At 29.9% G+C, this 57671-nt stretch carries 46 protein-coding genes and 1 pseudogene; 20 read left to right on the top strand and 27 right to left on the bottom strand.

Annotation, left to right across the window (positions count from 1 at the left end; all coding sequences use genetic code 11):
• The first annotated feature begins 153 nt into the window (after positions 1-153).
• The 7 genes and pseudogenes from EC396_RS00235 to EC396_RS00205 all read left to right on the top strand — a co-directional run bounded on the left by EC396_RS00235 (position 154) and on the right by EC396_RS00205 (position 7915).
• Positions 154-1179, top strand: a complete 1026-nt coding sequence (locus EC396_RS00235) for an outer membrane beta-barrel protein (protein WP_129364688.1) — start codon at positions 154-156, stop codon at positions 1177-1179.
• A 118-nt stretch (positions 1180-1297) separates the two neighbouring features.
• On the top strand, positions 1298-2251 hold the full coding sequence (locus EC396_RS00230; RefSeq protein WP_129364687.1) for a PstS family phosphate ABC transporter substrate-binding protein: 954 nt from the start codon (positions 1298-1300) through the stop codon (positions 2249-2251).
• 75 nt (positions 2252-2326) lie between these two features.
• Entirely contained in the window at positions 2327-3205 is an 879-nt protein-coding gene (pstC, locus tag EC396_RS00225) for a phosphate ABC transporter permease subunit PstC (RefSeq protein WP_129364686.1), read from the top strand.
• Complete coding sequence (gene pstA / locus EC396_RS00220) at positions 3198-4052, top strand: phosphate ABC transporter permease PstA (RefSeq protein ID WP_129364685.1); 855 nt, start codon at positions 3198-3200, stop codon at positions 4050-4052. The genes pstC and pstA overlap by 8 nt, the downstream gene beginning before the upstream one ends.
• Entirely contained in the window at positions 4031-4870 is an 840-nt protein-coding gene (pstB, locus tag EC396_RS00215) for a phosphate ABC transporter ATP-binding protein PstB (RefSeq protein ID WP_255421308.1), read from the top strand. The genes pstA and pstB overlap by 22 nt, the downstream gene beginning before the upstream one ends.
• Before the next feature lie 12 nt (positions 4871-4882).
• Positions 4883-5548, top strand: coding sequence for a phosphate signaling complex protein PhoU (phoU, locus tag EC396_RS00210; protein ID WP_129364684.1), 666 nt, complete (start codon positions 4883-4885; stop codon positions 5546-5548).
• A 114-nt stretch (positions 5549-5662) separates the two neighbouring features.
• A pseudogene (locus tag EC396_RS00205) lies at positions 5663-7915 on the top strand (anion permease).
• A 121-nt stretch (positions 7916-8036) separates the two neighbouring features.
• Here the strand turns inward: EC396_RS00205 and EC396_RS00200 are convergent.
• The 10 genes from EC396_RS00200 to EC396_RS00155 all read right to left on the bottom strand — a co-directional run bounded on the left by EC396_RS00200 (position 8037) and on the right by EC396_RS00155 (position 28464).
• A complete protein-coding gene (locus EC396_RS00200; protein WP_129364683.1) occupies positions 8037-13097 on the bottom strand; it encodes a LamG-like jellyroll fold domain-containing protein in 5061 nt (1686 codons plus the stop codon).
• Positions 13098-13397: 300 nt separating this feature from the next.
• Complete coding sequence (locus tag EC396_RS00195; protein WP_164975168.1) at positions 13398-18293, bottom strand: LamG-like jellyroll fold domain-containing protein; 4896 nt, start codon at positions 18291-18293, stop codon at positions 13398-13400.
• 194 nt (positions 18294-18487) lie between these two features.
• On the bottom strand, positions 18488-20941 hold the full coding sequence (locus EC396_RS00190; RefSeq protein WP_129364681.1) for a TonB-dependent siderophore receptor: 2454 nt from the start codon (positions 20939-20941) through the stop codon (positions 18488-18490).
• 2 nt (positions 20942-20943) lie between these two features.
• Entirely contained in the window at positions 20944-21660 is a 717-nt protein-coding gene (recO, locus tag EC396_RS00185) for a DNA repair protein RecO (RefSeq protein ID WP_129364680.1), read from the bottom strand.
• Positions 21661-21662: 2 nt separating this feature from the next.
• On the bottom strand, positions 21663-23993 hold the full coding sequence (locus tag EC396_RS00180) for a two-component regulator propeller domain-containing protein (protein WP_129364679.1): 2331 nt from the start codon (positions 23991-23993) through the stop codon (positions 21663-21665).
• A 472-nt stretch (positions 23994-24465) separates the two neighbouring features.
• On the bottom strand, positions 24466-24699 hold the full coding sequence (locus tag EC396_RS00175; RefSeq protein ID WP_129364678.1) for a hypothetical protein: 234 nt from the start codon (positions 24697-24699) through the stop codon (positions 24466-24468).
• Between the two features lie 123 nt (positions 24700-24822).
• A complete protein-coding gene (locus EC396_RS00170) occupies positions 24823-26148 on the bottom strand; it encodes a sensor histidine kinase (protein WP_129364677.1) in 1326 nt (441 codons plus the stop codon).
• A 3-nt stretch (positions 26149-26151) separates the two neighbouring features.
• Entirely contained in the window at positions 26152-26889 is a 738-nt protein-coding gene (locus tag EC396_RS00165; protein WP_129364676.1) for a LytTR family DNA-binding domain-containing protein, read from the bottom strand.
• A 142-nt stretch (positions 26890-27031) separates the two neighbouring features.
• Positions 27032-27691, bottom strand: coding sequence for a hemolysin III family protein (locus EC396_RS00160; protein ID WP_129364675.1), 660 nt, complete (start codon positions 27689-27691; stop codon positions 27032-27034).
• Positions 27692-27720: 29 nt separating this feature from the next.
• A complete protein-coding gene (locus EC396_RS00155) occupies positions 27721-28464 on the bottom strand; it encodes a 1-acyl-sn-glycerol-3-phosphate acyltransferase (RefSeq protein WP_129364674.1) in 744 nt (247 codons plus the stop codon).
• Between the two features lie 159 nt (positions 28465-28623).
• Here EC396_RS00155 and EC396_RS00150 point away from each other — a divergent pair, with 159 nt between their 5' ends.
• From EC396_RS00150 to EC396_RS00125, 6 genes are all read left to right on the top strand, one after another.
• Positions 28624-28863 carry a GlsB/YeaQ/YmgE family stress response membrane protein gene (locus tag EC396_RS00150; protein ID WP_129364673.1) on the top strand — a complete coding sequence of 80 codons (240 nt, stop codon included), beginning with the start codon at positions 28624-28626 and terminating at the stop codon, positions 28861-28863.
• Between the two features lie 87 nt (positions 28864-28950).
• Positions 28951-29919 (top strand): tryptophan--tRNA ligase, encoded by a 969-nt coding sequence (gene trpS, locus EC396_RS00145; protein ID WP_129364672.1) that lies wholly within the window; start codon positions 28951-28953, stop codon positions 29917-29919.
• Positions 29920-29985: 66 nt separating this feature from the next.
• Positions 29986-31002 (top strand): DUF481 domain-containing protein, encoded by a 1017-nt coding sequence (locus tag EC396_RS00140; RefSeq protein WP_129364671.1) that lies wholly within the window; start codon positions 29986-29988, stop codon positions 31000-31002.
• A gap of 76 nt (positions 31003-31078) precedes the next feature.
• Positions 31079-32221 carry a DNA polymerase III subunit delta' gene (locus tag EC396_RS00135; RefSeq protein WP_129364670.1) on the top strand — a complete coding sequence of 381 codons (1143 nt, stop codon included), beginning with the start codon at positions 31079-31081 and terminating at the stop codon, positions 32219-32221.
• A gap of 1 nt (position 32222) precedes the next feature.
• Positions 32223-32618, top strand: coding sequence for a DoxX family protein (locus EC396_RS00130; protein WP_129364669.1), 396 nt, complete (start codon positions 32223-32225; stop codon positions 32616-32618).
• A 10-nt stretch (positions 32619-32628) separates the two neighbouring features.
• Positions 32629-33153 carry a hypothetical protein gene (locus tag EC396_RS00125; RefSeq protein ID WP_129364668.1) on the top strand — a complete coding sequence of 175 codons (525 nt, stop codon included), beginning with the start codon at positions 32629-32631 and terminating at the stop codon, positions 33151-33153.
• Between the two features lie 139 nt (positions 33154-33292).
• On the opposite strand, the gene EC396_RS00120 is transcribed toward EC396_RS00125, so the two are convergent.
• The 9 genes from EC396_RS00120 to EC396_RS00080 form a co-directional block, all read right to left on the bottom strand.
• A complete protein-coding gene (locus EC396_RS00120; RefSeq protein WP_129364667.1) occupies positions 33293-33802 on the bottom strand; it encodes an OmpH family outer membrane protein in 510 nt (169 codons plus the stop codon).
• Positions 33803-34031: 229 nt separating this feature from the next.
• On the bottom strand, positions 34032-34880 hold the full coding sequence (locus tag EC396_RS00115; RefSeq protein WP_129364666.1) for a class I SAM-dependent methyltransferase: 849 nt from the start codon (positions 34878-34880) through the stop codon (positions 34032-34034).
• A gap of 423 nt (positions 34881-35303) precedes the next feature.
• Complete coding sequence (mnmG, locus tag EC396_RS00110; protein ID WP_129364665.1) at positions 35304-37175, bottom strand: tRNA uridine-5-carboxymethylaminomethyl(34) synthesis enzyme MnmG; 1872 nt, start codon at positions 37173-37175, stop codon at positions 35304-35306.
• Between the two features lie 33 nt (positions 37176-37208).
• Complete coding sequence (ybeY, locus tag EC396_RS00105; protein ID WP_129364664.1) at positions 37209-37622, bottom strand: rRNA maturation RNase YbeY; 414 nt, start codon at positions 37620-37622, stop codon at positions 37209-37211.
• Between the two features lies 1 nt (position 37623).
• Positions 37624-40941, bottom strand: coding sequence for a DUF4175 family protein (locus tag EC396_RS00100; protein ID WP_129364663.1), 3318 nt, complete (start codon positions 40939-40941; stop codon positions 37624-37626).
• A gap of 47 nt (positions 40942-40988) precedes the next feature.
• On the bottom strand, positions 40989-41633 hold the full coding sequence (locus EC396_RS00095) for a response regulator transcription factor (RefSeq protein ID WP_129364662.1): 645 nt from the start codon (positions 41631-41633) through the stop codon (positions 40989-40991).
• 4 nt (positions 41634-41637) lie between these two features.
• Entirely contained in the window at positions 41638-42414 is a 777-nt protein-coding gene (locus tag EC396_RS00090; protein ID WP_129364661.1) for a sensor histidine kinase, read from the bottom strand.
• 3 nt (positions 42415-42417) lie between these two features.
• Positions 42418-42711 (bottom strand): hypothetical protein, encoded by a 294-nt coding sequence (locus tag EC396_RS00085; protein WP_129364660.1) that lies wholly within the window; start codon positions 42709-42711, stop codon positions 42418-42420.
• 347 nt (positions 42712-43058) lie between these two features.
• Positions 43059-43481, bottom strand: a complete 423-nt coding sequence (locus EC396_RS00080; RefSeq protein ID WP_129364659.1) for a hypothetical protein — start codon at positions 43479-43481, stop codon at positions 43059-43061.
• A gap of 489 nt (positions 43482-43970) precedes the next feature.
• Here EC396_RS00080 and gltX point away from each other — a divergent pair, with 489 nt between their 5' ends.
• A complete protein-coding gene (gene gltX / locus EC396_RS00075) occupies positions 43971-45500 on the top strand; it encodes a glutamate--tRNA ligase (protein ID WP_129364658.1) in 1530 nt (509 codons plus the stop codon).
• Positions 45501-45553: 53 nt separating this feature from the next.
• Here the strand turns inward: gltX and EC396_RS00070 are convergent, their stop codons facing one another.
• The 4 genes from EC396_RS00070 to EC396_RS00055 all read right to left on the bottom strand — a co-directional run bounded on the left by EC396_RS00070 (position 45554) and on the right by EC396_RS00055 (position 49354).
• On the bottom strand, positions 45554-46105 hold the full coding sequence (locus tag EC396_RS00070) for an acyl-CoA thioesterase (protein WP_129364657.1): 552 nt from the start codon (positions 46103-46105) through the stop codon (positions 45554-45556).
• Positions 46095-46463 (bottom strand): 6-phosphogluconate dehydrogenase, encoded by a 369-nt coding sequence (locus tag EC396_RS00065; RefSeq protein ID WP_129364656.1) that lies wholly within the window; start codon positions 46461-46463, stop codon positions 46095-46097. Before EC396_RS00065 ends, EC396_RS00070 begins: the two co-directional genes overlap by 11 nt.
• A gap of 242 nt (positions 46464-46705) precedes the next feature.
• A complete protein-coding gene (locus EC396_RS00060; RefSeq protein WP_129364655.1) occupies positions 46706-48874 on the bottom strand; it encodes a xanthine dehydrogenase family protein molybdopterin-binding subunit in 2169 nt (722 codons plus the stop codon).
• Positions 48875-48877: 3 nt separating this feature from the next.
• On the bottom strand, positions 48878-49354 hold the full coding sequence (locus EC396_RS00055; RefSeq protein WP_129364654.1) for a (2Fe-2S)-binding protein: 477 nt from the start codon (positions 49352-49354) through the stop codon (positions 48878-48880).
• 229 nt (positions 49355-49583) lie between these two features.
• Here EC396_RS00055 and EC396_RS00050 point away from each other — a divergent pair, with 229 nt between their 5' ends.
• Together EC396_RS00050 and EC396_RS00045 are read left to right on the top strand one after the other, a co-directional pair.
• Positions 49584-50507 carry an SPFH domain-containing protein gene (locus EC396_RS00050; RefSeq protein ID WP_129364653.1) on the top strand — a complete coding sequence of 308 codons (924 nt, stop codon included), beginning with the start codon at positions 49584-49586 and terminating at the stop codon, positions 50505-50507.
• A gap of 1 nt (position 50508) precedes the next feature.
• Positions 50509-50826, top strand: coding sequence for a YbjQ family protein (locus tag EC396_RS00045; protein ID WP_129364652.1), 318 nt, complete (start codon positions 50509-50511; stop codon positions 50824-50826).
• Between the two features lie 74 nt (positions 50827-50900).
• Here the strand turns inward: EC396_RS00045 and EC396_RS00040 are convergent, their stop codons facing one another.
• From EC396_RS00040 to EC396_RS00025, 4 genes are all read right to left on the bottom strand, one after another.
• Positions 50901-51095: a twin-arginine translocase TatA/TatE family subunit gene (locus EC396_RS00040; RefSeq protein ID WP_129364651.1), complete on the bottom strand. Its 195-nt coding sequence runs from the start codon at positions 51093-51095 to the stop codon at positions 50901-50903.
• 99 nt (positions 51096-51194) lie between these two features.
• Positions 51195-51866 (bottom strand): head GIN domain-containing protein, encoded by a 672-nt coding sequence (locus EC396_RS00035; protein WP_129364650.1) that lies wholly within the window; start codon positions 51864-51866, stop codon positions 51195-51197.
• A 9-nt stretch (positions 51867-51875) separates the two neighbouring features.
• Positions 51876-52268 carry a DUF302 domain-containing protein gene (locus tag EC396_RS00030; RefSeq protein WP_129364649.1) on the bottom strand — a complete coding sequence of 131 codons (393 nt, stop codon included), beginning with the start codon at positions 52266-52268 and terminating at the stop codon, positions 51876-51878.
• 61 nt (positions 52269-52329) lie between these two features.
• On the bottom strand, positions 52330-54612 hold the full coding sequence (locus EC396_RS00025) for a ribonuclease R family protein (RefSeq protein ID WP_129364648.1): 2283 nt from the start codon (positions 54610-54612) through the stop codon (positions 52330-52332).
• A gap of 742 nt (positions 54613-55354) precedes the next feature.
• Between EC396_RS00025 and EC396_RS00020 the strand changes: the two genes are divergently transcribed.
• The 4 genes from EC396_RS00020 to EC396_RS00005 all read left to right on the top strand — a co-directional run.
• Positions 55355-55792 (top strand): RpiB/LacA/LacB family sugar-phosphate isomerase, encoded by a 438-nt coding sequence (locus EC396_RS00020; RefSeq protein WP_129364647.1) that lies wholly within the window; start codon positions 55355-55357, stop codon positions 55790-55792.
• 67 nt (positions 55793-55859) lie between these two features.
• Positions 55860-56768, top strand: coding sequence for a cation diffusion facilitator family transporter (locus tag EC396_RS00015; RefSeq protein ID WP_129364646.1), 909 nt, complete (start codon positions 55860-55862; stop codon positions 56766-56768).
• A 3-nt stretch (positions 56769-56771) separates the two neighbouring features.
• Positions 56772-57218 carry a GNAT family N-acetyltransferase gene (locus EC396_RS00010; RefSeq protein ID WP_129364645.1) on the top strand — a complete coding sequence of 149 codons (447 nt, stop codon included), beginning with the start codon at positions 56772-56774 and terminating at the stop codon, positions 57216-57218.
• On the top strand, positions 57219-57671 hold a 453-nt coding region (locus tag EC396_RS00005), incomplete at its 3' end, for an NUDIX domain-containing protein (RefSeq protein WP_129364644.1). It lies immediately after the preceding gene.

The raw sequence follows: 57671 nt of genomic DNA, 5'->3' as shown, positions 1-57671 counted from the left end.
ATCTAAAAACAAACTTCAACAATATTCAAGTTTAAACAAGTTATAAATGGTATTTATTATTTAAAATATTGTTTTTATAATAACACCTTCTTAACATTAACTTAACATTAGCGTGGGTTATTTGCTGCGACTAAAAACTTAATATTATTCATAATGAAATTAAACAAATTAATATTCGTATTTTTTGTAATGGTGTCTGCTATTACTTTTTCGCAAGAAAATTCCGAAAACCCAAAAGGTGCCGTTACTGGTAAAATTTATTTCAATTATCACGTAAATACAAACTCAAACGAAGATCAAGTTGGGGCATTTGAGCTAACACGTGTTTATTTTGGTTATAAATACAAATTTGATGACAAATTTTCAGCCAAAGTATTATTAGATGCTGGTAAAAATTCTGCTGGTAGCCAATATACTTTATTTGTAAAAAATGCGCAATTAGACTACAAAGCCAACGATTGGATAACGCTAACTGCTGGTATTTTTGGATTACAACAATTTAAAGTACAAGAAGATTTTTGGCAATATAGATATTTGTACAAATCTTTAGACGATGAATACAAATTTGGAGCAAGTGCCGACCTAGGTGTTATGGGGGCATTTAAAGTTAGTGAAAAATTTAGATTTGATGTTACTATTGTTAATGGTGAAGGTTATACCAACCTACAAGATCAAACAGGAAATAATAGATATGCTTTAAACGTGGTTTACAATCCTATTAAAAGTTTAACTTTAAAGGGATATGTTGATGTTATGAAAGGAATTGATTCAAAAATTCCAGATACAAAAACAACAATGACCAACTTGGCATTTTTTGCAGGTTATAAAATGGAGAATGTATTTAGAATTGGTGCAGAATACAATTTAATGCAAAATGCAATTACATACAATACACTAGCTAAAGGTTACGACGAAACTGGACTTTCATTTTATGGTGCCTACGATATAAACAAAAAATGGGATGTATTTGCTCGTTTTGATATTGTCCACTCTAATACTTTAAACTCTGAACAAACTTCTTGGAATAATTTAGAAGATGGTAATACCATAATTGCAGGTGTAGAGTACAAAGTTAGAAAAGGTATAAATACTTCACTAAACTACAGAAATCACGACTATACAGAAATTGATAAAAAAAATCTTTCATTTTTTTACCTTAACTTAGAGTTTGCTTTCTAAAAAGCAATCCAATTAACAATGACTTAACAAAGTGTTTATGTTTATTTTATTTTCACATAACATACACTTAACAGCAAAGTCATTTATTTGCAATACAAATTTAAAGACTAAAACAATAATGAAAAAATTAGCATTTATCCTATCAATTGCACTTGCTGTAACAGCTTGTGGAAATAAAAAAGAACAAAAAGAAACTACCAACGATACTGTACAACTAGAAGGTACAATTAGTGTTGATGGATCAAGTACGGTATACCCAATTACAGAAGCAGTTGCCGAAGAATTTAGAACAGTACAATCTGGCGTAAAAGTTACTATTGGAGTATCTGGAACTGGTGGTGGATTTCAAAAATTCTCAAGAGGTGAAACAAATTTATCAAACGCTTCTCGCCCAATAAAAGACAAAGAAAAAGCAGCTTGTGCTGAAAATAACATTACTTATTTAGAATTAGAAGTAGCTTATGATGGTTTAGCTGTATTGGTAAACCCTGAAAATACTTGGGTAGACAGCTTTACTGTTGAAGAATTAAAAATGATTTGGGAACCTGCAGCACAAGGGGTAATTATGAAATGGAACCAAATTAGACCAGAATGGCCAAACGAAGAAATTCACTTATTTGGTCCTGGAGTTGCATCTGGAACATACGATTATTTTACGGAAGCAATTGTTGGTAAAAGTGGTTCAAGCCGTGGTGATTTTACCGCAAGTGAAGATGATCACGTTTTGGTACAAGGTATCGCAGGAGATAAATACGCTTTAGGATTTTTTGGATTGGCTTACTATGCTGAAAACAAAGACAAATTAACTTTAATAGGTGTAAATAACGGTACTGAAGTTGTAAAACCAACTTTAGAAACAGTAAGCAACGGTACTTACAGCCCATTATCAAGACCTTTATTTGTTTACGTAAACAGTACTTCTGTAAAACTTCCTGAAGTTATAGAATTTGTAAACTTTTACATAGACAACGCAGGTGAATTGTCTGAAGATGTTGGTTATATTCCATTACCTGCAGAACTTTACACAAAACAAAAAGAAAACTTCAAAGCTTTTGTTGAAAGCAATAAATAATAGTGAAAAAGGAAAGAGTTAGGGAAAATCAGTTGTCAAAAATGACAACTGATTTCCCTTTTTAAAAAATTTTCGATGCGTAAAATAAAAGAATTTGTAATTGAAAAGTCACTTTTATCTAGTGCCTTAATAACAATTGCTGTTACTTTTGGAATCATTTCAGTTTTAGCGGTTGAAGCTTTTCAGTTTTTTAGTGAAGTTTCTATCGTAGACTTTTTAACCGATTCTCAATGGACACCTTTGTTTACCGATAAACATTACGGTATATTACCACTACTTTCAGGAACATTATTAACTTCATTTATTGCAATTTCAGTCGCACTTCCTGTAGGTTTATCTATCAGTATTTATTTAAGTGAATATGCTCCAAAAAGTTTTAGAAAAACAATAAAACCTTTATTGGAATTATTGGCGTCTATACCTACTGTTGTTTACGGATTTTTTGCCTTAATTGTAGTAACACCATTTTTACAACAAATTATACCAGACTTATCAGGTTTTAACTCACTTTCGGCAGGTATTGTTATGGGAATAATGATTATTCCTTTTATATCTTCATTAAGCGAAGATGCTTTGCACGCTGTACCAAAAGCAATGAGAGAAGCTTCATACGGAATGGGTGCAACTAAATTGCAAACAGCATTTAAAGTTGTGGTTCCGGCAGCTTCATCAGGAATTATAGTTTCCATTATTTTAGCCATTTCAAGAGCTATTGGAGAAACTATGATTGTAGCCATTGCAGCTGGTCAACAACCACGTTTAACTTTTGACCCAACAGTGCCTGTAGAAACAATTACAGCATACATTGTACAGGTTAGTTTAGGTGACGTTCAACATGGATCTATTGAATATAGAACCATTTTTGCAGCTGGTATTACCTTGTTTGTTTTTACCTTTTTACTAAACACTTTGAGTTTTTACATTCGAAAAAAATACAGACAAAAATATGAATAGTATTCAAAAAAATAGATTGAAAGATCAGCTATTCAAATTTTGGGGAATAGCTTGTACGCTTTTTGCACTTATTTTATTGGTTGTTTTTATTGGCGACATTTTAATAGATGGTATTCAGCGTATTGACTGGGATTTTATTACCGATTTGCCTTCAAGAAAGGCTGAAAAATCTGGTATTTACACCGCATTAATGGGCAGTATTTGGATATTATTGTTAACTACAATTATTGCTTTTCCTGTTGGTGTTGCTGCTGGTGTTTACTTAGAAGAATACAGCAAAAAAAATAGACTTTCGGCATTGTTAGAAATTAACATTTCTAACTTGGCTGGTGTACCATCCATTATTTACGGTTTATTAGGTTTGGAAGTTTTTGTACGCATTATGGGTTTAGGAGCCAGTGTTTTAGCAGGTGCGTTAACCCTATCGTTATTAATTCTTCCAATTATAATTGTTGCAACACGTGAATCTGTAAAAGCAATTCCTCAATCGTTAAGAGATGCCTCTTATGCTTTAGGAGCTTCAAAATGGCAAACTATTTGGAACCAAATATTACCAGCATCAGGTGGTGGTATTTTAACAGGTGTAATTTTAGCACTTTCAAGAGCCGTTGGTGAAACTGCACCGTTAATTGTTGTAGGCGCATTGGCTTATGTACCTTTTGCTCCAGCAAGTCCAATGGATGAATTTTCAGTTTTACCAATTCAAATTTTTAACTGGATTTCTAGACCTCAACACGGTTTTGTTGAAAATGCAGCAGCAGCAATTATAATCTTATTATTAATTACATTTGTAATGAATGGAATTGCAGTTTATTTTAGAAATAAATGGCAAAAGAAATTAAAGTAACCATGGAAAAAGCAATAGAAAAAAATATAAATATTTCTTCGGCAATTGCTGAAGATGAAAATCACGCAGCACGTATTGATGCTAAGGATATAAAAGTTTGGTACGAAGATTTTATGGCTATCAAAGGGATAACCATGAAAATTAAACCAAATACAGTTACTGCTTTTATTGGCCCTTCAGGTTGTGGAAAATCTACATTTCTTCGTTTATTTAATAGAATGAATGATTATGTTGATGGATTTAAAATGGAAGGTAAAATTAAGTTACAAGGCAACAATATTTACGGAAAAAAAGTATTGGTTGAAGAGTTGAGAAAAGAAATTGGAATGGTTTTTCAAAAACCAAATCCTTTTCCAAAATCAATTTTTGAAAACGTTGCTTATGGCTTAAAAATTCAAGGTATAAAAGACAAAAAATTTATCAATGCACGTGTTGAAAAAGCTTTAAAACAAGCCGATCTTTGGGACGAAGTAAAAGACAATTTAAAAAAATCGGCTTTGGCATTGTCTGGTGGTCAACAACAACGTTTGTGTATTGCACGTACTTTGGCTGTAGAACCATCAATTATTTTAATGGATGAGCCAACATCGGCCTTGGATCCAATTTCAACAGCAAAAATTGAAGATTTAATTTTCGAATTAAAAGAAAAATACACCATTATTATTGTTACACACAATATGCAACAAGCAAGTAGAATTAGTGATTACACCGCTTTTTTCTACTTAGGTGAATTGATTGAATACGATAAAACAAAAACTATTTTTACAAAACCATCCAAAAAACAAACCGAAAATTACATTACGGGTCGTTTTGGATAAAAACATATTTTTATGGTTATAAATGCTGAACAAGAACGTGCCCAACTAAATCAAACTGGGCTAGAAATGTTGTCATTATGCATTTCACAAATAGAAAAAGCAACTGAAGCTTTTTTAACACACGATACAGACTTAGCTGAAGAAGTAATAAATACTGAAAACAGGGTAAATGCACTAGATTTAAAATTGCAAAACGATTGTGAAAAGTTTTTAGCTTTATACAATCCTGTTGCTGTTGATTTGCGTTTTGTAATGGCAGTTCTAAAAATAAATTTTGATTTAGAACGCATAGGAGATCACGCTTATGGTATATCTAGAATTATAGTTGACCAAGATAAAAAAATTCAACCAAATTTATTTGAAGTATTGAAATTCGATAAAATTTACGAAACAATTACTTCAATGTTTGATGATATTACAACTGCTTTTGAATCTAAAGATGCCTCATTTGCACGAAAAGTATTTAAAAAAGACAAAGTTTTAGATAAAATAAATGCAAATTCATATGCCATTATTGAAGAAGAAATAAAAAAAGACAATGGTGTTATTAACCAAACTTTACTGCTTTTTGCAATAATTAAAAAATATGAACGTGTTGGCGATTTGATAAAAAATATTGCTGAAGAAATTATTTTTTACTTAGAAGCTGAGGTATTAAAACATAAGAAGAAAAAATAAAATTTATGTAATTATAAATGGGTGCTTTTGGCGCTCATTTTTTTTACTTTTCAAAAAACTAAAAATTATTAAATTTAACTTACTTTTACCCACAAAATAATACATCCTATTTATATGGAAAATATATACTTATTTATGATTGTTGCCTTAGGGATTTTGGCAATTGCAGATTTAGTTGTTGGTGTTAGTAACGATGCTGTTAACTTTTTAAATTCAGCCATCGGTTCTAAAGCAATTTAAATGAAAACCATTTTAATTGTTGCCAGTATTGGTGTAGCCTTTGGTGCTGTTTTTTCAAGTGGAATGATGGAAGTTGCACGTAAAGGAATTTTTAACCCCGAAATGCTAATGTTTAGCGACATTATGGTCATTTTTATGGCGGTTATGATTACCGATATTTTGTTACTCGATTTTTTTAATACCATTGGAATGCCAACTTCAACAACAGTTTCTATTGTTTTTGAATTGTTAGGTGCCGCAGTTGCAGTTGCACTGATTAAAATTAGTGCTGCCGACGGTCAATTTTCTGATGTTGTAAATTATATAAATACTTCAAAAGCCACCGAAATTATTGTCGGTATTTTGTTGTCTGTAGTTATTGCATTTTCTATAGGTGCATTGATACAATACATAACTAGATTGTTACTTTCCTTTAAATTTGAAGAAAAACCAAATTGGGTAGGATCTTTATTTGGAGGTATTGCTTTAACTGGTATTATCTATTTTATTTTAATGAAAGGTATTGGAGGTACTAGCTTTGCAGGAGAGCATTACGACATAACCAATGGCTTAACAATTAAAGAATTTTTAGAAAAATTTGTTTCTTTAATTGTACTGGTAAACTTGGTTGTATGGTCTTTAGTTTCCTACTTGTTAGTTTCAATATTTAAGTTTAATATTTATAAAATTATTATTATTGCAGGTACTTTTGGTTTGGCTTTGGCATTTGCAGGAAACGATTTGGTAAACTTTATTGGTGTGCCTATTGCTGCATACCAATCATACGAAGCTTGGGTTGTTTCTGGAATTGCTCCTGATGCTTTTGAAATGAGTTTCTTAGCTAAAAAAGTACCAACACCAACAATTTTATTGTTTATCTCAGGAATTGTAATGGTACTAACTTTGTGGTTTTCAAAAAAAGCCAGATACGTTACCCAAACCGAATTAAATTTATCGAGAGAAGGATCGTCTCAAGAACGTTTTGAACCTAATTTTTTATCAAGATCATTGGTTAGAAGTTCAAAAGCAGTTTCAAAATATTTTTTATTAAAAACACCTCAACCAATTTTAGATAAAATAGACAAACAGTTTGAAAAACCTGTACTTCATTTAGACTCTAAAAAAGCAAAAGATTTACCTGCTTTTGATTATGTAAGAGCTGCTGTAAATTTAATGGTTGCCAGTGTATTAATTTCAATTGCTACTTCTTATAAATTACCACTTTCAACAACTTATGTTACTTTTATGGTTGCAATGGGTTCTTCATTGGCTGATAGAGCTTGGGGAAGCGAAAGTGCAGTTTATAGAGTTGCTGGTGTTTTAAATGTAATTGGAGGTTGGTTTTTTACTGCTATTGTAGCGTTTTTAGCTGCTGGTTTGGTTGCTTATTTAATTCATATTGGTGGTATTACTATGATAGTTGTACTTTTAATTGTTGCAGTATTGTTAATAATTAGAAACTCTTTATCATACATTAAAAAATCAAAACTTGTACCAGAAGAAGATAGTTTAACTCATACTGAAAGTGTTTCAACTGATGGTGTTGTTGTAGAAAGTGCAAAAAACATAGCTAAAGTTTTTAAACGCGTTAACAGGATTAATGAAAACGCTATTGATGGTTTAATTACTGAAAATGTTTCTGTACTTAAAAAAGCTAAAAAATCGGTATTAAAACTAGAAAGTGAAATTGAAGATTTACAAAACAATACTTTCTATTTTATTAAAAATTTACAAGAATCTTCAATAGATGCAAGTACATTTTATATCAATGTTATTGGTGAATTGCAAGACATTACTCAGTCAGTTGGTTTTATTGCAAAAATTACACATAAGCACGTAAATAACAACCATCAAAGTTTAAAGAAAAATCAATCAAAAGAATTGAAAGATATTCAACTAAAAGTTGATGCAATTTGTAAAAAAGTAAGTACACTTTTTAACAACAGTGCTTTTAAAAATATTCCTGAATTAAACGAGGAAATAAGTCAATTATTAAGAGAGGTTGCACTATGTGCTAAAAAGCAAGTAGAACGCACTAGAACTACAGAATCTAGCCCTAAAAATGCTACTTTGTATTTTAACATCTTATTAGAAATTGAAGACATGTTAAAATCAACTAAAAATTTATTAGAGCTAAACATTCATTAGTATAAAGTTTGATAAATTTCTAAATAAAAAAAGTCTGTACTAATTAATTTAAGTACAGACTTTTTTATTCCACAAAATTTAAACACTATTACAAATATTGACTTATTGCTAAACCTTTTAGCTATTCAATAATTACTTTTTTAGTAAAACTTCCTTCTGTAGTATTTACCTGAGCCATATAAACTCCTGTTGTTTTGATATTTAAATTAAATACAAGTTGGGTATTTTGAAGGTTTTTATTCCAAGTATGCATTTTTTGACCTAAACTATTGTATAAATTTATTGATTGTATATCTGTATTTAAATTGTTATTAATTTGAAGTTCGTTTGAATTGTTATTTACAAATACCTGAATTTTATTGGCTAAAATTTCGGCATTGTCAATAGCTAAAGTATTTTGAGCTTTAAATCTAAGGTCAAAACGATCTAAATATGTTCCTGCTTCTAAATAAATTTGAGCGGTATTACCTGTTAAATCATAGGTTTTATTGGTTAAATTATCATAAATATAACATTTTGTATTGGTATCAAAATTTTCCAAAGAATCTATACTTATGGTTGTTAATCCATTTGCTTCAACTACCAAGCCCAATTTTAATTGTTGATTTGTATCAAATTCTTTAATAGCCTGAATTACAAATTTTGCACCACTAAAAGTCCAAAACATATCTGCAGTGTAATCTTCAATTAACAAACCATCATAACCCAAATCAAAATCATTACTAGCATTTTGATCAGCACCAACCAATAATTGTCGTTCATAACCTGTAGGAGATTTAAATAACAATCTTATTTTTGGACGTGTATCTTCTTCAATAATTGCTTCCTTTATAGCTTCTTTTTTATGTGTTGATTTTAAGAATACCGAATTTCCAGAATCTTCAATAATACATTTTCTTTGACTATTTTTAAAAGTTATTGTTCCACCTGTTACAGACGTATTAATAGAATTAGACACTGTATCTATAGCTGCAACTACAAAAAATCCTTGATTTGCCGGAATATATCTTTCAGGAACCTTAACACCAGATGAGCCATTGTTGTTAATACGCTCATCATTTGCATAGGCTTTTGCGCCACCCATTATTGTATAAGTTGCATAACCACCTACATATTCCTTCAAAATATGTGTCTTTCCACTAAAATGATCCCAAAAATACAAAGCTCCATTAAAAATATTAGTGGCTGCATTACCTCCACAATCATTTATATTGTCTAAAATAAATGCATTTGCATCCAATGCTGAAGGGTATGGATTTCCAACTAACCTATCATTATTTATAGCTATGTTCAATGTAATATCCCCATTGTGAGGTTTTCCTTTAAAAACATAGTTTTGACAATCTGTAATGGATGCAACTCCTGAAGTTCCTTTCATTGTATAGCCCTCACCTGCTTTTAATAAAGAATTTTCATTTATTGAAACCCATGAGTCATAATCGCTATTTGTACCGTTAAAAGTATACAACCAATAAGAACTTAAAGTTATTGGTGATGTAACCGCTCCATCTGCCGCGGTATATGCTGGTTTAAAATTTATTGAAACAGGATTACTCTCTATAGTTCCATCTAACAAAACTTCAGCAATAGCATTGCTTGCATTGTTGGTTCCTGCTCCTGCAGCAATTGGAGATACTGATGATGTCCAGTAATTATAATTATAACTACTTTGGGTACCTTGTTGATCTTGCTCAATATAACCAGCACTATCTTCATCTAAAACACTTTCTGCACCCTGAACCAATTGTGATTTGCCTTCTAAATCAATAAAACCATCTAATTTTAAATACCAACTTACATTTAATTCTGAATTATTTTGAATACTAAATTCTATTGGGTTTAAACTTGCGTCTAATTGATTTACAAACAAGCCCAAATGTTTTTGATTGTTGTTGAAATAAACATCGTCATGTAAAATTTTCACAATAGACCAATCGTATGTAATAACATCGTTACCGTTTACACCATTAATTGAATGGTTTACTGCTGTAGGAAGCGTTCCTGATTGGTTAGTTACAAAAGGCAAAGGTGCATTTTGAACATCAATAATTTTCATATTGTAAATTTTAGCTCCAGTACCAATATCAACAGTCGCTGTACTTAAATCATCAATAATATCATCTTTATAAACATCCATTTTAAAATAGCGTTGCAAATAGGTCCAATCTAAAGGATTTACAGTGGCTTCATCAATATAATTTGTAACATCCATAGGAATGATGCTTCCCCTTACAATTCCACTATTATTTTCAATTTCCTGATACACTATTTTTTGAAGTTCGTTGGTAGAAAGTGCCTTGTTAAAAACTCTTACTTCATCTAAATATCCGTGGTAAAAATTACTATTTCCACCTGGAATTTTCCCCAAAGTAAACAATGAAGTATCTGCAGATAAGGATCCTGAAATACCAGTATCAACAGCAATTTCTTGACCATTAATAAATAATTTAAACTCATTGTTTGAATTGCTATATGTAGTTGCAATATGCACCCATTGATTTAGAGTTAATGGTGTACTATAGTTTAAATTACTTCCACTTGCATGTGCTGAAATGGTTTTATCTGCATTTAATTGAATAAAAAACTCATTTTGTCCTAATATATGTTGAATTCCTGTTGAAGAAGGATCTATTTTTACCCAACACATCATACTTACTTCACCCCAAGCATTGATAACTGCAATATCTTCAGCATAGTCATTACGTCCATCAAAATACAAATGCAATTTTCTATCTAAATCTCTTGGAGAACCAAAAGTAGCATCGGAAGTATCAAATAAATCTACAATTCCATCACCTTCGCTATCATTTGTATCATCAATAACACCATCATTATTGGCATCTAAGTTTGCGTATAACGTATGTGAGATATCAAAAGTTACCCCATCAGAAGTTACATCCATATAATCTGGAATACCATCAGCATCAGAATCTAACACATAATACGTATTTCCCAAACCTTGGTTTTCGTTTCCGTATGCAGTCTCAAAAGTATTTCCGTTAAAATAATCGTAAATATCTAAAATCCCATCGGTAAAATATTCTAAGGTTCCATCAGATTCATAATCGGTTTCTCTAACATAATCTGTATCGGGACCTTGCCCCACACCATTTCCTGAAATATCGCCATCACCATTTTGAAAAGTTGCATTTGCTATATTTCCAGCACCCGATTCGTCTACATCAAAAATACTATCATTATCACTATCTAAGTCTAAATAATTAGGAGTTCCATCTCCATCAGAATCTAGCGGAATATTTCCTTCAGCAGCATCATGCATTCCATTTGCATTGGCATCAACCCAACCAGAAGGGAAAGGAATTTTAGCCGTACCTGCACTTAAACTTCCTAAACCTGCTTCAACAACATCAGGAATACCATCATTATCACTATCTAAATCAAAAATATCTGCTACTCCATCGCTATCCGTATCACAAAGTGTTTGAGAAATTACAATATCATCAAGGGCTAAATCGTTACCAGCTCCACCAGGAGCGTTGTTTATAAATCGAACAATAAATTTATCTACATTGCCTAAAACAATGTCATTTCGAGTAAAATTTTGCCATTCATTTTCAGCACAAGTGTTGTCTCCAGTACCAGCAGCACATCTACCAAATTCGCCCGTATCAATACTTGTAATTTCGTTTCCTAATAAATCTAAAAATTGTACTGTTACATTGGGTAAAATAGAGCCTGAATAAGTACTTTGTGCCATAATATTTAAAACCCAAAAACTATACGTAATAGGAACATTTGGTAAAATACCGGTTATTGTAGTTTCATAAAAAACACCTGGAGCCCAAGCTGCGTTAAAAACGGCCATTCCTCCGGTATCTCCATCATTAGGAGTATGATCTAACACATTGGTCCAAGCTAAATCGCCATGAATATTCTCTGGATCACTAGCTATGGTACCTGCAATTTTTGAAACAACCACATATTCACCATCATCAAGAATCCAAGTAGAGCCACAAGAAGAACCGCTGCCAGTTCCAGGCTCATAACAGTATGTGGTAGTTGCATTGTATGAAGTATTAATTGTTGTTCTAGTACCTGGAGTTAAAGTACCAAAGGTTTCATTTAAAAATTTATAATTTGCAGGTATTGATATGGAAGAATTTTTACAAGTATTTTCTTCTATAGCATCTAAAATACCATCATTATCATCATCAATATCAACATTATCAAAAATACCATCGCCATCACTATCAAAAAAGTTTTGAACGCCAAAACCTGCAATATTGAAAGTGTATAAACTTTCATCAGAATCATTATTTGAAATTTGAATTGTTGCAGTTTTTGAACCTAAAGAAAGTGGTGAAAATGTAACTTGAAACGTAGTTGAATTTGCAGAAGAAATAGGCGATGTTGTTGAAGATAGATCTACTGAAAAATTTGCCGCATCGGCTCCAGTAATAACAACATAAGGCGAATTATTTAACACCAAATTATCTAAACCCCAATTTTCTATAGTAAAAGTTTGCGCTATTGAACTAGATGCCAAATTAACACTTCCAAAATCGGTTCCGTCTGTTACAGAAAAAGCAGTTTTTCCTGAAGGAATTGAAATGCCGTTACCTGATAGATAAATTTCAACACCAGCAACCAAAGCAGTACCTTCAATTGCTATATTATCAAAAGCTATATCACCCTGCCAAGAATTTGCCCTAGTAATTACAAACCTAAATTGCACTAAACTCCCTTGATAAGCTAATAAATCTACAAGCCCTGACAACCAAGTATTTTGATCTACATTTTGACTTCCTGTTAACGAAAAAGAAGTTGATTGCCAACCTGTATTATTTTCATTTATTTCAAGAGCTAAAGTTCCAACATCACTAATACTGTTGCTACTATACATATGATAATCAAAAGAAAATGTTGGTTGCATATATCCCGCTAAATCAATCACAGGGCTAGTAAAAATTGCAACATCTCCGTTTAATCTAGGGCTAGACATTTCAGCAAACATATAATAATTACCTGAAGAAGCTATATTAGGTCCTGTACCAGCTGAAGGTGTGCCACCAGATAGTCTAGTTAAGTCAAAATCATCTCCAGCACTTTGTGTCCAACTATCAAGTCCAAATTCAAAATCAAATGAATCAATTGTAGTTTGAGCGCAAACTGGGAGTATAAAAAAGCAACTTAAAATTGCCAATTTTATTGATTTTATCATAACATAGGGGTTTGAGATGTTATTTAAAAACTCAATTAAACTTATAAATGTATACGTTTTTTAAGTAGGTACTATATATTGTAATTAAATGATTACAAAATAGTTAGATAGCTTTAAACATTGTTTAAAATACAAAAGATTTATTTTAATAAATGCTCAAAAAAGTGTTAAAATAAGAATTGTGGTTATTTTCATAATTAATGGGGTTTTGAAATACTAATTTACAAAAAAAATAAACATGAAAATTATTTTATATAAATAAAAAACAATAAGTAGCTAAATATCAGCAAATAACATGTATTATTCAACAATAATTTTTTTATTTATTAAACCTATATTTGTTTTTATTTGAACCAAATACATTCCAGGTACTTTGTTATTAACTGGTAGCGTAATGGTAACATCTTTGAGATTATTTTTCCAATAATTTTGTAATTGACCCAGACTGTTGAATAATTTAACACTTAATATTTCAGTTTGTTTTGTGTTATTTATTCGAAGTTCAGAATTAGCATTATTCATAAATATTTGCATTTCTTGTTCTAAAGTTTCTTTAGAAACGGCTAACGTGTTTTTTGGTGCGAATGTTAAAGAAAAACGATTTTCATAAGTACCTGCATCTAAATTAATTTCGAATGGCTGATTGTTAATTTTATTGGTTGTTCCTAAAAAAGCATCTTTTATAAAAATATCAGTATTGCTATCTATGTTCTCTAAATCATCAATTTCTATACTTACCAAACCTGTTTTTGCTATTTTTAATCCCAACGAAAATTCTTCCATTTCGCTAAAATTATTTACAGCCTGAATAACATATTTTGTTTCATTTACAATCCAATACATATCTTCTTTTCCTAAATCGGCTATTAGAGCATCATAACCTAAATCAAAATTATTGGTTGCTTTTTCATCTTCACCTAATAATAACTGCCTGTGAAAACCTTTAGGCGAATTAAACTTCAACCTAATTTTAGAACGTGTATCGTTGTCTAGATTTTTAGCTGTTGCTGTTTTTTTATTGGTTTTAAAAAATACAGAACCTTCATTTGTTATTGTAGTTCTTTCTTTTTCAAAAACACGCTGACTGTTTTTAAATACAATATCACCACCACTAATGACAATTGGGGTTTTTAACGAATTTGTAAGGGTATCATTAGCTGCAATTACAAAAAAACCTTGATTTAAAGGAATATATCTTTCTGGTCTTTTTGTACCTCGCTCACCAGTAGCATTGATTCTAGAATCATTTGCATAAGCTTTTGCGCCACCCATTAAAGTATAAGTTGCATATCCGCCTTCGTAATCTCTTGAATTATGACTACCTGATTGTCCAAAGTGATCCCAAAAATAAAGCGCTCCATTAAAAATATTTCCTGTTGTATTAGTTCCTCCATCTGCCACACTTATATTGTCTAATATAAACTCATTTGCATCTAATGCAGAAGGATAAGGGTTTCCTACCAACCTTACTTCATCAGCTAAAATAGGTAACTTAATTTCTCCATTATTAGGCTTTCCTTTGAATACATAATTTTGATTGGTTGTAATTGCCTCACTGCCTGAAGTTCCTTTCATTGTATAGCCTTCACCTGGTAATATTGTGGTATTTTCATTTATTGAAGTCCATGCTGTATAATCTGTATCTAATCCGTTAAATTTGTATAACCAGTAAGTACTAATTCTTTTATTTCCAGAGTAATTAGCATCAGCATATGTATAAGACGAATTATAACTAATAGACTTAGGTGTTGTAGAATCTGATCCATCCATTAAAAATTCTAAAACTGAATCTCCAGTGTTTGTACTTTCTATACCAGTTCCTCTTTGACCAACTCCGGAAGGAGTTATTGTATTTACTGAAGATGACCAATAATTAAAATTAAAACTACTTGCTGTTCCTTGTTGGTCACGCTCTATATACCCCCCGCTATCTTCATCTAAAACACTTCCAACTTCTTGTATCAATTGAGATTCACCAACCAAATCAATTACTCCATCTAACTCTAAATAATGTGTTATAAATAAACCTTGACCATCATTACTTTCATCTTGTAAGGCTGGTAATGGGTCTGCAATTGTTATTATTCCAGCAGTTTGAACTAACCCTAAAACTGAAATATCTCTATCACCAGAGGAAATATTGTGTGAAACCTCAACAATGTTCCAGTTTATAGAAGTAGTACCGTCTAAAGCCACACTATTTGGCGGCATTTGAGTGCTATAATTTAACCAAGTTTCAGCAGTATCCCATTCGCCATCATTATTAGAAACATAAGGTAAAGGAGCAGTTTGAGGTGTTACAACCGATTTTCCTTTATTTAAATAATTAATTCTTAAGAAATTTCGACTATCTGTTAAGCCTTGTACTGTAGAACCATAAAATGAATTAAAATCGTAGTAGGCTTTTAATTTACTCCAATCTTTATCACTTAATTCATTGCTTGCAGTAGCTTCAGGTATCACCACACCACTAACCTTTCCTCCAGAAGTTTTAACAATTTCTTGATTCATTAAATATCGTACTTGAGCTTGTGTGAGTGCGTAATCAAATACTGTGATTTCATCAATTTCTCCATTAAATGTGTTTGTAAACACATCATCATCATACAATGCACCTACTGAAAAATGACCAAAATTTGGGGTTGGAGCAGGTATATTTTGAACAGATTTATCCAAAACTCCATCTACATATAAAAATACTGTTCCACCGCTATAAGCAAATGATATATAATGCCATTTTGTATCTGAAATAGTTACCGTTGAAGTAAATACAGGATTAACTGTGTCATCTACAATAATTTCAATTTGATTTGAAGTATTTAATCGCATTTGTATTTTATCTCCTTTTGCCATAATAGTTCGTGGATTGGAGCTAGAATTTACTGTTCTAATCCAAGCAGAAACTGTAAAATTATAGATGTCTAAATCTAACCCTGATTCTCCTACTAAAAAATCTGTAGTGCCTAAATTTAGAGCACCTTTTGAAGCTACTTGAGGAGCTTTTGCAAAAGTAAAATACAAGGTTTGATCAAAATCATACCAAGTATATAAATTACCTGAAACCGCATTATATTTTAACGGTATAATATCAATTATTTTATCTGCTGCAAAACTAGGATCATCGGCAACTACTAGGGCGTATTCTTCTGATGCTAATTTTGAAAATGATGTTGTTAACGCAGTTTCTAGAATACTTACATATACATCACCTACATCTTCACCCACACCTGTTGTAGGTACAATTTTCCATTCTCTATTTATTTTTGTGATGGTTGAAGCGTAACCAGTTCCTAATGTAATAGATGTTGTTACTGGGTCTGCGCTAAAATTACCATTGTTACAACCCCAAATTAAATAATTTAAATTGTAACCAAAATCATGTGAATTGGCATTGTTGGTAGCAAAAATATTTCCTAAATATATAGTTACATCATTTGGATCATTTTGACTTTTAGATTGTTTTTGATCTAAATCAGAATTATCATCTCTACCAATACCTGCAATATTATAGTTAAATCCGGAATTGGCAGTAATATCCCAAATTTTAGTACCTGCTGAATTATAATAGTCTTTACTTGTGCCATTTACACCCAAGGTAATTCCGTATTTAATTGCCAAATACGATTCTATTTTTGGTCTATCTATATCAGGAACTCGGGTAGCATAGGTCATAATTTCAGCAACATAACCATTTAAGTTACCATTGGTATCGTGTATGTTTTTACCTATATTATAAGGAGTTCCAAACCAAGTTCCAGAATTATCATAACCTAAATTACCAAAAGTAATGTTACCAGTTGGTATACTAGTTTGATCAACCCCATTGTAAACCATATTTTGTGCGGTTATTGCTGCATTATTATGAACATTTACAATACCTGCACTAGCATATGTTTCTGTATTTGAACCTTCTATAGTATAATATGGATTTGAAGAAATAGAACCTTGATTATACCAAAGTCGTTCACCTGTTAATCTGGTATTGCTAGTGTCAAAATTTCCAAAACCAAGACCCGTAATATCATCTGTTGGAGTTGAGTCTGGATCTGCATCGTTTGTAAATGCATCTCCATCATTATTATAATTTGCATTTCCTGAAAAAGAACCATCTACATTGGTATAATTAGAAACTGTACCCGACAAAATTGTCATTGCTGAAGAAGTTGCCACATCGGTTGTTGGCTTAATAACTACAAAAATATCCTGCGTATAAAATCCGTTAATATCGTTTTCTAAATATTGATTAATAGTACTTCCATTATTTTCGAATTTTATTACAGGATTAAAATTTAGGTTATGTGCTGCATCATCATAATATGTTGGTTCATTTCCTACAACAGAAGTAGCATTTTTACCATTGGTACCTCTATCTGTCCATAGAGAAACCTTTGAACTTCCATCTTTAACAACACCTCTATTTGACCTTAACCACAACCTAAAATCGGCCGAAATACCACCTGGACCTGGACCAGTATAATTAAAAACTTCTGCCTTTACATCAAAAGTAAAAGTGGTGTCATTATTTAGAATTGTAATTGTACCAGTTACTGTACCTGTAGATGCACCAACAGAAAATGTGATTGGCACTACAACTGATCCTCCAGGATTAATATCAAAAGGATAAGTTAATGGAGAATATGAGGGAAGGTTTAAAGGTGTACCTATGGTAAAATTACCAATACTACTAGTTATAGCCGAAGTTGGTATTGTAAGAACACAACTACCTGTGTTTGTGATTACAAAATTGTGTGTAATGGTATTGCCGCTTTCAATAACACCAAAATAAGTACCATTATCATCTGATGTTATAACTGATCCATTGGTAATTGAAGCTAAAGGAGAGCCTCCTGAAACAGAAATAGCAGGTGCCCCTGTGACTTGTAATGTAAACTCAAAATCTCCTTTATTTGTTTCTATAGTAATAGTTGAACTACTTGAACTACAAGTTGTACCATTATTATAAATTATAAGATTTAAATAATCATTGTTTCCTTTACAATCTGTTGGCTTTATTTTTGTGTAGCCATAATAATATGCATCATACGTTGGATAGTTCGTATAATACATATTTTTAATATTTAAATTAGAACAATTTGAAGCTACGTTTGTTATTTGAAATTCCAAACGTTCCCCAGCTGTTATACTAATAACATCTCCATTGTTTACAACAGCTCCTCCAAAAATATTAACCTGCATCGTTTGAGAATTCCCTATAAAACCTATAAGAAAAAACAAAAGAAAGAAAATTTTCAAACCATATTTATTGTAATTTGCCCCCATACTTTATACAATTAGTTTTTTAAATATACAAAAAAAAACGTATAAAGTTAATAAAATGCATTATTTTTAATACAAACGGTAAATTAAAGACTATTATTTACCTTTTTAAACTATATGTTTATCAATAAGGAAGCAGAAAAATTACGGCCAGGGGCGCTTATAGCTGAAGCAAATTCTTTGTAATGAGTATCAAAAATATTGTCGAAATTTACAAAAAAACTAAAATTTTTATTGAGCTTATAATTAGCGTTGATGTTAAAAATATACCAACTAGGACTACCATAATAAGTGTCTAAAGAAGCATTGTAAGGCGTTTGTTCAATATTATCTATTCCTTCCACCAAATTGTATTTATCAATACTTTTTTTACCATTAAAAATCCATTTTACACCTACATTAAATCGTTCATTTTGATAACCTGTACCCAAAGAACCAAACAACGGAGGAATAGATGATAAAGGGTCTTTGGTATCATAAGCCTTTCCTTGTGTATATGTAATTGAGCCATTGGCGTAACAATTGGCATTAAAATTACCGTTTACGCTAAAAGTACCTCCAAAAATATATGCATTTTTTTTGTTAACATTTGCCATTGTTAACACTTCCTCTCCATCATAAATAATTGTTGAAGAGCCATTTAAATCAAAATAATCACGCGTAATATAATTATGAAGTAACGTGTAATAAATATTTAATCCGGTTTGAAATGTTTTATTATTGAAGTATTTTAAAATTGTAGTTTCAAAATTATAAGCATACTCTGGTTTTAAATACATATTTGGAACGGTAACTTCTCCGCCTTTTTCTCTAATTTTTCCAATATCATCAATATTTGGAGATCTAAATCCTGAAGATACAACACCATTCATTTGCCAATTTACAGATGGTCTAAAAATATAGCCTACAGTTGCTGTAACCGCTGCATTATTTAAACTAATATCCATATCTGGCAAGATTATAAATGTATCATCTATCCATTTAGCCGTTAAATGCGTACCCGTTAAACGAACACCTGTATTTAGTGTAGATCGTTTACTTATATTTTGTCTGTAATTAATATATGCCGCTGCGCTAGAATAGGTACTACCACCTTCTGGATAACGAGATTGTATGGTAAACTCGTTTGCAATACCTATCACCGAATTGTTGTAAACCTCTAGTGTTTTTCCTATTGCATCCGAATCTACTTTGTTATATGTAAGCTCTCCTCCATACGAAAATACACGTGTTTCATCTTTAGTTAAAGGCACAAAAAAGTCACCATTTAAACTTAAAACATTTACAGTTTCATCTCTGTAATATCCATCTAAACTAGTAAATTTACGTTGCACTCTAGACTCTTTTATATTTTGATATGCCAAAACAATAGTACCGCTTTCTAACAATTTTTTATCAGGATTTATTTTTAACTGTGGCGAAATTAGCAAGCGTTTTTGAGGTCCATAATACCACTCTGCAAATTTTAATTCGCCTCCAGAATATTCGGTTAAATTGTCAAATCTTGGGTTGTTTGAAGATACTGAATATTGAAAATTGAAATCAAATTCTGTGTTATCAGAAAGTGGAACAACAAACTTTTGCAATACATCTGTTTGACTAAAATTAGTGTTTTTTTGAATATTTGGATTTGAATTTTGAACTGGATTTGGATTGTAATAAGTGCTTGTGTTGTTAGAATATTCATAAACTTTTCCCCAGGTATCAAAACCGTGCGTTCTGTTGTCTCCCATTCTCAAATCTCCAAAATTACTATAAGTAACATCGGTAAATGATGCCCACTTTTTAAATCTAAGTTCTAAATTACCTTCAGTAGTAATTTCATTATTTGCAGTACTATAACGAGAAAAAATAGCACTGTTAATTATGGTTTTTTCACTAACTTTTGGTGATTTTGTATAATAATGAATTACACCTCCTAAGGCATCAGATCCATAAACAACTGATGATGGTCCAAAAAGCACTTCGGTTCTTTCTAAAATATTTGGCGAAACAGAAATTGAATTTTGTAAATGACCCGTTCTATAAATACCGTTGTTCATTCTAACACCATCAACAACCAATAAAACACGGTTGGCTTCCATACCTCTTAAAACAGGGCTTCCGCCTCCAAATTGTGATTTTTGAACTCTAACTCCCGGTAAAAACGCCAACAAATCGGCCGATGTTTGTGGTGCTAATCGTAAAATTTCAGCTTCTGAAACTACATCAACTTGCTCGGCAATTCTACTCCTAACTTCATTTCCTTTTGAAGCTGATAATACTATTTCTTCTAAAAATTCGGCTTTTTTATTTAAATACACCACATATTCAATAACTGATAGTTCTCGCTTTAAAATTTCATATTCGTAAAAACCAATGTGATTGAATGAAATAATATCTGAATCATTAAACAGCGATAAATTAGCAATCCCTTTTTTATCGGTATAAACTATAATCCCTTTAGTTTCATTGTAAATTGTAACATTTTCAATAGGAAATCCTGATCCACGTTCTAACAACCTAACCTTTTGTGCTTTAACTGATAACGTTACAATAAAAAGAAGAAATAAAAATAAAATTCTCATAATTAACTAAATACAGCCTTTAAAACATTTAATGATTTTGGTTTTTTAAAACTACCCAAATGCAATTCGTAATATTGAACAAGAATGGTTAAAACTGCCTGCCTATTTGCGGCATTAAAATCAACCTGGTCTAATACATCAAAATTTATGCCTAAAAGCTTTTTAAATTGACTTAAGTTTTCGCCTGAAACAGCGTTTGGTTTGTTGTTTATTGAAAAGCTTCCTTCTAACAAATCAAAATAAGGAGCTTTAACCACATTTAATTCAGGATAAAAGCCCAAATACTTGGTTAAATTTAACAGAAATAATAAGTGAAAATTTGAACAATTTGTATGTGTATCGAGCCATAAAAAAGAGGTTTCAAGGTATTTAAATAAATCACTATTTTGCTCTTCTTCTTTTATAGAATTGTATACCATCTCAGCCAAAAACAAAGCAATAGTTTGCTTTTTAATATCGGTATATATCGCATTGTAAAAATGAGATACAGACACTTCTTTTAAACTATTTAAAGTTCCTTTATTATTGTGATTTGCTGTTAGTTGAAGTTGCATTAAAGGCTGAAAATAAGCCGCCTTAATATTGCTTTTTTTGGACTTTAGTACACCTCTTAAAAGGTACGATTTAATTCCGTAATTTTCAGTATAACAAGTTGTTATTAAACTAGTATCTCCATATTTTATACTACTTAAAACAATTGCTTTTGTACTCTCAATCATTTTTAATTAATTATGGCAATTTTAGCCACTTGCGTTTCTGTTTTGTCATTAGCAGTTAACAAAACAATATAAACTCCAGAAGCTACTTTTTTACCAGCTAAATTTGTTTTGTTCCAAACAACCTTACCACCAAATAACTCATCACCTTCCTGCACATTGGTTTCATAAACCAAATTTCCGGCAGTATCCACAATTTTTACATTGGTTCCTTTAGGTAAATGAGTTCCATTTCTACCATCAATAGTTATAAATTCGTTTGTTTTGGTTGAAGGATTGGGATATGCATATACTTCAGTTAAACTTTCTCCATATACAGAAACATTGCTATTATATGCAACTATACCTTTATCTGTTGCAAAATAAACAATACCTGAATTGCTATCAATTGCAATTTTTAAAATGTTGTTTGAAGGCAAAGGGGAGTTGAATTTATTGAAATTATTTAAAGTAGTTGCACCATTAGGATTGGTTTGAAGTGCACCACCCGATAAAGTACCAAACCATTTATTGTCTGCTCCATCAATAGCTATACTGTTTACAACAGATTCACCTAAAAGTTTTTTAGGAACACCATCATCTAAAATAATTACAGGCTCTGCATTAACAACGTTTTGATTGAATAAATTAGATGCATTATAAAGTACCACCAAACCCTTTAAGGTACCAATCCAAAGTCTATTACGACTATCAACCTGAATGGTTCTTACATTTAAATCGGGTAAAGAACCTTTATTTTCTTCGGTAGTAAGTGAAGCCTTTTTTTCACCGTTTTCATTATAAGCCAAAACACCATTTCGCCTTGAACCTATATATACAGTATTGGTTCTATCAACTATCAATTCGTTTAAACCAAGGGCTGTATTTGTAATAACAGAACTCATATCTACACTTTTCCAACTTCCACTTTCAGCGTATTTCTTAATTCTATTATCAACCCAAGCATTGGCAATCCATAAATTACCCGATCTATCAAAAGCTGAACCATTGATTCTGGTTGATAAATAATTAGGAGCTGTTGGTAAAAATACTTTTTCGAGAGGGCTATTGGTGAAATTCCAAAATTCTGACACTTCATCATCTTCAACAATTAACATACCTCCAGTATTTGAAATGTCGGTTGGACCACTTGCTCCCCAAGAACTTATATAAACTTTGTTTACATTTAAATCATCAAAAGTTATATTTACCAGATTTTTGACATTAAAATCTTTATAAGGTTTATTTACCCAATTTTCACCATTAAAATGACTGTATGGGTACTTACCATTTAATGGCGTATATGCGCCGTCATAACCTCCATAAACAGCCCATAAATGCCCATCTTTTGCTGCTATAGAAAATACGGCATTAGAAGTTGGGCCATCGGGGTGAATTTCTTCAAAAATATCAACATTTGGTAAAATACTTTTTAAAATTCCAAATTCTTTTGTTCCTAAAAACAAGGTGTTTGCCTCAAAATAAGCCGTATTTAAATTGTAATAAAAATCATTATTAGAATTTGTTGTATAATTTACAATGTCTAATAAATTTTGATCAATAACATTTACAATTCTTTGAGTTGCAATTGACAAATAATTTGAAGATGCTTTTAAACTTAAAATATTTTGAGAATATGTTTTTTTAGCTATTAAGTTATTTGAACTAAATGTATATAAATTACGAGATTTGGCGGTATAAATTTCATTATTAAACAATTCTATAGCAACAAAATCTCCAGTAAAATTTTGAGTCCAACTGTTGTAATCAATTAAATACGGATTGCGCACATTTGCAGTAAAAATACCGTTTTCAGTAGCCGCATAAATAATATCATTAACAATTTGAATATCGTTTACTTTTATTTCAGTTGATTGGTTTCCAATAAAATAAGTATCGCCAAATTGTAATTTTTCAATATTATAAACTACAACAGCAAATGAAGTTGCTATATATAAGTTATTTTCAAACTCTGAAATATCATTAATTTGTTTGCTACCCGAATAATTAAAATTAACAATATCCTTAGCAACAGTAATATTTCCCTTTTTATCAATAATTTCAATCAATCCAGTTTCATAACCAACCACCATTTTTTCAAAAGCCTTGCTGTAATATATACTGGTTGTTGTTTCGCCTGTAAGTCCGTTTACCGATGAAATTTTATTAATTTCACCAGAATTTATATTGTATTTAAATACGGCATTGTCAACAATTGCATAGATTTCATTTTCTACTTTAACAAAATCCTTTACATTATTGTAGGAATAAAAATCTTCCCAACTATCAGAATAATCAAATTGGGCAATACTAAATTGAAAGAAAAGCAGGATTATTATTTGACTAATTTTTTTCATAAATTATTTCAAATGTATCAATATTTAATGTAAGCGGTAAAGGTATTGATTTTAGGTTGAATTTAAAGCAAAAAAAAACCTTGAACATTGCATTCGAATTACAATGTTCAAGGAATAAATAAATCAACCCCAAAGACTTATTTAATGTTTTAATGCATTGTGTCAAAACCCCTCTTGACAATAATACAAGACAAATATACAACGGATAATGATATCATTTTAACAAATTTCACAAATGCTCGCAAAAAATATATAAACGGTAGTCGATTATTAACAAATGGTTGTCTTAAATCACAATAAAATGATATTTAGCACCTAATTGAAGTTGAAAAACCAACATTTTAAATAAATTTTTACAAAAAACAGACATAAAATACTTGTTATCAGTATTTTATTTCAACTGAAGAAAAACAACTACCTTGATATATCTTAAAATTATAGTACGTGTAATTAAAAAAAGCTATGAGTAGGATTATAACTTTACAACTTCTACCAATGAATCAAAACCCCAAGAAGCACCTTTCTTTTTATAAATGGCTTTTTTTACAACATTCTCTTTACTAAATTGTATAGTTCTAGTAAAAATAGTTTCTCCTATGTTTTGAACAACGCTAGCAGATCCAATAAATTTAACATCAATATGACTATTTTCAATATCATTTAATATCTTAGAATCTGACGGTATGGTGAATTTTAATATTGACATTTATCTTAAATATGTACTATTTTGACAAAAGTACTTAAGAAAAATCTTAATTTTAGTTAAAGTGTACAAACAATAGTAGAAAATTTACAAACGGTATTTTTATACAAATAAACGGTAATAGCCTTAATTAAAGGGAAAACTAATTGAAACCTGCGTACCTGAAGTTGTGCTAGAAGAGATGTCTTTAGTCTCAATATGAACGTCTTTATTTTTATACAAAATACGTATTCTGTTTTCAGTTGCCTTGGCTCCAAAAAATTTACGCTTTTGAGACATATGATCTAATTCTTTCGCCTTATTAATACCTATTCCATTATCAACAATGATACAAAAAACGGTATCTCCTTCTCTTTTAATAGTTAGTTCTATTGTTTTTTCGCCCTCTTTTTTCATTATTCCATGCCAAATTGCATTTTCAATAAAAGGTTGCAAAAATAACGGTGGTACTTTTATAGGTTCTAAATTTAAATTATCCTCAACATTTACAATATATTCAAAACCACCACTTACCCTCATTTGTTCTAATTTAACATACAATGATAAAATTCCTAATTCTTCAGCTAATGTAGATGTTGGACTCATTGAACTGTTTAAAATAACACGTATTAATCTTGAAAATTTAGTTATATAATCTGAAGCTTTTTCTACATCACTTTTAATAACAAAATTATTTATTGAGTTTAAAGAGTTAAATAAAAAATGTGGATTCATTTGACTTTGTAAAACCGTCATTTTTAACTCTTCCATTTCTTTTAATTTAACAGCCAAACGTATCTCTGCATTTTTACTTTTTTGTTCAATTTTTTTAATAATTGAACCAATAATTATAGATAAAATTATAGATTGAATTGCAACTCCTTGATAGATAAAAAACAACGATTCTACTCCTACATTAAGAAAAACGCTCTCACCAGTAAACAGTTCTAAAAAAGTAATATTTGCAAATACCAAATAAAACAATGTAGCAATTACAAAATATTTTGCTGAACTATCATGAATTTTAGTAATAATAATGTAAAAACAAAAAAGCCCAAAAATTGAAATTAAAGGAGCTATAACCATAAAAGCTTTCACCTGAAACTGATAACCCAACAAAATTTGGATTAAAACAAAAATTGGAGCAAGAAAGAACAACACTTTGGTCACAAACTCAAAATACCTGTCCCACTCTAACAAGTTTGCTCTAGAATCAAGTAAATATCTAGCAAACGAAATATACAATCCGTATGCTAAAAATTGGATTGAAAAATTGATGTATTCTGAGTAATTTGGAATAAATTTATTTATCAATGGTTGTGATAAATAAACTGTCATTGTTAAAAGATACAAACTATAGAACAAGTATAATTTATCTTTATTCTGAAAATAAATGATTAAATGATATAGGAAAAGTACAAAGACACCTCCCCTTATCCAAGAATATATTTCAGAATGAATATCTAATAACATTCTTTAGTCTAAGTAAAGTTTTTTGAACAGTTCAATTTTTCTATTTCTACTAATACTGGCTGTTAATCCGTTGGTCATAATTAATTCTCCCCCCAAACCTTTTAAGTACTCTTTTACATGGTTTAAGTTAATTAAATACGAATTATGGACTCTATAAAATTCGGAAAATAAAAATTTCTTTTCTACCTCTTTTAAAGTCTTAGAAACTAAAATTTGTTGTTCAGATTTTAAATAAATAGTGGTATAACTTTTATCAGATTTTAACATCACAACATCATCTCTTTCTAAAATGTATACTTTACCATCAGCAGAGATATTAATTTTATCATTATTGTCGTTTAAATTATTTAACAACAATTGCAATTTGCTTTCTAAAAAATCTCCTTTTTTAGGTTTTTTAACTTTTTCCATTGCAGCTAATAATTCATCTTTATCAACCGGCTTAAGAAGGTAGTCAATAGCAGATACTTTGATTGCTTTTAGCGCAAATTCGTCGTGAGCTGTTGTGAAAATTAAGTTGAAATCTCTATTATTTAATTTTTCAATCATAGAAAAACCATCCATCTCTGGCATTTGGATATCCAAAAATACCACATCAGGTTTCGTTTCATCAATAATAGAAATTGCCTTTAAAGGTGAGTTACATGTTGTAACTTCCACATTTTCAATATATTTATTCAACTTCCATTCAAGCGCTTCTAAAGCGTCATTTTCATCATCGACTAATAAAATTCGTAGCATATTTAATGGGTAGATGTTATATTATTTTGTTGCAATATACAACTTTTGAAATCATGTTCAAAAACTTAGTTTTGTATTTAAAGTTTTAGATGAATTTCATTTAAAAAAACATTCTAAAACAAAGATTTTATATGGTAAATACTTAATTATTTTTAATTGGCAAAACATAAAAAAACACTGCCATAAAATGAGAAAAACTTCCTAATAATACAAAAATATGAAAAATAGCATGGTTATATTTAATACTTTTTATACTGTATAAAATAGCGCCAATTGTGTACAAAATACCACCTGCCAATAACCATAACAAACCTTCAACAGCTAAATTATTTACCAATGGTTTAATTGCAAAAAGCATTAACCAACCCATTAATACATAAGTAATTGTAGATAATTTATCGTATTTACCTGTATAAAATAATTTAAAAACAATACCAATAATAGCCAAGCCCCACGACACACCAAAAATGGCCCAGCCAATCCATCCTTTTAAAACTACCAGTGTAAAAGGAGTGTATGTACCTGCAATTAAAACATAAATAGCTGCGTGGTCAAATACATTTAATTTTTGCCTTAATTGTGGATTTTGAACATAGTGATACAAAGTAGATGCGGAGTATAATAAAATTAAACTAGCACCATAAATACCAAAGCTAATAACATGCCAAGAACTACCATACAAAGTTGAATAAACAATAAGTAAAACAAATGCAACAATACTTAATAAAAGTCCTAGTCCGTGTGAAATAACATTTAGTTTTTCTTCTTTTGGATCGTAATATTTTACTTTACCTTTTATCATTGTTTAAGTTTAAAACAATTAAAATTTATTTAATTTTTTTGCTTCAAAAGCAAATCATTATAAATTAAATTGAAGGTTTTATCTTTTAACGCATCGCAATCTTTTAAGGTCAATCCTTCGGTATAAATAAATTTATGAATTTTTACTCTTAATTTTCCTGGTCCACCACTAAAAAATGTATAAGAAAAACGTTTTTTACAATCGTAAAAACTTATTGGTACAATGGGTATTTGATGCTCTATTGCCAACCTAAAAGCACCTTTTTTAAATTCGCTTAAAACAACAGTTTCATCATCAGGCACCAATCCTTCAGGAAAAATACAAACATCTAAACCATTGCTCAATCTTGCTCTGGCTTCATTAAAAACTGCCGTTCTACTTTTACTGTTATTTCTATCAACAATAATACAGGTTCGTTTGTAAAAAAAACCAAAAATCGGAATTTTAGTTAGCTCTGCCTTGCCTACAAAAACAAATGGATATTTAGCTACAGATAGCATTACCATTATATCAATCATTGATGTATGATTTGGACAAAGCATATAACTTTTTGTTGGGTCAAACAACTGCTCTTGTTCTAAATTTATTTTAAAACCCATTACAAAAAGTACAGTATTAGCCCAGGCTTTTGCAATTTTAAAAAAAACAGGATACAATTTTTCGGTTGAAGTAACTATTAATAATATGGGTAAAACTGGAAGCATTGTAAATAATACCCAACCGTAAAACCAGCAACGCCAAACTATATAAAAAACAGTTTTAAAAACTTTCATTTGTTTACATTTTATCATCTTTTTGTAACAAATGTTGTTCGCTACAAGCCATAAATATTAAATTTATAATACTTAACATTGTCAAATGTAAAAATTTACAGGCACTTAATTATTTATTTTTCTTAATTTCATCACTTATTAATTTTAATAATTTTTTTTATGATTTACGCAATTATTATTGGTGGTGTTGCTGGTTGGCTTGCCGGAAGTATTATGAAAGGTGGCGGTTATGGAATTTTTAAAAATATAATTCTTGGTATTGTTGGTGGTTTTGTAGGTAGTTGGATTTTTGGTCTTTTAGGCATTGTAATTTTAAACGGCACTTTTGGAGCTTTGTTAGAAGGCGTTATTGGAGCAGTAGTAATTTTAGCCATTGCAGGTGTTACAAAGAAAAAATAGCATTGTTGCTAAATTTCAATAAAGCGGCTCTTGCTGCTTTTTTTATGCGGTTGAAATACTTACTTTTGCTGAATTAAACAAAAATAAATGTCAAGAATTTTAACAGGTGTTCAAAGTACTGGAACACCACACTTAGGAAACTTATTAGGTGCAATTATCCCTGCTATTGAAATGGCAAATAATCCTAAAAATGAATCTTTTTTATTTATTGCAGATATGCATTCGCTAACACAAATAAAAAATGGTGAAGAATTACGTCAAAACACTTATAGCACTGCTGCAACCTGGCTTGCATTTGGATTAGATGTTAATAAAACCGTTTTTTATCGTCAAAGTGATATTCCTCAAGTTACTGAACTATCTTGGTATTTAAGTTGTTTTTTTCCTTATCAAAGGCTGACTTTAGCGCATAGTTTTAAAGACAAAGCCGATAGATTAGAAGATGTAAATGCTGGTTTATTTGGCTATCCAATGTTAATGGCTGCCGATATTTTATTATACGATGCTGAAATTGTACCTGTTGGAAAAGATCAATTACAACATTTAGAAATAACACGTGATGTTGCCAATCGTTTTAACCATCAAATGGGAGAAACATTGGTTCCGCCAGAAGCAAAAATACAAGATGGTACAATGTGGGTGCCTGGAACTGATGGTGGAAAAATGAGTAAATCTAGCGGAAATATTATCAATTTGTTTTTACCAGACAAGCAATTGCGCAAACAAATAATGAAAATTCAAACAGATTCTACGCCGCTTGAAGACCCTAAAAATCCGGATACTTGTAACTTATTTGCTTTGTATAAATTACTGGCTTCAGAAACTCAAATTGCTGAAATGAGAGCAAATTATGAAGGTGGAAATTATGGTTACGGAACAGCAAAACAAGCTTTTTACGACTTATTAATAGAACGCTATGTGGTTGAAAGAGAACGTTACAACTATTTTATAAATAATTTGGATGAAATTGATAAGGCCTTGGCTATAGGTGCTGAAAAAGCAAAAGCTGTAGCTTCTGATGTACTTAAAAGAGTTAGAGCAAAAATAGGTTATTAATTTCTATTTCCTCTTTAAAAGAAAAAATGTATTTTTAGCAATGTTAATTTTTACATTGCTAAAAATATGTTTAAAAAAATTACTTTTTCCGTCGTTTTTTTTCTGATGGGTTTTTATTGCTATTCTCAAAAAGATTCTATAAAACTTTTCAATGGTGAAACATTAATTGGAAAAGTTAAACGTTTAGACAAAAGCATCCTTTCATTTAGTACTTCATACAGCGATAGCGATTTTAAAATTAAATGGAATAGAGTTAAAGAAATTTATAGCAATCAAACATTTATTTTAACTTTAACTGATGGGAGAAGATTTAATAGTTCAGTTAAAACAGATTCAATCAATAAAAAACGAATTATTGTAATTTTTGAAGGTGAAAAAATTAAAACAGATTTAAACAAACTAACCTCACTAGATCCCATAAAAGATTCGTTTTATCAAAGAATGGATATTTCATTTGGAGCTGGTTTTTCGTTAACACAAGCCAATAATTTTTCTCAAGTAACCGGAAATGCCAAAGTTAATTACAAAGGAATTCAGTGGAACTTTTTAACAGGAGTCAATGTGGTTTATAGCCGACAAGATAATACCGATGATATTAGCCGTTTTGAATCTAATTCATCTATACAACGTTTTTTACAAAAAGATTGGTTTTTACAGGTAAATGTTGATTTTTTGTCAAATAGCGATCAAAAATTAGATTTAAGAACTACTGGTAGCGCAGGTGCTGGTTACTTTTTTATTAAAAATAACAATCTTTATTTAGGCGGAGGTGTTGGTTTGGCTTTTAACATTGAAAAATACTCCGTTGCATTAAATAATAAAAGCAGTTTAGAGTCTTCATTTAATGCCGAATTTAATAAATACAACCTTGGCGATTTTAGTTTATCATCATCGGCTACTTTTTTACCAAGTATTACAGAAAAAGGAAGGGTACGTTTTGATTGTAATTTAAGTTTAAAATACGATATTACTTCAAAAATATATATCAAATCAGCTATCACTTATAACTTTGACAATCAGCCAGCTATAGGTGCTCCAGATAATGATTACACGTTTCAAACTACTTTAGGTTGGAAAAAATAATTTGATGTTTTAATCAAAAACATTCCCCTTTTAAACAAATAAACAATTACTGAAATTTTCTACTATCTTTGTTTTTATGAATTTTTCTGAAATTTTAGGACAAGAATATTTAAAAAAACACTTGATAAAATCTACCGATAACGGCAGGATTTCTCACGCACAACTTTTTGTTGGTAACGAGGGTTCGGGTGTTTTACCTATGGCAATTGCCTATGCGCAATATATTTTGTGCAGCACCAGTAACAACAAGGAAGATTGCGCCTTAAAATGCCAAAAATTAATGCATCCCGATTTGCATTTTGCCTTTCCTGTAGCTACTACTAATGCTATAAAAACAAAGCCTGTTAGTACCGATTTTTTAAAAGAATGGAGAGAATTTGTAACTACCAATCCTTATGGAAACTTATTTGAATGGTTACAAACTCTTGGAATTGAAAATAAACAAGGTTTAATTGGTGTTGATGAAGCCGATGAAATTGTAAAATCTTTAAAACTTAAAAGTTATGAAGGTGGTTACAAAATAATGATTATTTGGATGGCTGAAAAAATGAACAATTCATCGGCCAATAAACTCTTAAAATTATTAGAAGAACCGCCAGAAAAAACGGTATTTATTTTAGTTACCGAAAATGAAGAAGAAATTATTACAACCATAAAATCTCGCTGTCAAATATTGCAATTCCCTGTTTTATCTGAAGCCGATATTGTAAAAGGTTTGGTTGAAAAAGAAGATACTGATCTTCCAATTGCTCAACAAATTGCACAACAATCTGATGGTAATTACAACAAAGCTTTGCATTTAATACACAACGACAATGCCGATGAACAATTTGAACAGTGGTTTATTGTTTGGGTAAGAGCCGCTTTTAAAGCAAAAGGAAATGCTGCCGTAATTCAAGAATTGATTGCCTGGAGCGATACCATTTCAAAAACAGGAAGAGAAACGCAAAAACGTTTTTTAAACTACTGTTTACAGTTTTTTAGACAAGCCTTGTTGTTAAATTATAATGCTGATGAATTGGTTTTTTTAACGCCAAAATCACCTGGATTTAACCTCGAAAAATTTGCTCCATTTGTACACAGCGGCAATATTTTAGATATAGACAAAGAATTAAATGATGCCCTGTACCACATTGAACGCAACGGTAATGCTAAAATAATTTTACTAGATTTATCTATCAAACTAACCCGATTGTTACACAGCAAAGAACAAGCATAATATGTCTATTTTCAACAAAAACTCGGCAGAAATTTTAATTGTAGCCTTTTTTATAATTACCTATTTTATGTCGGTTTTTGAAAAAATTACTGACTGGAAAGGTACAGTTACTTACTATAAAAGTCATTTTAAAAATACCATTCTTCAAAATATTATTCCGTTTTTATTGATAAAAATTGTGATTTTTGAAACCCTTGTATTGCTTTTATTAAGTATCGGATTGTATCATTTATTTTCAGAAAACACAACAACAGTAGCCAAAATAGGCTTAGAACTTTCAGCAATTACATTGCTTATGTTTTTATTTGGACAACGATTGGCAAAAGATTATCCTGGCGCTATGAATATTACCGTCTATTTTATATTGAATGTAATTGGCATTTATTTATTAACATAAAAATTTGATTATGAATTTATTAGGAATTGGATCACGTATAAAACATGTAGAATTTGGATTGGGCGTTGTAACCAATGTAACCACAAAACATTATTGGGTCACTTTTATTGAAAATGGACTGGAAACCATTGAATTAGACAGCGAATTTGAAGTAATTGAAGCTGTTGAAGATGAAGTTGATACCATTAGCTTTTACGAAGTAGAATCTATGTTAAAAAACATGTTGAAACAATGGTCTGATATTTCAGAAATTGTACCTATTGGAGATCGTTGGAAAGGTGGAAAATTAATTTTAGAACCACAAGACACCAATCTTGCTAGTAAAGAAATTCCAATCGATACTTTTTTTCATAAAATAGTTATGGTTCGTGACCGTGTAAGAGTGATGGAACAAAAAATAAACTCGAGTAAATTAGACGACCAAGACAAAGTAGATTTACAACAATACATCACTAGAATTTACGGTAGTTTAACAACGTTTAATATTTTGTTTAAAATAAAAGATCATCAATTCTCTGGAGCTAAATCTAGCTAGATTTTAGTTGGTATCAACTATCGGTAATTTAGTTTCTCAACTTTTAAGTCTTAATTTAAAAATTTTATATTCCTTATTAAACAAAAAAAACCTCATTAACAAATTGATAATGAGGTTTTTATATTATATTTTATTCGATTTATTTAGCTGCGTAACTATCGTTTAAAACTTTAATTACATCTGTAGTAATATTTAAAGCATCATCACCATACATTACAGTTCCGTTACCTTGAGTTCCTAAAACCAATTTAAAACCCTTAGATTTAGAGTAATTTGCTACTAAACTATCAACAGTTTTAATCAATTCTTCGCTTTTTGTTTGGTTTTCTTGTTGTAATTGTTGCGTTAATTGTTGTTGTCTAGCCTGAATCATTTGTTGCTCTTGTTGCAAACCTTGTTCAGCTTCAGCTCTTTTTGCTGGAGACATTTTTTCAGCATTTTGGTAGTACTCTTGAACTTTTGTTTGAAAAGGTGCTTGTAAACCTTGTAATTCAGTAGACATTTCTTGTTGTTGTGCTTTAAATGCAGTTTCTAAAGCTACGGCTGCATTATACTCTTTCATAACAGTTTCAACATCAATATAAGCAATTTTATTTTCAGAACATGATGTTAGTGCAATAGCAGCTACAATTATTAATAATTTCTTCATTTTTTTAATTTATATAATTTATTTAAATTTTGGGCGAATATAATAACAAAAAACAAACATATAGCTAGTTTTTACAAGTATTGATTTTATTTATAATTTTTAGAAGTAGAATCATTTTTTACTATAAAAAATGAATTAAAATAAGCGCTTTTCAGGGCGAAAACAGAGTATCAACTACAGTTTTCTTATACTTGTATGAAAGTGCGCTTAAATAAGCTTAAAATGTATTTTAGTCATTTTTAAGCACGTAAATTAACGAAGAATACTGCTTAGAATTCATTGCTTTCAAATTTGAAACAAATCCTACATAAAATGCTTTCAAAAAATTAGTATTTCCTGTTTTATACTTTTCGCTTAGCAACGAAACATAAAACGAATCAAATTTCATTGGAAGTATTTTTACTACACTCATTTTATTTTTTGAAAACAATAGTTCAATTGATTTTTTTGAAAAATGCCACAAATGCCTTGGAACATCATAAGCTGCCCAAAACTGTTTATAATATTGCGCATCGTAACTTTTGTAATTAGGAACAGCTACAATCAATACGCCATTTTGTTTTAATAATGATTTCAATTTTGAAATATACAAGTCTAAATCTGGCACATGTTCTAACACATGCCACATGGAAATACAATCAAATTGTTGATTTGATAATTGATCAAGATCTTCATAAATTTTAGTTGATAATTTTGTTTCTGCTAAATTTCGAGCGTTTTTATTTGGCTCTACCCCTACTACATTCCAACTATTATTTTTACATGTTTGTAAAAAATCACCTGTTCCACATCCTATATCAAGTATATTTTTTTCAGAAGTTTTAAATGAATTCAACAAACTCAATTTATTTTTTAAAGCAATGCTTTTTACAAATTGATACAATTTATCTACAATTGTTTCTTTTGAATCGGTATGCGAAATATAATCAGAACTTTCGTAATAAGAAGCTAACTCCACTCCTTTTGGTTGCGGATAAGTTTCCAACATTTCCAACGCTGGGTTATACAATAAATCAAATTTTTTATTTGAAACTGTGTAGTCTTCACAGGTTAAATAAAGTTCATTTTTTGAATTCATTTTAAAAAAATAGCTTTTAATTAATTACAATTTTAGAAGTTTTAGGTTTTAAATTTTAAGCTTATCTAAACCCACATAAGATAACTATTTAGCTGTTCAACTAAAAAATTTCAAACTGTTAAGTGTGTTAACTCCGAATTTTGAAAATTTAAATTTCTCAATCTTTCAACAATTATTTCATTTTTATCTAACATTTAGATTTGTAAAATTTCACTTTTCTAAACCAATGCTTCTCTTTTTTAACCATCATTTTTACTTCAATTAGCAATTAGGATAACAAAAAACAAAGTATTTAATCATCATTTTTCTTGTAAAAAAAGCAAATACCTTTTCTACATCTCCACACATTTCAACCTTTAAAAATACAAAACTTTACATTTTTATCTTTTTAAAAAAGATACGTTCCACGTGGAACGCTAAAAATCACCTTCCCATATAAACCAACAAAACAGAAATATCACTTGGTGAAACACCACTTATTCTACCCGCTTGAGAAATAGAAATTGGTTTAATTTTAGCTAATTTTTGTCGTGCTTCAATTGATAAAGACTTCACTTTTGAATAATCAAAATTAGAAGGAATTGAAACATTTTCCAATCTATTTACCTTATCAGCTTGGTTCCTTTCCTTTTCAATATAACCAGCATATTTTACATGAATTTCAGTCTGCTCAATAATTTCATTGTCTATTTTATTTTCTAAAATAAATTCTTGAATTGACGGAATCTTTTGAAGATCGTTAAAGTTTAATTGCGGCCTAGCAGCTATCTTAAACAACTTCATAGATTGCGAAATTAAAGCCGTATTATTTTCTTCTAAAATCGGATTTATAACCTCTGGAGCAATACTAGTGTCTTGCAAAAAACTAACAAACAAATCGGTTTTCTCTTGCTTTTCCAACACACGATCCATACGGTCTTTTGATGCAATACCCAATTCAAAAGCCATAGGTGTTAAACGTAAATCAGCATTGTCTTGACGTAATAAAGTACGATACTCTGCGCGAGATGTAAACATCCTGTAAGGCTCTTCAGTACCTTTGGTAATTAAATCATCAATCAAAACACCAATATAAGCTTCATCTCTTTTTAAAATAAAAGGAGCTCTACCCTGAACATTTAAAGCAGCATTTATACCAGCCATTAATCCTTGCGCTGCTGCTTCTTCATAACCAGTAGTACCGTTAATTTGACCTGCAAAATACAAACCTTTAATTAGCTTAGTTTCTAAAGTATGGTTTAATTGTGTAGGTGGAAAAAAATCATATTCTATAGCATAACCATATCTAAAGAATTTTACATTTTCAAATCCGGCTACTTTACGCAAAGCTTTGTCCTGAACATCTTCAGGAAGCGAAGTAGAAAACCCATTTACATAAACTTCAACAGTATTCCATCCTTCAGGTTCAACAAACAATTGATGACGTTCTTTAGTTGCAAAACGATTGATTTTATCTTCAATAGAAGGACAATATCTTGGCCCAATACTTTTAATTCTACCGTTAAACATTGGCGAACGATCGAAGCCTGTTTTTAACAATTCATGAACTTCCAAAGAAGTATAACTCATATAACAAGAACGTTGTTTAGCCAAAGGTTTTGTTGTAGCTGAATATGAAAATTTTTCAGGAATCTCATCACCAGGTTGCTCAATCATTTTAGAATAATCTAAAGACCTACCATCAACTCTTGGAGGTGTTCCTGTTTTCATTCTTCCAGCTTCAAAACCTACTTTCACCAAATCTTCGGTAATACCAATTGAAGCACTTTCACCTGCTCTACCACCACCAAAAGTTTTATCACCTATATGAATTAAACCATTTAAAAAAGTTCCAGCGGTAATAATAACTGTCTTAGATTTAATTTCAATTCCTAATGAAGTTGTAACACCAACAATCTTATCACCATCAAAAATCAACCCCCTAACCATGTCTTGAAAAAAATCTACATTAGGCGTTTGCTCTAACATATTTCTCCAACACTCAGCAAAACGCATACGGTCACTTTGAGCTCTTGGACTCCACATTGCAGGTCCTTTTGATTTATTCAACATTTTAAATTGAATAGCAGTTTCATCAGTTACAATACCACTATAACCACCCAAAGCATCAATCTCTCGAACAATTTGCCCTTTAGCAATTCCACCCATAGCAGGGTTACAACTCATCTGAGCAATGTTTTGCAAACTCATTGTTATTAACAATGTTTTAGAACCCATATTTGCAGCTGCTGCAGCAGCTTCACTTCCTGCATGGCCACCTCCAATAACTATAACATCGTAAACTGTACTAAACATAATTTATATATTGTGTTCCACGTGGAACGTTAATTAAGCATTTAATAATTGCAAACAAGCATCTTCTTCATTGCGCATATTCAATTTATCGTCTTTAGATTTATCTTTAAAGCCCAAATAGTGCAAAATACCGTGAATTACGACCCTATTTAATTCATTTTCAAATGTTTGAGCGAATTCTAAGGCATTTTCACGTACTCTTTCAACAGAAATGAAGATATCTCCACTAATTAACTTACCTAAAGTGTAATCAAAACTAATAATATCAGTTAAAGTGTCGTGTTCTAAAAACTCAACATTTAGTTTTAATAAATATGCATCATCACAAAAAATGTAATTTAATTCTCCTTCGGTAAAACCGCGAGATTCAATAACATTAGAAATCCAATCCTTAATTTTAGATTCATCTTCTAATTTAAAATCTGTTTCATAATTAAATTCTATCATACTACTCTTCTTTTTTAAAATACTCTTGCACTTTAATTTTATAAATCAAGCGCAAAGGTAAGGATTGTCTGTTTAATATTTCAGTATTATTAAAATACCGATTTTGTAACTTTAAAGAGTCTATTGTATGCTTTTCAAAAGTTTGGATATTGGTGTTAGAAGTACGTTTTGAATCTTGACCTTGTTCAATTTTTGCTTTTTCTAATTTTAATAATTCGTAATTTAAACGTTGCATACTTTGTATAACATCATTAGAAAATCCTTTTTCTAACAATTCCTTTTCTAGAACTTCCATTTTTTTAATAGCATCAACATTACCATTTTTACCTGCACCATTTTCATCTCCAATCATTTCATTTAAAGCTTGACGAAGGGCATTTTGTTGTTTGTAAATTTCATACAATTCACTGTTCATTTGCTCATTGTTACCTTCACCATTTTCTCCAGATTTTGAACCATCTTTACCTTCACCATTTTCTTCACCAGGCTTTTCACCTTTCTTCATACCATCTTTCATTTTTTGAGTTAGCTCACCTTGCTTTTGAATAATATCGGGCAATGTAAATTGCTGTTGATTGCCATTTCCTTTACCCATACTTGAAGAAGCATTCATCAAATTTTCTAACAAATCACTTAATTGATTCGCTAAATTATTTGCAGCTGTGATAACAAAACGCTGATTTGATATTCCTTGAGAAATATTTTGATCAGAAAAATTATCTAATGAATTGTCAATATTATAATAAACATCAGAAACATTTTTTTGAATTTCTGCACCCATTTTAACCAAGCGCAAAGACATCATATAAATACTATCGTCTATATGTTCAAAATATTCTTTTAAAACATATTGCTTTTTTAAGTTGTTTGGATATTCAGGATGGTTGCTATCTGAACCCGAAAATGAAGACATCAATGCTTCTTGTTCAAAAGAAAACTTTAAAACATTTTCTACAATTTTACGCAACTCTTCTATATTTTCATCGATAGATTCTCCCTCCATAGCAGCCATACTTTGCTCCAAAGACTGACTCATTTTTTGCATTTTTTTTGCAGCCGATTTCTGACTTTTTTGCGCATTTGATTTATTAGCATCTTGTGTATTGTTCTTATCCTGTTTAGACAATTCATCAAAAGCATTTTTTAAATCTTGATCAATTTCCTCTTTTTTAGAATTATTATTTGGCAACTTCATTGGGCGTAATAAATCTTGATTTTGTTTATCTAGTTCATTAAAATCATTTTTTATTTCATTAAATTTTTCATTAATTTCATTTTGCTTTTCTGAAGTATTTTCTGAAGGAACTTGATTAGAAAGTTCATGTTGCTTTTTTGCTAACTTGGCCAATGCATCATTAATTTGAGCCATTTTTTGTTCAACATAAAAACGTTTGGTTAACTCTAAAATACGATCTAAACTTTGAGTGTTGCGTTTGTTTTCTTTGGTAATTTCATCGAGCTTATCCATTAAATCTTCACGCGCTAATTTTTCAGTTAACTTTTTTAACTCGTCTAACTTTTTTTGTTGGTCAACTAGTTTTTTAGTTTCTTCAATTCTTTTTTCAAGATCTTTCTCTTTTTCTTTTAAACCATCGTTAACTGTTTGTTCCTTTAAATTATCTTCTAATTGTTTGGTTTGTTTTTGAAACAACTCCTGGTATTGATTTTGACGTTTTAAAAAATCTTCTAACTTTTTAGTATCATTCCAATTGATGTCGGATTTCTTTTGTAAATCCTTTTTAAATTTATCTAAAGCTGAATTTTCCTTTTTAGCATTTTCTAATGATTTTGAAATACTATTTATGGCATTATTTTGATCTTTTAACAAATCAGTATTTACCTCTTCAACAGTTTTATTGTAATAACTAAATGTTTTACTTTTTGTTCTTTTTGAACCATTGATGGCATCATTGTCAAAAACTTCAAAATAAAATTCATAATCAATTCCATTTTCAATTTCTAAACCATTCGGAAAAATATAGTAAAACTCGGCAAAAGTACTTTTGGGAACTGAAATTAAAGCTGTTTTAAGCGCGTTTGGTAAATTTTTATTATAATATACTAGTTGCACCTTATTTAACCCGTAATCGTCGCTTATTTGACCAAAAAATTGAACAGGACCGTTAGTGATAGAATCTATATCTGAATTGACAATAATTTTAGGAAACTGGTCGGAAATAACCTGAATTGTAAAATCTAATTGTTCGTGATTTTTTAATTGTGCGTTTGAAGTACTAATTGCATAATTAAAACCTTCAAAAATTTGAGAAGTATAGTTGTAATAATTTTTTGAGCTTTTGATAAAATCTATTGGATTGTTTTGAACAACATTAAAAGTTACCTGATCTGCCTGATAGGTTTCAACTTGCCATGATATGTTGGTTCCACTTGGAACAACAGCATTACCGGTATTAAATATAACTGCATTTTGTTTGCCAGTATATTTTGGAAAATTTAAAACCATTTTAAAATTTTGAATTACAGGTGTAGCAATGCTGGTTAAAACATAATTTTTTGAAACTACTTCTCCACTTTCAATAAAAAAATCAATACTGTTTTTTAGGGAAGAAAATGTGTAAGAAAATTTTCCGAAGCCGTTATTTTGAAGATAATAACTTTCGTTGTTAAAATATATTTTAGCGTCTTGTGGAACAACATTACCAACAGTTTCAATTTCTAAAGTAAAAGATTCACCTTCGATAACATTTAACGATGGATTTAAAATTTTAAAAGCAAAAGGTGCTGGTGCTTCAAATTGAGTTTGGTAATGCACTACCCTATTTAAACTATTTTTAAAATTTGAACTGTTACCTGTAATGTAAAATAACCCACATATTACAATTGGTATAAGCGCATATTTGATATATTTTTTATTTTTTGAAAAATGAATAGCATTTTTAAACGAAACAAATTGTAACTCGCTGGATTTCTGTTCAATACTAGCTTCAATAAGTTCATTATTTTCGTTTACATACCTTAACTGTAACATATTCAGCAACTTATCTTTAACTTCAGGAAAATAGTTACCAATAATTACAGCAGCTTCTTGTTGATTAATTCCTTTCTTTAATCCCCAAATTTTAAAAATAGGTATCAAAATATAAAATATAAACAAAGCCATTTCAACCAACACAAAACATACAAACAAAACAGTGCGTGCTGTTGGCTTTAACCATAAAAAATATTCGATAAGCAGCGTGAAAATAAAATACAACAATCCCAAACAAAAAAACAATAAGAGTCCTTTTATCAATTCATTTAAATAATATTTTTTAATGAATTGTTGAAGTTTTGTTTGTATGTGATTAAAAGTATTCAACCTTAATATTTTATCTTTTTAGAATTGATAAAATTAACTAAAATTGACTACAATATCACAATCTTGTTTTTAATGGCGTATAAAACCAATCCAATACGTGTTTTTGCTTCTAATTTTTCAAATAAAGCTTCGCGATAATTTTCAACAGTTTTAGGACTTAAAAACATTTTTTCAGCAATTTGTTTGTAAGTCATTTCAGTACAAGTTAATTTTAAAAATTCCAATTCACGATCTTTTAAAACTATTGTATTGGTATTTAAATCTTCGGCATGAGATTTTAATAAAGTATTTGTAACATTTTCAGTATAATAAAATCCAACATTATGAAGTTCGTGAATGGCATGTTTTAAAACCATAGGATGAATATCTTTTAACAAATATCCTTTAGCTCCTGCACGTAACATGGCTAAAATAGTTGCTTCATCACATTCCATAGAAAGTGCTAAAACTTTAATTTTAGGTTGATTTTTTTTCAACCAAATAGTCGCTTCAATACCATTCATAATTGGCATTTGAATGTCCATTAAAATAATTTCAGGAACAGGATTTCCATTTTTAAAATAATCAACAACTTCAGCACCATCATTCAACACCTTAATAACATTAAAATCTTCAAATTTACCAATAAGGCTATGAAGTGCTGTTGAAAACAACTGATGATCATCTACAATAATAATATCTATTTTATTCATGGTCTTATTTTGGGCAACTAATATATAACATAGTTCCCTTATTTTGTGCAGATTTCAAGTCAATTTTTGCACCTATCAACTCTCCTCTACTTTTTATATTAATTAAACCAATGCCATTTTGCTTGGTTTTATCGTTGGTATCAAAGCCTATTCCGTTATCTGAAGCCGTGATATTTAAAACATCATTTTCATAATTTAAATTAACAATCAATTCTTTTGCTTTTGAATATTTTAAGGTATTGTTACAAAACTCTTGTAAAATACGGAACAAAATAATTTCCTTTTCATTACTTAAATCAAAAAAATCTTCAGAAATTTCTAATTTGGCGTTGATAAAATTTAAACGATTGTAGCGTTCTACTTCTTGTTTTAAAGAAGTAATTAAACCTTTATTTTTAATAGTTTCAGGATTTAATGATTTTGCCAAACCGCGTAAATCTTCCAAACTTCTACCAATAATATTACTGGTTTCTTGTATGCCTTCCTGTTGGTCTTCGGGCAAAGTAAATTGCATCATATTTAATTGCATTTTAGCTGTTGACAACAATTGACCAACATTGTCGTGAATTTCCCAACTTATATTTTGCAATGCCTGTTCCTGAATTTCTAATTTAGATTTGGTAATTTCTTCTTCAAAAAGCAATTGTGTTTCGCGTTGTTTTAATAAATACGCCGTTTTTTTTTGCTGAAAATAAAAAAAGAAAACAATCAATGTAATTGCCAATATTAAAACAATAATGGTGGTTACAAAAACCAGGAGCTGTATTTCAGTTTGTTCCATAAATTACGAATTAAATTCTTTTTTACTTACTATAAAACCAGTTATAAAACATGCCATCATTATTAAATTTAAAATCAATGTTATTATTCTAAAAACGCCACCAAAATAAATATATTCTGCAATTACAAAAACAGGAATAAAACCAATATTAAATAACAATACAGCTAAACCAATCCAAAAAAATATGGTTTGATTTAAATTTAATATCGCATCATCTTGTAATAATTCAGAAAAATAAATCAATATAATAATTACCAATAATAAACTTCCAATAATGGTATTTAGATCTAAAGGCATTTGTAAAAAATTAGCAAAAAAACCAATTTCAATACAAGTATAAAGAGAATAGCTAAAAATAATAGTCTTTACTATGTTACGCTTTTTGGGTATTTTTAAAAGCGATAAAAAAAAGAACATATAAAAAAAGAAATTTGCTAAACTCCAAATATTATATAAGAAAAAAGTGTTTATGCCATATAAAACTCCTAAAATATATGCTAAGATTTCTGTTAGCAAAGAATACCCAATAAAAATTAGAAATAGTTTTAATTTAAGACTATTTCTAATTTTTGGGTAATAAACAATACCTGTAACAAGTATTGTTAAATAAATTAATGGATATATTAAAAAAAAATATTTCAAAATTATTGTGGGTATGCTGCTGAAGGTGGATAACCCATAGAACCTCTATTCATTCCTTCAATACTTTCAACATCTGCACTTGGAGCTGCTACTGCAATACCATCTTTTTGTAAAGAACCAACTCTAGGTTGTGTTGGCACCATAAATACGGTAGACAATGCTTTTTTATCTTGCTTTTTATCATTAGTAGCATAAGCACCAAAATAAATACGGATACCATCAATATCAATATTTTTTGCTTTACCTTCTGCCTCTACATAAGCTATGTATTCTTTTAATTCGTCTAATGAAAACCATGAAGAAATAGCATCTTTTTCTTTAGGTTTTCCGGTTTCTCTTTCAACAATTTTATCCAAGTCTTTTGAACGAGTTTTGATAAAATTTTGGTTCAATTCTTTTGCTTCTTCTGCAGTAATTAATTTCATAAAATGTTTAATTTAAATTAAGTGTTAAAGATATGCAATTATAACAATCTATGTGATCTAAAAATAAAGGGGAAATATCCCCTAAGCATTTTAGGTGTTTTCCCTTGCAAATATATTGAGTAGCTCTAATACATTTGTACTCACAAAAGATCAAATATTATGGATATTTTAAGTATAAAAAACTTCAAAAATATTAAATTAATATTAACAAGTATATTAATAGCATTTGTAATTATATTAAATTTATATATGTTAAGTAAGGTAACTTCAAATTCAAAAGAATTTAGAGAATTTGAAAAAAAGAATTACGTAAAAAATCATTAAACCAAGGCTCGTCCCCTAAAAAAAAATTCCTTTAATAGCTTAAGGGTATTAAAATCGATATTGGGCAGATTTTAGAAGGTTGCATTTGTGCAACCTTTTTTTTGTGATAAAACTTCCATATTCTTTTTGTTAAAGTATCTTTGCACCCTAAAAATATTTCAGAAAATGGAAAATGTAAGAGTACGCTTTGCTCCTAGTCCAACAGGACCTTTACATATTGGTGGTGTTAGAACTGCACTTTTTAACTACTTGTTTGCAAAAAAATATAACGGTACATTTATTTTACGTATTGAAGATACAGACCAAACTCGATATGTTGAAAATGCTGAAAAATATATTATAGACGCATTAAACTGGTGTAATATTCCTTTTGAAGAAGGACCAGGTAAAAATGAAAAATTTGGACCTTACCGTCAATCTGAACGCAAAGAAATTTACAAACAATATGCTGAAGATTTAATTGCAAAAGGCAAAGCTTATTACGCTTTTGATACTGCTGAACAATTAGATTTTCACAGAACAGATCACGAAGCAAAAGGTAAAACTTTTATTTACAATTGGCACAATAGAGCTAAATTAACAAATTCCATTTCGCTTTCTGCTGAAGAAGTTTCGCAACGTATTGCCAATGGCGAAAATTATGTAGTGCGTTTTAAAATGCACGAACCTGAAATAAACAATGAAGATGCCATTATTGAAGCCAAAGACATTATACGTGGAACAGTTAATTTTAAAACTGCCATTTTAGACGATAAAGTTTTGTTTAAAAGTGATGGTATGCCAACCTACCATTTGGCAAATATTGTTGATGACCATTTGATGGAAATAACACACGTAATTCGTGGTGAAGAATGGTTGCCTTCACTTCCACTTCATATTGCTTTATACGAAGCTTTTGGTTGGAAATCTCCAGAATTTGCACATTTACCATTGATTTTAAAACCAGTTGGAAAAGGTAAATTAAGCAAACGAGATGGTGATAAATTAGGTTTTCCAGTATTTCCATTAGAATATATAAACAATGAAACAGGTGATGTTTCACGTGGTTATAAAGAAGATGGTTATTTTGCGGATGCTTTTATAAACATGCTGGCATTGTTAGGATGGAATCCAGGTACTGAACAAGAAATTTTTAGTTTAGAAGAATTGTCAAATGCCTTTACTTTAGAACGTGTTAGCAAAAGCGGTGCTAAATTTAGTCCAGATAAAACAAAGTGGTTCAATCAGCAATATATGATGTTAAAATCTGATGCTGAATTGGCTGAAATATTTACACCTATTTTAGCTGAAAAAGGAATTGAAAAACCTTTGAATTATATAGAAAAAGTGGTTTCATTGATAAAAGAACGTGCCACTTTTGTAAACGATTTTTGGGATTTAGGAAACTTTTTCTTTGTAAATCCATCAAATTATGATGAAAAAGCAGCTAAAAAGAATTGGAAAGAAGATACTGCTGAATTGATGCAAGAATTGGTTGCTGTTTTAGAATCAATTGAAGATTTTACATCTATAAATATTGAAACCATTGTAAAAGAATGGATTACAGCCAAAGAAATTGGTTTTGGTAAAGTAATGCAACCTTTTAGATTGAGTTTGGTTGGCGAAATGAAAGGACCTCACCTTTTTGATATTGCTGAAATGATTGGAAAACAAGCAACAATAGATCGTATTAAAAATGCGATAAACGCTTTATAGCTTTTTTTTAAATTGTGTGATTGTAACTTATTACAATCACACAATTTTTTATATTATTGATCAATTTCCAACTTCACATTGTAATCAATTAAAGCATCTTTGTAGTTTTCAGGCTTAAAATTAGCTGAGCTAAATTCAATTTTACGTTCATTTCGCATATTGATATGTTTAATAGAACGCAAAAATCGTCTTACATCATTATTGCTTTTTAAGATCAAACCTGGAACTTGAATTCCTTTTCCGTTTTCATCTCTGGCTACCATTGAAAAATAAGATGAATTACAGTGTTTTGAAACTCCTGTTCTAATGTTTTGAGACTCAACCCTAATACCAACTACCATAGATGAATGGCCAACATAATTAACTTTTGCTCTTAATGTTACCAACTCTCCTACTTCAATAGGATTTAAAAAATCAACCCTGTTTACTGAGGCTGTTACACAATATTCTCCTGAAAATTTTGAGGCTGATGAAAAGGCTGCTTTGTCCATTAAAGACAAAATAAATCCACCGTGAATTTTGCCGCTAAAATTTGAATGCGAAGGCAACATTAACTCTGTTAAAATTACTTCAGACTCATTTGGAGTTTTAAATTTAATGTTCATATAATTTATTTCTTTCTGTTTTTTCAACTTCAGTTACAAAATATTTAGAATCTCCTAACCATGGAAACGTTTTAAAACGTTCTTTATACTTAAGTCTAACATAAGCACCTTGGTAATCTACCAATTGTTGAATTAATTCTTTTTCGTGATCTTCAACCGAAAAAACAAAAATTTGTCCTTCAGAAACTCCTTGACTAATTTCTCCTTCCCAAGTTTTAAAAATCAACCCTTTATGACTAAATTTAACCAATTCACCTGCTCTATATCCTTGGCTATAAGTTAAATAATAAACAGCTAAAAAATAAATTAATAACGCAACGGTAACAATTCCAAGCGTGTAATATAAAAATTTTTTCATACTAAAATATATTTAATGAATAGTACGTATTTCTAAATATTTTGAAAGCAAAGTTAATTTCTTTTGAATATAAATGAATTCAACCTGTTAAATTTTACAAAATTCCTCAAATTGTTAATTAACTGCTCTTTTAATTATTTTAAATACGTTTTTTTATCCCAATAGGTAATTTTTAAATTGTAATGTATTCAATTTTGTTAAATGAAACTAAGATAACTGTTATATTATTTAAAATTTCAATTTTATAATGCTTCTAAAATTCGTTTAGGTGTAATTGGCATTCTGTTTACTCTTGCACCACAAGCATCAAAAACAGCATTTGCAATGGCGCCACCCACACAAATAATTCCTGGTTCACCCCCACCTTGTGGTTTTGCATCCATTTTATCTATAAAAACACAAGTAATTTTTGGCGTATTTGAAAACTTTGTAATTTGATAATTTTTAAAATTACGCGTATTAACCTTTCCGCCATTAAATTCAACTTCTTCATATAATGCATATCCAAGTCCCATTGTAACACCACCTTCACCTTGAACGGTTGCACCATGCGGATTAACAACCTGACCCATATCTTGCGCTAAAACAACTTTTATTGGCGTTACAACTCCAGTTAATTTATCAACAAAAACTTCAGCAATTACTGCAACACAAGTCCCAGCATCTTCGCCTAAAGCAATACCATAACCGTGTCCTTCTTCCTTTTTTCTGTTCCATTCAAATGCTTCAACTGCCAAATTAAGAGTTGCAGTCATATCTTTATTATTTAAATTTTTCAATCTAAATTCTAAAGGATCCATACCAATTTTATAAGCAATAACATCGATATGAGATTCACGTGCAAAAGTAGTTGAATTGTTACCCGGAGCTCTCCAAGCACCTGTTCCTAATGGATTTATACTTGTATTTAATGCACTTGTATGGCTATCTCCTTTAACATTTTTTTGGTTAAATGCGCGGGTTCTATTGTTTTCAACACCATAAAAAACCGAAGTTCCTCTAGTTCCTGCACAATAAATATCAAATTCCCACAAAGTTAATTTACCTTCATTATCTACACCAGAAGTTATATTAACAACGGTTGCCGGTCTAAATCTATCGTACATAAACTCTTCTCTCCTGCTCCAAACCAATTGCACAGGTTTTTTACAAGATTTTGCAATTATAGCAGCTTCAATAGCTTGTTGATTGTATATTTTTCCACCAAAACCACCTCCTAAAAAAATTTGTTTCACATGCACTTTTTCAGTTGGCATTTTCAATTCATTTGCCAATTGATCACGCAAACCAAAAGGCGTTTGGGTAGAAGCCCAAATAATTAATTTATCATCTTCAAAATAACAAGTTGCAGCATGTGTTTCCATAGATGCATGTGCTTTATAACCATCTAAATATTTGCCTTCAATAATGGTTTTTGAAATTTGTTTACCAGTAGCTAAATCACCAGCTTCTTGAAAAACTTTAAAATCGGTGATATTGTCTTCTAAATATTGAAATATGGTATCTGTGTTTGAAGTAGCTTTAGGCGCATCCCAAGTTACTTTTACTTTTCTAGCAGCACTATTAGCAACCTCTAAATTTGAATGCACTACAGCCACTAAATCGCCTTCGTTAATTAACGTTACCCCTTCAAAATTAGCCAAACCAGCAGTATCTACAGCTATTTTTTTAGAGCCATAAACTGTTGGTCTAATTACTTTAGCATACACCATTTGAGGTAATTTAATATCACCAGAATATTGTGCTTTACCAGTAACTTTAGCCTTGGCATCCATACTTATAATGGGTTGTCCTATAATTTTAAAATCTGTTGATTTTTTAATTTCAGGTTTGGTAGTTAAAGTTTTAACAATTCTTTGTCCTTTTGTAATTTGGGCAAATGTTATTTTTTTTGAAGTATTATTTGTTACAAAAATAACACCGTTTTCAATAGCCAATTCATTGGTATTTACTGCTAATTTTTCTGAAGCCAATTGCAGTAAAATTTCGCGAGCTTCAGCAGCAGCAGCTCTTAAAACAGGATCAGAAAAACGGGTAGTACGTGAACCCCAAGTTCCGGCATCATACGGACATAAATCTGTATCGCCCATAACCATATCAATAACATTGATTGAAACTTGTAATTCATCGGCTAAAACTTGAGCCAAAGAAGTGTAAATTCCTTGTCCCATTTCAATTTTACCGATATAACAATTTACGCGTCCGTCTTCTTTTATTCTTAAATAAGCATTAAAATTTGAAGGATCTTCTTTTTGATTTTGCGCAAAACCATCTAATAACGATAATTTTCCCAAGCAAAAAACAACAATAATTCCGCCACCTAATTTCTTTAAAAAATCACGTCTATCTAATTGAATAGGCTCATTATCAACATCACTAAAATATATTTCATCAATTTTATCTGGCTTCATAATTTATATTTTTGAGTTCATTTTTTTACCTGCTAACTGAATGGCTTCAATAATTCGATTATACGAACCACAACGACATAAATTTTCTTCCATTTCTTCAATTATTTCATCACGAGTAGGTGTTGCATTTTTAAGCAATAAACCATAGGCATTCATAATCATTCCAGGAGTACAAAAACCACATTGCAATGCATCAATTTCAATAAATGCCTGCTGAAGTGGATGTAAATTACCATTGGATTCTAGATCTTCAATAGTCAATATTTCCTGCCCTTTAACAGTTTCAACAGCTAACATACAAGAACGAATGGCTTCATTGTTAATTACCACTGTACAAGCTCCACAATCGCCCAAACCACAACCAAATTTAGTACCTGTTTTATCTAAATTTTCTCTAATAACGTTTAACAAAGATTCGCTGCCTTCAACTTCAACAGTTACAGCTTCGCCATTTAACTTAAAACTAATAGATTGGCTCATAGTTACATATTTTATTTCTCATTAAAATTAATTAATAATTTGACTATTAACTAATAAGGTTTTATTTAAATTCAATTTTTTAAGCTATTTAAATTTATTCTAATTTAATTATTAAAAATAAATTGTAACACTTAGCATTATTCTAATACAAATACTATACACGCTTTATGATATAAACGCTAAAATTTGTATCTTTAAAAGATTAAATAATCTTAAAAAAATTGAAAAAATGATTGTTACTTATGTTATTATTTTTATTGCTGTAGTGCTTGTTGCATCTGGTTTATTCACCGTAAAACAACAAACTATTGCCATTATTGAACGTTTTGGTAAATTTGAAAGTACCAGAAATCCGGGTTTACAACTTAAAATACCTTTAATAGACCAAGTTGCCGGGCGTATTAGTTTAAGAGTACAACAACTTGATGTTATTGTTGAAACCAAAACAAAAGATGATGTTTTTGTGCATTTAAAAATTTCTGTACAATTTTTGGTTAGACCAGCACACGTTTATGATGCTTTTTACAAATTACAAAACCCACATGAACAAATTACAGCTTTTATTTTTGATGTTGTAAGAGCTGAAGTTCCTAAAATGATTTTAGATGATGTTTTTGAGAAAAAAGAAGAAATTGCATTGGCTATACAACGCGATTTAAAACAAGCAATGTTAGAATATGGTTACGATATTATTAAAGCGTTGGTAACTGATATTGATCCTGATGAAAAGGTGAAAATTGCCATGAACCGTATCAACGCTGCTGATCGTGAAAAAATTGCTGCACAACACGAAGGAGATGCACAACGCATTTTAATTGTTGAAAGAGCTAAAGCTGAAGCAGAAAGTAAACGTTTACAAGGTAAAGGTATTGCAGATCAACGAAGAGAAATTGCACGTGGTTTAGAAGAAAGTGTGGTTGTTTTAAACAGAGCTGGTATCAACAGTCAGGAAGCATCAGCATTGATTATTATTACCCAACATTACGATACTTTACAAAGTATTGGAGCAGATACAAAATCGAATTTAATTTTATTGCCAAACAATCCAAATGCAGCCAGTACGATGCTTAACGATATGGTTACAAGCTTGGTAGCTGCAAATAAAATGATTGAATCTGAAGATAATGATATAACTAAAAAACCTAAAAAGTAACATGTTAGTAACAACAACAAATACCATTGAGACCCATACTATAAAACAATACTTAGGCATTGTTACTGGCGAAACCATTATAGGTGCCAATATTTTTAAAGATTTTTTTGCAGGAATTAGAGATATTGTAGGCGGAAGATCTGGCTCTTATGAAAGTGTATTAAGAGAAGCCAAAGATACTGCTTTAAAAGAAATGCAGGAACAAGCGCAAAGAATAGGTGCAAATGCTGTAATTGGGGTAGATTTAGATTATGAAACCGTTGGTTCTAATGGAGGAATGTTAATGGTTACCGCCTCTGGAACAGCAGTTAAAATCTAAAAATTAACAACTTTATAAAAACAAAAAACCTGAGAAATTTCTCAGGTTTTTTTTATATTATTTAGTTTTTAAAACTACTTTTTATCTTCAATTTTTTTGTCAGCATCGTCATCATCTTGAGTTGCTTTTTTAAACTCCTTAATACCGCTACCTAACCCTTTCATCAACTCTGGTAATTTTTTACCTCCAAACAATAATAAAACGGCTAAACCAATAATTATCCATTGCCAAGGTCCAACCATTCCTAAAAATATAGTAAGTGCATTCATGTTTTTTAAATTTTAGGTTACAAATATACTAATAAAATTAAAACCAATAATAAATATTATAAATGAAACTTTAATACTCATTTACAAGTATTTACATTGTTATTTTTGTTCAATTATACCTCCAACAACCTTTTTTGTTATCAATTCTTTAGGGGTACCTTTATAATAAATATTACCTCCAAAATTTACACTGGCATTTAACAATTCTTCAGCTTTTACTTCAATAATACCACCAGCCGTTGCAGTTGCAGTAGTTTGTAAACTCACTAAATTAAAACCTTTGTAAATACCACCAGTATTGATATCTATGGTTTGATTTTGAGCTGTTCCATGAACCTCAATAATTCCACCTGAAATAGCTTTAGCTGTTATATATTTAACTTTTAACGGTAATTCTATATGCGCACCTTCTTGTACTTTTAATTCTATACTTAACTGTTCAATTTTATCATCAGAAATAATAAAAGCACCTTCATTAGCATCTAAAACACCTAAATTTTTGTTGTAATATAAATTAATATTGATGTCATCTGCTTTAAAACCATCAGTAAATTTTAGACTTAATTTTAGCAAACCGTTTTTATTTTTTACCGAAACTTGATCTGCTTTAGAACCTGTAATTACAATTTTATTTTCATCAGATTTAACCAATTTAACTGTTAAACCACTAAATACTTTTAAATCGTTAAAATCACCTAAATTGGTTGTCATATTTTGTTGTCCAAATACCAATGAACAAGCAAATAATAATACAAATGTTATTTTTTTCATTTTAATATTTTATTTCAAATTTTCTATTACTCTTTTCACTTTTTCCTGAATTTCAATGGCTAACTGAGCAAGTTTTTCATTTTTTACTGAATTCATAGCTGCAATTGGATCTACTGCTGAAACTTCTATATTGCCATTTTCATGGGCTTCAACAATAAAATTACAAGGAAGAAAAACACCTATTTTATCTTCGCTTTTTAAAGCTTCGTATGCAAATTGAGGATTACAAGCACCTAAAATTGTATACTTTTTAAAATCAACATTAATTTTATTTTTCAATGTTTTATCAATACTAATTTCGGTAAGAACACCAAAACCTTCTTTTTTTAATTCGGCTGTTGTAAGTACAATGGCTTCATCAAAATTTTTACTTTCTAAAATTTTACTAAAATAATAACTCATAACTATTTAATTTGATATTATAACTCACAAATTAATCAATAATTATAACTTTATGAGTTAATTATTTACCAATTTTTTCGAGCAAAGTAAAATCCAAATGCTTGCGTTCTAAATCGGTCTTTTTTACTTTTATTAAAACGTGATCACCTAATTGATAAAGATTTTTTGTTGATTGACCTACCAAAGCATATTGCTTTTCATCATACAGGTAATAATCATCTTTTATATCGCGAATTCTTACCATTCCTTCGCATTTATTTTCAATAATTTCAACATAAATTCCCCATTCTGTAACACCTGAAATTACACCTTCAAACTCTTGATCTTTATGGTCTTCCATATATTTCACCTGCATATATTTAACAGAATCTCTTTCGGCTTTTGAAGCCAATTGTTCCATATCAGATGAGTGCTTACATTTTTCTTCGTAACCTTCGGCTTTTGGAGATTTTCCGCCTTCTAAATAATGTTGCAACAAACGGTGTGTCATTACATCGGGATAACGACGAATTGGTGATGTAAAATGACTGTAATAATCAAATGCCAAACCATAATGACCTATATTTTGAGTGGTATACACTGCTTTACTCATAGAGCGAATTGCAAGTGTTTCAATCATATTTGCCTCTCCTTTACCGTGAACATCTTGCAATAACTGATTTAATGAAGAAGATGTTGTTTTTTTATCTTTTGTATCAATTTTGTTTTTATATCCAAACTTACTAACAATACCCTGTAAAGACATTAATTTGTCTAAATCTGGCTCATCGTGAACACGATAAACAAAGGTATTTTTAGTTGCAACACCTTTTTTACGACCAACAAATTCGGCAACTTTTCGGTTTGCCAATAACATAAATTCTTCAATTAATTTATTAGCGTCTTTAGATTCTTTAAAAAACACACCTACAGGCTCTGCATTTTCATTTAAATTAAATTTAACCTCTACCCTATCAAAAGTTATTGCACCTTGCTGTAAACGCTTTTTACGCAGTTTTTTTGCAAGTGTATCCATTTTTAAAATTGCCGAAACAATTTCGGGTGCAACTGTATAAGCTTCACCAGTTATAGAAATTTCAGAAGAAACATTACAGTTTAATTGCTGGTTAAGCGTAGACGAAACTTCTTTTTCGGCATTATTATCACTATTATTTCGCTGAGTGTCTATATTATTTTCAATCAATTCTTGTGCTTCTTCATAAGCAAAACGTTTGTCGGAATAAGTTACCGTTCTACCAAACCATTCATTTAAAACTTCTCCTTTTTTGTTCATTTCAAATACTGCAGAAAAAGTTAATTTTTCTTCATTTGGTCGTAATGAACAAACGCCGTTTGATAAAATTTCAGGCAACATAGGTACTACTCTATCAACTAAATAAACCGAAGTTGCTCTTTTATAAGCTTCTTCTTCAATAATAGTTTTTTCCTGAACGTAATGCGAAACATCAGCAATATGAATTCCTATTTCATAATTACCATTTTCCATAATTTCAAAAGACAAAGCATCGTCAAAATCTTTGGCATCTTTTGGATCTATGGTAAAAGTTAAATCTTTACGCATATCTCGGCGCTTTGAAATTTCTTCTTTAGTAATATCAAAAGAAATTTTTTCAGCTTCAGCTTCAACATTTTTAGGAAATTCATAAGGTAAACCATACTCTAAAAGTATAGAGTGCATTTCAGTTTCGTGATCACCTGGCATTCCTAAAACAGTAACAACTTCACCAAAAGGATTTTTAGAATTTGCAGGCCAATCGGTCATTTTTACCAATACTTTTTCACCATCTTCAGCATTGTTTAATTTATTTTTTGCAATAAAAATATCGGCATACATTTTAGCATCATCAGCAATTAAAAAACCAAAGTTTTTATTTAGTTGTAAAACACCAACAAATTCGGTTTTAGCACGCTTAATAATTTCAACTACATCTCCTTCTTCTTTACTGCTATTTTTACGACTGTATTTATAAATTCGTACAGTATCTTTATCTAAAGCTCTGTTTAAATTACGTGCCGGAATGTAAATATCTTTTTCTAATTCGTCGCAAATAAAATAAGCATTTCCGTTGGTTGTAGCATCTAAAGTTCCAATAAAATACTTATCTAATGGCAAAATTTTAAACTTTCCACGTTCAGTTTCTTCAACTTTTTTTTGCCCTTTTAATTCTTCTAATTTTTGGATAATTTGATTACGACCATTAGGATCTGTTATATCTAATTTGGCAGCAATTTGTTTGTAATTAAAACTATTTTTAGGATCTTGATTTAATAGTTTTAACAATTTTCTGGTTAAATCTTTTATAACGTTCCCTTTCTTTTTATAAATTGTTTTTTTCTTCGGCATTCATTATTTTTTATAATTACATCAAAAATACAAAATATAAGACTTCACTATGTTAATTAAAACTTATATAAATTAAAATGATACCATAATTTATAATTTTTTGATTAAAGTAATCTAAATATCAAAGTAAAATATCAATCTAGTTTTTACAAATCTTTATTTAGAAGAAACCATAAAAAGTATTTTATTTTAATAAAATTTGAAATGAAACAAAAATTTAAATGTTATTAACAACTATAATAATTAAAAAAAAGATTTTTAAAATTTAAAAAAAAGATTGGTTGTTATTATTGTTTGTTAATAGCTACAATAATTAACTGAATTTTAATTTTGATATATCAGTTATTAATAGATATTAACATGTTATTAATTTATAAAAGGTTAAAAATCAATAATAGTAAATAGGTTATAAACAATTATTAAAAATTAAAAATTAACTGTTTTTTTGAATAACATTTTAATTGAAAATGTTAAGAACCTATTAAAAAACTGTTAAAAACTTTTGTTAAAAAAATCATAAATAAATTTGGTTATTTCATGTCAGTTTTTGCATTAAACTATTCTTATTAATAATCAAAAAAAAGTTTTCTTTTTTAAGTAAAAACTTATTGACAATGTTAATAAAACGTAAAGTAATTGTTAATCAGCTTTTTAAAATTTAATATTAACAACGTCTTTTTTTTCTGTTAATAACTGCTATTTCGTAATTTTGCGCTTCAACTTATTAACAAAAACAAAAAAAATGACAATAGCCATTGGAAATGATCACGCGGGAACCGAATATAAATTCGAAATTATTAAATTATTAGAAAGCAAAGGTATTAAAGTTTTAAATTTTGGAACCAATACAAATGCTAGTATGGATTATGCCGATGCTATACACCCAGTTGCCAATGCGGTAGAAAGTGGTGAAGCAACTTACGGAATTATTTTATGCGGAAGTGGTAACGGAGCTCAAATGACTGCTAATAAACACCAAGGTATTAGAGCTGGTTTGGTTTGGAACAATGAAATTGTTGAATTGATAAGATTGCATAATGATGCAAATGTATTAACCATTCCTGCACGTTTTGTGTCTTTACAACAAGCTTTAGGTTTTGTTGAAATATTTTTAAATACGCAGTTTGAAGGTGGTCGTCATCAAAACAGAATAGATAAAATTCCAACAGGCTGCTGCTAATTAATTGTTAATTTTAAATTATTAATTACGAATTATTAATTTGTAATTGACATTATTTATTAAAAAAATGAGTCACAATCATTCACACAATCATTTATCTATTTCGGGTAAAAATTTGTTAATTTCAATAGTTTTAAATGTATTAATAACTGTTGCTCAATTAATTGGAGGTATACTTTCAGGAAGTTTAGCATTAATTTCAGATGCTGTTCATAATTTTTCAGATGTAATTTCATTGATAATTAGTTATGGTGCTAATTTATTATCAAACAGTAAAAAGCAAACCAAACAATATACTTTTGGATACAAACGTGCCGAAATTATTGCAGCATTTATCAATGCAGCATCTTTAATTGCTATTGCTATTTTTTTAGCAATTGAAGCTGTTAAAAGATTTAATACACCTCATGATATTGAAGCTGGTATTGTTATTTGGTTGGCACTTTTAGGAATTTTAGCAAATGGTTTTAGCGTTTTACTATTAAAAAATGATGCCAATCATAATTTAAATATGAAAACTGCTTATTTGCATTTATTAACAGATATGTTAACTTCAGTGGCTGTTTTTTTAGGAGGTATAATTATGAAATACTATCAAATTTATTGGATAGATGCTTTGTTAACACTTATTATATCTTTTTATTTAATTTATATGAGTTGGGAAATTTTAGTTACTTCAACCAAAATCTTAATGCTTTTTGCACCAAATCATATTGTAATTGATGAGGTTGCAGATGAAGTTTTAAAGGTTGATGAAATTAAAAACATTCACCACGTTCATATTTGGCAATTAAATGAAAACGATTGTCATTTAGAAGCACATATCGAATTTTATAAAGATATTAACCTATCTGATTTTGATGTAATTTGCGAAAAAATTGAACAAGTTTTACTAGATAAATTTCAAATAAATCACTGTAATTTTCAGCCCGAATTTAAGCGCGACGATGAAAAAGAATTGATAAAACAAGATTAACGTATGCTTCAAATTACCACCAAATTATTTACTGAATTAACAACCAATCAATTGTATGAAATATTGCAATTACGCAGTGAAGTATTTGTTGTTGAGCAAGATTGTGTTTATCAAGATATAGATTATAAAGATCAAAAAGCAATTCATATTTTAGGTTATAAAAACGAAAAATTAGTTGCCTATACACGTATTTTTAAACCTGGTGATTATTTTGAAAAATCGAGTATTGGTAGAGTTGTAGTAGCTTTTAATGATCGTAAATTTGGTTATGGACACGTAATTTTAAAATATTCTATTGAAGCTATTGAAACCTATTTTAAGGAAACAGAAATTAAAATTTCAGCTCAAAAACATTTAAAACTTTTTTATGAATCTCACGGATTTATTCAAAATGGTGAAGAATATTTAGAAGATGGAATACCACATATAGCAATGCTAAAATTAATATAAATGAGCAATTCAAAAGTAAAAATAACAAGTGTAGAAAAACTTTCAGATAATTGGTACCAACTTGACAAAGTAAATTTTGAATATCAGCTTAAAACTGGTAAATGGCAAAGCCAAAGTCGTGAATGTTATGACCGAGGTGATGGCGCTGCAATTTTACTATATAATTTAGCAAAAAAAACGGTGATTTTAACCAAACAATTTAGAATGCCAACTTATTTAAATGAGAATTTAGACGGTATGATGATTGAAGTTTGTGCTGGTTTATTAGATGCTGATGATGCATTAACTTGTATTAAAAAAGAAGCTGAAGAAGAAACAGGTTTTAAAATTAACAACCCTACAAAGCTATTTGAAATTTATTCAACACCAGGTGCTGTTACTGAAAAAATTCATTATTTTATTGCTGAATATAGTGATGAAATGAAAGTTAATGAAGGTGGTGGTTTAGAAGAA

It is taken from the genome of Lutibacter sp. HS1-25, from assembly GCF_004121075.1.
GTDB lineage: Bacteria > Bacteroidota > Bacteroidia > Flavobacteriales > Flavobacteriaceae > Lutibacter.
This window is presented reverse-complemented; position numbering and strand designations above follow the sequence as displayed.

Bases quoted from the DNA above. Each gene is read 5' to 3' on its own strand.
- EC396_RS00055 (WP_129364654.1), bottom strand. From the start codon at position 49,354: ATGAGCCAATCTATTAGTTTTAAGTTAAATGGCGAAGCTGTAACTGTT.
- EC396_RS00095 (WP_129364662.1), bottom strand. From the start codon at position 41,633: ATGAATAAAATAGATATTATTATTGTAGATGATCATCAGTTGTTTTCA.
- EC396_RS00160 (WP_129364675.1), bottom strand. From the start codon at position 27,691: ATGATAAAAGGTAAAGTAAAATATTACGATCCAAAAGAAGAAAAACTA.
- pstB (WP_255421308.1), top strand. From the start codon at position 4,031: ATGGCAAAAGAAATTAAAGTAACCATGGAAAAAGCAATAGAAAAAAAT.
- EC396_RS00035 (WP_129364650.1), bottom strand. From the start codon at position 51,866: ATGAAAAAAATAACATTTGTATTATTATTTGCTTGTTCATTGGTATTT.
- EC396_RS00085 (WP_129364660.1), bottom strand. From the start codon at position 42,711: ATGCCTTTAGATCTAAATACCATTATTGGAAGTTTATTATTGGTAATT.
- EC396_RS00115 (WP_129364666.1), bottom strand. From the start codon at position 34,880: ATGAATTCAAAAAATGAACTTTATTTAACCTGTGAAGACTACACAGTT.
- EC396_RS00050 (WP_129364653.1), top strand. From the start codon at position 49,584: ATGATTGTTACTTATGTTATTATTTTTATTGCTGTAGTGCTTGTTGCA.
- EC396_RS00200 (WP_129364683.1), bottom strand. From the start codon at position 13,097: ATGATAAAATCAATAAAATTGGCAATTTTAAGTTGCTTTTTTATACTC.
- EC396_RS00155 (WP_129364674.1), bottom strand. From the start codon at position 28,464: ATGAAAGTTTTTAAAACTGTTTTTTATATAGTTTGGCGTTGCTGGTTT.
- EC396_RS00090 (WP_129364661.1), bottom strand. From the start codon at position 42,414: ATGGAACAAACTGAAATACAGCTCCTGGTTTTTGTAACCACCATTATT.
- EC396_RS00195 (WP_164975168.1), bottom strand. From the start codon at position 18,293: ATGCAGGTTAATATTTTTGGAGGAGCTGTTGTAAACAATGGAGATGTT.
- EC396_RS00165 (WP_129364676.1), bottom strand. From the start codon at position 26,889: ATGCTACGAATTTTATTAGTCGATGATGAAAATGACGCTTTAGAAGCG.
- pstA (WP_129364685.1), top strand. From the start codon at position 3,198: ATGAATAGTATTCAAAAAAATAGATTGAAAGATCAGCTATTCAAATTT.
- EC396_RS00020 (WP_129364647.1), top strand. From the start codon at position 55,355: ATGACAATAGCCATTGGAAATGATCACGCGGGAACCGAATATAAATTC.
- EC396_RS00180 (WP_129364679.1), bottom strand. From the start codon at position 23,993: ATGAAAAAAATTAGTCAAATAATAATCCTGCTTTTCTTTCAATTTAGT.
- EC396_RS00120 (WP_129364667.1), bottom strand. From the start codon at position 33,802: ATGAAGAAATTATTAATAATTGTAGCTGCTATTGCACTAACATCATGT.
- EC396_RS00060 (WP_129364655.1), bottom strand. From the start codon at position 48,874: ATGAAGCCAGATAAAATTGATGAAATATATTTTAGTGATGTTGATAAT.
- EC396_RS00190 (WP_129364681.1), bottom strand. From the start codon at position 20,941: ATGAGAATTTTATTTTTATTTCTTCTTTTTATTGTAACGTTATCAGTT.
- EC396_RS00045 (WP_129364652.1), top strand. From the start codon at position 50,509: ATGTTAGTAACAACAACAAATACCATTGAGACCCATACTATAAAACAA.
- phoU (WP_129364684.1), top strand. From the start codon at position 4,883: ATGGTTATAAATGCTGAACAAGAACGTGCCCAACTAAATCAAACTGGG.
- EC396_RS00010 (WP_129364645.1), top strand. From the start codon at position 56,772: ATGCTTCAAATTACCACCAAATTATTTACTGAATTAACAACCAATCAA.
- EC396_RS00030 (WP_129364649.1), bottom strand. From the start codon at position 52,268: ATGAGTTATTATTTTAGTAAAATTTTAGAAAGTAAAAATTTTGATGAA.
- EC396_RS00135 (WP_129364670.1), top strand. From the start codon at position 31,079: ATGAATTTTTCTGAAATTTTAGGACAAGAATATTTAAAAAAACACTTG.
- EC396_RS00080 (WP_129364659.1), bottom strand. From the start codon at position 43,481: ATGAAATTAATTACTGCAGAAGAAGCAAAAGAATTGAACCAAAATTTT.
- EC396_RS00125 (WP_129364668.1), top strand. From the start codon at position 32,629: ATGAATTTATTAGGAATTGGATCACGTATAAAACATGTAGAATTTGGA.
- EC396_RS00235 (WP_129364688.1), top strand. From the start codon at position 154: ATGAAATTAAACAAATTAATATTCGTATTTTTTGTAATGGTGTCTGCT.
- EC396_RS00025 (WP_129364648.1), bottom strand. From the start codon at position 54,612: ATGCCGAAGAAAAAAACAATTTATAAAAAGAAAGGGAACGTTATAAAA.
- EC396_RS00070 (WP_129364657.1), bottom strand. From the start codon at position 46,105: ATGAACATTAAATTTAAAACTCCAAATGAGTCTGAAGTAATTTTAACA.
- EC396_RS00175 (WP_129364678.1), bottom strand. From the start codon at position 24,699: ATGTCAATATTAAAATTCACCATACCGTCAGATTCTAAGATATTAAAT.
- EC396_RS00065 (WP_129364656.1), bottom strand. From the start codon at position 46,463: ATGAAAAAATTTTTATATTACACGCTTGGAATTGTTACCGTTGCGTTA.
- trpS (WP_129364672.1), top strand. From the start codon at position 28,951: ATGTCAAGAATTTTAACAGGTGTTCAAAGTACTGGAACACCACACTTA.
- EC396_RS00015 (WP_129364646.1), top strand. From the start codon at position 55,860: ATGAGTCACAATCATTCACACAATCATTTATCTATTTCGGGTAAAAAT.
- recO (WP_129364680.1), bottom strand. From the start codon at position 21,660: ATGATTGAGAGTACAAAAGCAATTGTTTTAAGTAGTATAAAATATGGA.
- EC396_RS00150 (WP_129364673.1), top strand. From the start codon at position 28,624: ATGATTTACGCAATTATTATTGGTGGTGTTGCTGGTTGGCTTGCCGGA.
- EC396_RS00040 (WP_129364651.1), bottom strand. From the start codon at position 51,095: ATGAATGCACTTACTATATTTTTAGGAATGGTTGGACCTTGGCAATGG.
- EC396_RS00170 (WP_129364677.1), bottom strand. From the start codon at position 26,148: ATGTTATTAGATATTCATTCTGAAATATATTCTTGGATAAGGGGAGGT.
- ybeY (WP_129364664.1), bottom strand. From the start codon at position 37,622: ATGATAGAATTTAATTATGAAACAGATTTTAAATTAGAAGATGAATCT.
- EC396_RS00230 (WP_129364687.1), top strand. From the start codon at position 1,298: ATGAAAAAATTAGCATTTATCCTATCAATTGCACTTGCTGTAACAGCT.
- pstC (WP_129364686.1), top strand. From the start codon at position 2,327: ATGCGTAAAATAAAAGAATTTGTAATTGAAAAGTCACTTTTATCTAGT.
- EC396_RS00130 (WP_129364669.1), top strand. From the start codon at position 32,223: ATGTCTATTTTCAACAAAAACTCGGCAGAAATTTTAATTGTAGCCTTT.
- EC396_RS00140 (WP_129364671.1), top strand. From the start codon at position 29,986: ATGTTTAAAAAAATTACTTTTTCCGTCGTTTTTTTTCTGATGGGTTTT.
- mnmG (WP_129364665.1), bottom strand. From the start codon at position 37,175: ATGTTTAGTACAGTTTACGATGTTATAGTTATTGGAGGTGGCCATGCA.
- gltX (WP_129364658.1), top strand. From the start codon at position 43,971: ATGGAAAATGTAAGAGTACGCTTTGCTCCTAGTCCAACAGGACCTTTA.